The sequence below is a fragment of the Paralcaligenes sp. KSB-10 genome (genome assembly GCF_021266465.1).
Classification (GTDB): Bacteria; Pseudomonadota; Gammaproteobacteria; order Burkholderiales; family Burkholderiaceae_B.
The window spans coordinates 2234524-2290368 of sequence record NZ_CP089848.1 but is presented as its reverse complement, the minus strand read 5'-3'; the positions used below and the strand labels follow the sequence as shown (position 1 = coordinate 2290368).

The following is a 55845-nucleotide window of genomic DNA, read 5'->3' as shown; positions in this document are numbered from 1 at the left end:
GAGTTGCCGGAGATCATGAATGCCCTGATCTGGGTCAGGCAAGGCAAGGAACGCCTGGCTCTGGCCAACATCTCGGGGGCCATGATGATACAGGCCACCATTCCCAGCGCCCTGGCCATTTTCATGACGCCCTGGCATCTGGACACGCCCCTGCTGGTCGCAGCCGGCATCACTATGCTGTCGATCGCCTTTTTGTGGCTGCAGTTCAGGCGCGGCGCCATGCGCGTTTCCGCACTGGCCAGTGTCGGCGCCCTGTATCTGGTATTCGTGGTTTTTGTAGCGGTGTTTTTCCGGGCTTGACCAAAGTCACGCATGCTTGCGACGGTGGGCGCCTGCTTGAGGCCAAGAGGCGCTAAATCCATGATGTTGTGGATTTTTCCGCGAAAATCGGCCATGCTCCGATCTATTACAATCAGGGTTTTACGGAATTAGTTGCTCATGGATTTGCTAGGCTGGCTCACTCCCTGGGAGTTTTCCCCCTCCTTGTTGCTGATGTTTTTCATCGGCGGCGGCTTGTTCGTGCGTGGCGCCCGGGTGCATCGGGTTTCGGTGGTGCGCCAAGGCTCCTTCTGGCTGGGCCTGATCCTACTGTATCTGTCCTTGCATACCCGTATCGACTACTACGCCGAGCGCATGTTTTTTGTGCACCGGCTACAGCACCTGGTATTGCATCATTTGGGGCCGCTGCTCATTATGGGTGCCTATCCCGGGCAAGCCATGCGGGCCGGCCTGCCCATGCGCTGGCGGATTGCGCTGCGCGATTTTCGCCGCACGCCTGTTGGCCGTTCGGCCGAAGCGCTGCTGACGCACAAGTTCCTGATCCCCCTGCTGTTCGTCTTGATGGTGGTGGTGTGGCTGATCCCCTCCGTGCAGTTCTATTCCATGCTCGACTGGCGCCTTTATCGTGTGATGAACTGGTCCGTGGTGGCCAGCGGGTTTCTGTACTGGAACCTGATTCTCGATCGGCGGCCCAGCCCGCCGGCGGCCATGTCGCCGGGCGGCCGCATTCTTTCGCCGGTTCTCACGATGGCGCCGCAAATGGTGGTCGGGGCGGTCATTACTTTTACATCGCGCGATCTCTATCCCATTTTTGAATTGTGCGGGCGTGCCATTCCCGGCATACCGGCGGCCATGGATCAAACCATTGGCGGCCTGACCATGTGGATTCCCGCCGGCCTTATCGAGATAGTGGGCCTGCTGTTGGCCTTGGGAACACTAATGCGACTGTCGTCCAAAGGGCGTCTTCCCAACAAGCGCGCCCTGGCCAAACAGGCGCGGCAGGCGACAGTCGGCGCGGCGTAGAGACGCCGCGCAGGGCTGCCCCTCGCACCGCATTGCCGATTACCATAGACAAATGAATCTTGATTTTCTCCATTCCAGATCCATATCCTTCAAACTGTGCGCGGCGGGCCTGGCCGCAGCGCTGGTCGCGCCGCTGTCCGCCCGCAGCCAACCTGTGGGTATTCCCAGCATGGGGGCCGCTTCATCGGCCGAACTGTCGCCCCGGCTGGAGCGCACATTGGGCGATGCCATCATGGAGCAGGGGCGGCGCGATCCCACTTATATTGGCGACCCCGAGGTCAGCCAATACCTTACTGAAATGGGGCGCAAATTAGCCACCGGGGCTCCCGGCGGCGCACAGCCGATCACGGTTTTTGGGGTGCGCGATCCCGAAATCAACGCTTTTGCCTTGCCGGGCGGCTATATCGGTGTGAATAGCGGCCTGGTCGTTTCGTCGCAGAACGAATCCCAACTGGCTTCGGTGATTGCGCATGAAATAGGTCATGTGGTGCAGCGGCATATCGCACGCGGCATGACACAGCAATCGCAAAATAGTGGCGTCATGATCGCCTCGCTGGTGGCGGCCCTATTGGCGGGTTTGTCAGGAAACGGCGATCTGGCCGTGGGCGTGGCCGCTTTTGGCCAGGCCGCCGCGGTTGATCGTCAACTTGGATTCTCCCGCCAGGCCGAGCAGGAGGCGGATCGCGCCGGTTTCGAAATGCTGCGCAAGGCCGGCTACGACCCCAAGGGCATGGTGCAAATGTTTACCCGCCTGATGAAAGCGTCGCGATTGAATGAAGGTGCGGGCGGCGGCGCGTATGCCAGCACGCATCCTCTGTCTATACAACGCCTGTCGGACATTGAAAATCGGGTCGAGGAATTGCCTCAGGTTCACTATCGCGACAGCGATGCATTCTGGTATCTGCGGGCTCAGTTGCGCATTATGCAGGCTTTGGATAGATCGGCCCGGCAGGACGCCTTGCGGCAGTTGAATCTCGACGCGACACAGCAAACCGGGGTGCGACGGTCGGCCGCCTGGTACGGGATTGCCTATGCTGCCTGGAAAAAAAATGAGTTGAGCCAGGCCGAGGCCGCCCTGCAAAAGGCGCAGCAAGGAGGGGACAACTCTCCGGAGTTGGCCCGCTTGTCGATACTGCTCGCCAATAGCCGGGGCAACGGCGATGCTGCGCTGAAGATGGCGCAGAGTGCATGGGCGCGTTGGCCGGATAACCAGGGAATAGCTTTGGCCATGGTCGATGTCATGCAAAAAAACAATCGCGACAAAGAGGCGTTGCAGTTTCTGGCGCAGCGCGTAAAGCAGTGGCCCGAGTTGCCGCAATTGCATCGCCTTGAGGCGCAAAGCCATGAGCGCCTGGGGCAAAAGGTGGCGGCGCGGCGCGCAATGGCCAGTTATTACGAGCAAACGGGTGCGTTGTCGACCGCCGTGGAGCAATTGCAGCAGGCGCGGAGTCTGTCCAGCGATTTTTATACTCAGTCGGAGCTGGACGCACAAATTCGCTCGATCAAACAACGCCTGGAAACTGAACGCGAGCTGTTGCAAAGGTTCAAGAAGCCCTGAGGCCGGTTTCTTGCGGGGGGCGGCTGTGCTGGTGCGGTATCAGTGGCAGGTATTTTCCCTGACGGGGAATTGTTCCATTTCCAGCGTATTTTTGGTTCGAGTGTTTACGATGCTGGGCGCTTCTCAGTCATTTTATTTTTTAGCCGTTTTGACTTGAGCTTGTGACTTTGGGTTGTGTTTGCTGTGTAGGCGGCGGTTAATTCTATAAAGACGCCGCAGGGTGGGCGGTGCTGTGTAGTCCGGCACGTCCAGCGGTCGTGGTGCTACGCACCCCGACTGCCCGGGTCTGCCTCGTCCAGGCGGGCGTCGGGCGAACTCGCGTCGCCCCGCGGCGCGGGGCGCCACTCAGACAGCGCCCGCCGAAGGCCCCCGCCTTCCCTTCGTCAGTACATGGACGCCCCTAATTTGCCTAGCCCTTTTTTGCCCTTCCGGTTTCTTAGGTGTTGATTGCAGCAGTACATCCGGGCTTGACGAGGTGACACGCGTGTCACGGCCCCTAATGGGTTGTGCTGACCGGCTCCCCTTAGCACCCAAGCACTTTGATGTGCGGCTGACGAATCGGGTTTGACTGGTCCTGGTCTGACCTAAGTGGCCATTACGGCTAAAAGTGCTTCAAGCAATCGGTGCGGTGGTGTCCTACGTTAAAAGGGATAAACGGTGGTGAGGCGCTGCCGGGTTGGCCCCGAGCTCGGTACGCGTGCCGTAGACCCTAGCGGGCCCGGCTCAGCGTATGCCCAGGGTCGTAGGGCGTGTCGTACGCCATCAGAGCCCAGGCGATGCGCGCATTTTTATTGGCCAGCGCGATGGCCACCACATTGAGCGGGCGGCGCACAAGCAGTTGGCCTAGCCAGGTCGTTCGATCGGCCTGGGCGCGCGCTCGGATCAGCACCGACTGCGCGCCCAAGAGCAGGAGCTTGCGCAGGTACCCATCGCCGCGCTTGCTGATCCCCAGCAGCGTGGCCTTGCCCCCGCTGGAGTGCTGGCGCGGCACCAAACCTAGCCAGGCGGCCAGTTGCCGGCCATTTTTAAAGAGCCGCGGATCGCCCACGCTGGCGGCCAGGGCGCTGGCCGTAATCGGCCCGATTCCGGGCAACTGCGCTAACCGCTGGCTGACCGGATTGGCACGATGCCCGTGCACGATCGATCGCTCCAGGGCCTGGACCTGCGTATCGAGCGCGCGCAGGTGTTCAACCAGCGTACGGATGAGTTCCACGAAAGGGCCAGGCAGGCGCGCCAGCGCGGACTCAAGCAACGCCGGCACCCGCCGGGTGACGTGAGCGATGCCTTGGGGCAGGATCAACCCGAACTCGGCCAGCAGGCCGCGGATCTGATTGGCCGCGGCGCTGCGCGCCTTGACGAAGCCTTCACGGGCCCGGTGTAGGCTCAGTACCGCTTGTTGCTCGACCGATTTGATGGCGACAAAGCGCATGGAGGGCCGGGTGACGGCCTCGCAGATCGCCTGCGCATCGGCGGCATCGTTCTTGTTGGATTTAACGTAAGGTTTGACGAACTGCGCGGCGATCAGCCGCACGTCGTGGCCCTGGTCGCGCAGCAGCCGCGCCCAGTGGTGGGCGCTCGCGCAGGCCTCCATGCCGATGAGGCACGGTGTCAGCTTCGCAAAGAAGGCGCTGAGCTGCTCGCGGCGTAGTTGCCGGGTCAAGACGGTATGGCCTTGCGCATTCACGCCGTGAACTTGAAACACGGACTTTGCTAAATCAAGACCAATCGTTGTAATCTTCATGATGGATGCTCCTTCCGATAGCAGTGAATGAGTTAGTAACCCCTTCACTTTGGCACAATGATGCCGGTTCGAGAAGGGGCGTCCATTCCATTGCACCCGGCGCTGGACTACCGCCGGACTGCACTGCACCGCCCACCCTGCGGCTTGCGTTGAAGCAATGCATCGAGGGATACGTTGGGCCGGCAAGTTCATTCCAGGCATGCCATTACGTGAGCCGTCTATCGGGGCTTGGGGTCAGGACCGGCGTAAGGCGTGCGCCGGATGCTACCGTAGGGAAGGCGGGGGCTTTCGGCGGGCCCTGTTTGAACGGAGCCGCGCCAGCGGCGTAGTGAGTTGGCCCGACGCCCGCCTGGACGAGGTAGATCCGGATCAAGCACGCCGTGCCGGTCCTGACCCCAAGCCCCGATAGACGGCGTCTTTAAATACCAATACCCATCCATCAAAGAATGCCGTAAACACTCGAACCAAAAATACCCTAGATCAAGCGTGAGCGCGAAGCACAGACATTACGGGCGTAAGGCAAGCGAAGCCGACAAAGTGCACGTTCGATATGGAAAGGGAATTACAGCCCGGTTTCAAAGAAGCGCGCAATGCGCACGGGTAGCCAGCCTACATTTCCCGGAAAGGATCCGCTGACGAACGCGGCATGGCCGCCTTCGGCCGGCTGATGCAGCAAGACCGTGTCGGAGCAATCGGCCGAGCCGGGCAGGGACGGTTCCGGAACGAACGGGTCATTACGGGCGTTCAGAATCAAAGTGGGTACTGTGAGCGCCTTCAGGTAAGGCTTGCTGGAGGCTCGCGACCAGTAGTCCAGGGCATTTTTATAGCCATGCATGGGCGCCGTGTATATATCGTCGAAATCGCGCAGGTTTCTGGCCTGACTGAGCCGGAATACATCGATGGTGCCGGGAAAACGTTTGCCTTTTTCGTGCACCTTGTCCTTCATGCTTTTCAGAAAGTACGGTGTGTATAGATGCCGTCCGGCAAACGTATCGCTCAAGGCATTGCCGCTGGCGACCAGGTCGAGGGGCACCGAAATGGCGGCGCCTGCCGCAAGCCATTCTGTGAGCTCGGGATGTTCGCCCATGTACTTGAGCATGGCATTGCCGCCCATGGATACGCCCACCGCATGCCATTTTGCATGCGGGACACGGGTTCGAACGGTGTCCAGCATAAATCCCAGGTCGGCCGAGTCGCCGGAATAATAAGCCCGGGCCATGCGGTTGGCGAAGCCCGAGCAACTGCGAAAATGGGCGACGACGACAATCCATCCGCGTGCGCGAAAATGCTGGGCGATGGCTTGGGCATAGTGGCTTTTGCTGCTGCCTTCCAGGCCATGGAACAGCACCAGGGCCGGAGTGCCGCCGGCGACGGGCAAACTGGCCCAGTCTTCGTCCCGCATCCAGCGGCGAGCGGCTGTTTTGGTCAGCCGCGGGTCTGGCTTGACTGATTTGCCGCCTGCGGTTTGGTCGGAAAACAGGCCAGGGCCGACCCAGTCGAAATCGATGAAGTCGCCGTCGGGTGTATTGACGCGATCGCGGGTGAAGGAAATGCGGTGATAGCGCGCGCCCACGGCACCGTAAACGGTTTGCAGATGATGTCCGGGCAACCAGACGGGATTGGGGCAGGGCGAGGAGTCTATCTGTGCTGTCACGAACCACTCTTAATGCAAGGTGCCGGGAATGTCCTGCAAATCGAACATACCCACATCGTCCGGTGCGTTGGAAGCGTGGTGCAATACCATCCGCCAGCCCGACGGGCCCTTATGATAAACATTGGTGGTGTAACAGTTGGCCACTTGCTTGCCTTCGGGGGAGTGGATTGTGACCTGTTCGATCAGGACATGGACCGAACTCATGAGACTGGTCATGATCATCGGGCGTGTCGGCTGGATGAGCAGTGGGCCATTGGCCAGTATCTGCTGCCAGGAGTTTCGTACGGAGTCGCTGCCGATTACACGTATGCCGCCGGGATGCACGCAGACGACTTCTTCGTCGTCGGACCACACCTCCATCAGGCGGATCGTATCCGCCTGATGGAGAGAGTCGTAGAAAGCGTGCTCGGCTTCTTCTGGGGTGGCAAACATGATGTCGGAGGAATGGTTGAGGCGCGAGGGCCGGAGTGTTGCCGGTAATTCAATGCCCGTGCACGTGCTCGCCGTCTTTCAACTGATAGGCGGCCCCGCAATAAGGGCATAGGGCTTTGCCGGTTTTCACGACTTCGATGTAAACCCGCGGATGCATGCTCCATAACGGGGCATGCGGCCCCGGACAATAGACGGGCAGGTCCTTGGCTTCGACAAAAATGGTGGGTTGCTCGGTGGATGACGGTTTTGCTGCGCTGGTCATAAGGTTTCCTGAAAATAGAGCGATGGCCGGCCGGAGGCGGCGGCTATACCTTGGTAAGCCAACTAAGATACTTGGGGTTGCGGCCATTGACCACATCGAAAAATGCCTTTTGCAGTTTCTCGGTAACAGGCCCGCGGCTGCCCGCGCCGATGACGCGCCGGTCGACTTCGCGTATGGGCGTGACTTCGGCCGCCGTGCCGGTAAAAAAAGCTTCGTCGGCGATGTAGAGGTCGTCGCGTGTGAGGCGCTTGGTAAGCAATGGTATGCCCAGGTCGGCCGCCAGCGAGTGAATGGTCGCGCGGGTGATGCCAGTCAGCGCCGAGGCAATTTCGGGCTCGCACAATACACCGTCTTTCACGATGAAAATGTTTTCGCCGGAACCTTCGGCGACAAAGCCGTCGGTATCGAGCAGGATGGCTTCGTCGTAGCCGTGATCGAGCGCCTCGGCGTTGGCGATAATGGAGTTGGCGTAAGTGCTGGCCACTTTGGCGCGCGGCATCGTGACGTTGACGTGCTGACGCGCATAAGAGGAAATTTTTACGCGTATGCCCTGCTTGAGCGCTTCGTCGCCCAGGTAAGCACCCCAAGGCCAGGCGGCAATGGCCACGTGCACCTGGGCGCCTTTGGGCGACACGCCCATTTTTTCAGAGCCGTAAAAGACCAGCGGGCGTATGTAGCACGATTCGAGCTGGTTGCTGCGCACCGCTTCGCATATTGCCGCATTGATGGTGTCCTGGTCGTAGGGCATGGCCATCTGATAGATGTGGGCCGAGTTGAACAGGCGCTTGGTGTGTTCCTTGAGCTTGAAAATCGCGGTGCCGATGTCGGTGTTGTAGGCACGCACACCCTCGAAGACGGCCAGACCGTAGTGCAGGGAGTGGGTCAGGACATGGGTGGTAGCGTCGCGCCACGGTACCAGCTTGCCGTCATACCAGATAAAACCGTCACGATCAGACATCGACATAATGCTCTCCGAGAAATGAGGCTTCATTGTAGCAAGCGGAGGGCCTTACAATAAGCCTCCATTGGCAAAATGGGCCAGTTTTTCCCCGGGCAGGGGGCGGCGGATCTCCACTGCGGGGCCTGGCCCGGGCTTAACGCGGCTGTTGCCCATTCAGTCTTGAGGTGTTTTGTTGTCGGCTCCGTCCAAATCGTCTGCGTCATGGTCCAGCGCCCACGCCAGGCAGAGTTTTTATACCGGATTCTACGAAGTGCTGCCGACACTGGTTGCGACCAGCATGTGGGCTTTCGTCACGGGTATTGCGCTGGTCAAGTCCGGCCTGACCGAAACCATGGCCACACTCATGACCGTGCTGGTCTACGCGGGCTCGGCCCAGTTGACCGCTTTGCCCCTGATCGTATCGGGGGCGCCCTTGTGGCTGGTTTTCGCGGCCGGGTTTGTCGTGAACATCCGTTTTGTCATCTTCGGTGCGGCCATGCATCCTTATTTCCGGCGCTATTCCTGGCAGAAGCGCCTGGCCCTGGGCTATCTTTCCGGAGATATCGTTTTTGTGCTGTTCATGAGCCGCTATGCCGAAGCCAGGGAAAAAGGCACACAGGATCAGCTTTGGTATTTTCTGGGAGTGATTGTTCCGGGCTGGATTTCATGGCAGCTTTGCTCGTTGATTGGCATCTACCTGGGAGCGCTTGTACCGGCTTCATGGTCGCTGGATTTTGCGGCCATCCTGGCACTCATGGCTATTATCATTCCCCTGGTCAATACCAGGCCGATGGTGATTTCCGTGTGCGTGGCGGGCCTGGTGGCATGGCTGGGGCAGCCCTTGCCCTTGCGTCTTGGCCTGGTCGCCGCTGTGGCGGCCGGCGTGCTGGCCGGGGTCGCCGTTGAACGTTTCAGCAAGAAAAGGCGGCCGCGATGACGGGTAATCCGGGTTGGGACTGGTATGTTTTTGGCGCGATTGTCTTGCTGACGGTGTGCAGCTTTCTGACTCGTTCGGGCTATTTCCTGTTTGGCGATTATCTGCCGCTGACCGACAAAGTACGCCGGGCCTTGCGCTACGCGCCGACCGCCGCCTTGATCGCCATCGTCATTCCCGAGCTCCTGCCCTGGACGCCGGGCGCGCCGCCTGAGCTTGGCGTCAAGGTTTTTGCCGCCGTGATTGCGGTACTGGTGTTCTTGCGTACGCGCAGTACTGTGATGGTGATTGTGGCCGGAATGCTGGCCTTCTGGCTCCTGAATGCCTTGTTTTAGCTTGTAAGCCCTTGGTATTTCGTGGATTTTTAGCGACACTTCATGCCCTGACCGGGTCCTTCCTATCGTACTTGACCCATGCTGCGCTAAAATGCACGGGTTATAAAAGCTGGCGCGGGGTTTTCTCGCGTCCAGCGTCAACCCACTCTCAATGACTGAATTTACTCTATCTGATACACCTGCCACCACGTTTTCCGACTTTGGTCTGCATCCGAACATCCTGAAGGCTGTCGCCGATACCGGCTACACCATCCCCACGCCGATACAAGCTCAAGCCATACCCATAGTGATGGATGGACGCGATGTGATGGGGGCGGCGCAAACCGGTACCGGGAAGACCGCCGCATTTACCCTGCCCATACTGCACCGCCTGATGCCGTATGCCAGCAGCAGCGCCTCGCCGGCGCGCCATCCGGTTCGAGCGCTTATCCTGACGCCGACCCGCGAATTGGCCGATCAGGTTTCCGAGAGCGTTGCCCGCTATGGCAGCTCTACGCCATTGCGCTCGGCAGTGGTGTTTGGCGGCGTCGATATCGGGCCGCAGCGCGACGCCTTGCGGCGCGGCTGCGAGATCCTGATCGCCACGCCAGGACGCCTGCTCGATCACGTCGAGCAAAAGAACGTCAATCTTGGGCAAGTCGGCATCCTGGTGCTCGATGAGGCCGACCGCATGCTCGACATGGGTTTTCTGCCCGACCTCGATCGCATCATCCGCCTGCTGCCCGCCCAGCGCCAGGGCTTGCTGTTTTCGGCCACGTTCAGCAATGAAATCCGCAAGCTGGCCCGCACTTTCCTCAACAACCCGGCCGAGATCGAAGTGGCGGCCCGGAATGCGACGGCCGACACGGTAACGCAAATCGCCTATCCTCTGTCGGGCGACGACAAGCGTGCGGCGGTGGTGCATCTGATCAAATCGCGCGGTCTGAGCCAGGTCATTGTATTTTCCAATACCAAGATCACCACCAGCCGGTTGGCGCGGCAATTGGAGCGCGACGGCGTAAAGGCCGAATCGATACACGGCGATAAAAGCCAGGCCGATCGCATGAAAGCCCTTGAAGCCTTCAAGGCCGGCGAACTCGAAGTACTGGTTGCGACCGACGTGGCGGCCCGTGGCCTGGATGTGGCCGGCATACCTTGCGTGATCAATTACGACTTGCCGTATAACGCGGAAGACTACGTGCATCGCATCGGCCGTACCGGCCGTGCCGGAGCCTCGGGCGAAGCCATCGCTTTTTTCTCGCCTGCCGAAGAGCGGTTCCTGCTCGATATCGAAAAACTCATCAAAACAAAAATTCCGCGCGGCCAACTGGTTCTGCCGCCCGCGGCGCGTTCCAGCAGTCCGGCCCGCGACCATTCATCGAGCCGCGATCATCAGGGCGGCCGCCGCGGCAATTATTCTTCCGGCTCGTCATCGGCAAAACCGCTGGACGATTTCTTTTCCAGGCCCTATGTGCCTTCGGCTTCTTCCTCCGTAGCGGAAGTCGGCGCTGCCTCGCCCAAGGCAGCCGCCGCAAAGAAATCGGTAGGTGTGCTACTGGGTGGACGCCGCCAGTAGGGAACGCAGCAGAGGCGGGCCTTGCACGGCCCGATCTGCATCGGCATTTTCGAACTGGCCTATCAGGCGCTCCAGATGGCTGATATAAGGCAGCAAAGTACCGAAAAAAAGATTTTTCTGCCTGTCCTGAATTAGAAGAGTGGGGAAGTTTTCCACGTCTTCGTCGCCGAGCAGTTCGGGGTTGTCTTCGATGTCGATCCAGACGAACGCGTGTTGCGGGTATTGGTCGGCGAGCCGTTCGAAGTCGTCCTGGTACTTTTTGCAGGTATCGCACCATTGGGCGCAGTAACAGACAATCACCAGATTCTGATGATGCTCGAGCTGCGTGCGCAGAGCCGACAGATTGTGTAACGGATTAAATACGGGCATGGAAGAAAATTGCCTCGGGTTTGATTATGATAGCCATGATGCCGACTTCGAAACTTCCCTGATGAATGATTCCCTTGTTGTGACTCGTGCCGATCCGCCTGCTTCGACCAAGGGGTTTGCCGGCGTTGCCCTGGCGTTCAAGCGAGCGCTGGTTTCGCAGTGCCATCCCAAAATGCTGGTGGCCATACTCATGCCGCTGCTGATCGCGATACTGGGAGCCATTATATTGCTTTGGGTGTTCTGGACGCCTCTTACTCATTGGCTCAATGCCGAGCTCTCCGATTGGGGCGTGTTGAACCATATCGATCAATGGATGCTGGCCATCGGGCTTTTTTCAATCAAGCTGTATCTGATCCCCATGCTGGCCGTGGGCATATTGCTGCCGATATCGGGTATTCTCGGCCTGGTCATTGCCGCGATTTTCGTCATGCCCATCGTATTGAGGCACCTCGAGAAACGCGACTACCAGGGGCTCAAGCGGCAGGGGCAGTTTTCCGCCGCCGTAAGCGTCTGGAATGCCGTCTGGGTAGGCCTGCTGTTTGCCGCGGGGTGGCTGCTGACCATGCCTTTATGGCTGATTCCACCCCTGGCTCTGGTGCTGCCCGTCTTGTGGTGGGCGTTTGCCTTTAGCCGCATGCTGAGAGTCGATTCGCTTATCGATCACGCCAGCGGCCAGGAACGCAGGATCTTGTGGCGCCGCCATAACCGGGAGTATTGGCTGATAGGCTTGTGCCTGTCGCTGATAAACCTGTTTCCACCCGCCTGGATAGTACTGCCGGTGTTTTCCGCGCTGGTATTTGCCCATTACAGCCTGGAGGCGCTGCGGCAGTTGCGCGGGGAATCCATCATCGACGCATAATCTTTTTTCATCAAGGCAGGATAAGCATGAATACAGTTATTGCACCCCGTGTGCGGTTAATCATCGTTGGAGATGAAATCCTCTCCGGGCGGCGCGAAGACAAGCATTTTGCCAAGATGGTCGAATTGCTCTCGCAGCGCGGCATGCAATTGAGCGGGGCTGAATTCGTATCCGATGAGCGCGCGGCCATCGTGGAAACATTGAAACGCAGTTTTGCCAGCAGCGACATCGTGTTCAGTTGCGGGGGCATAGGTGCAACGCCCGATGACCAGACCCGCCAGGCGGCTGCCGAGGCTCTCGGGGTCGAATTGGCCCTGCATCCCGAGGCGGAGCGCCTGATTGCCGAGCGGTGTGCCGATAATGCGCGCCGTGGTTCGGGCAGCGCCGACATGTCTCTGCCCGAGAACCAGCAGCGACTGCAAATGGGAGTATTCCCCGCAGGTGCGGAAATCGTGCCCAACCCCTATAACAAGATTCCAGGATTTTTTATACGCAATCACACGTTCATGCCTGGTTTTCCGGTCATGGCCTGGCCCATGATGGAATGGACGCTCGATACCCGCTATCGCGATTGGCACCACCGGGTCACGCGCGTCGAGCATTCCTTCCTGGTGTTCAAGCTGCCGGAATCCCGGATCACCCCGGCCCTGGAAGCCCTGGAGCAAAAATGGCCGGGGGTCAAGGCTTTCAGCTTGCCAAGCATGGGTGAAACCGGCCATCCGCATATCGATCTCGGCGTCAAGGGCGAGCCGGTTGCCGCGGCCGAAGCCCTGGCTTATCTGCGTGCCGAGGCAGTGCGGGTAGGGGGATCCCTGACCCCGCCTGAAAAATAATGAAAAATCCGGGAATTGTCAGGGTTTTTCGTAACCCAGGGCTTCGGATATTTGGGCTGCGGTGCGCAACAGCAGGGTAATCCATTCGTCGCGCATGCGTTCGGCGGGGGCTGAAATCGACAGGCCGGCCTGCAGCTTTCCTGTGTCGTCATGCACCCCGGCAGCAATACAGCGCACACCCATTTCCAGCTCTTCGTTGTCGCGCGAATAGCCATGGCGTCGCACCAGGGCAAGGTCGCGTTCGAGCTGATCAAGCTGGGTAATGCTGTTGCGCGTCGTGCCGGCCAGGCCGGTGCGCATGGCGTAAGACTTGACTTGGCGCGGGTCGCTGACCGATAAAAACAGTTTGCCTGTAGACGTTAAATGCAAGGGCGCACGTCCGCCTATGGCCCGCACCACCTGCATTCCCGAGCGCTCGCTCCAGGCGCGCTCGATGTAAACAATCTCATCCCCTTGCTGCAACGACAAATTGACCGTCTGGCCCGTGATCTTGTGCAATTCGCGCATGGGTTCCAGCGCCACCTCGCGCACATTCAAGCGCCCCTTGACCAGGGAGCCGAGTTCCAGCAGACGCATTCCCAATTGGTAAAGCCCGCTGTCGACGCGTTCGACATACCGGCCCACGACCAGATCATTCAAAATACGATGGGTGGTGGACGTGTGCAGGCCGGTGGTTGCGGCAATATCTTTCAAGGCCACCGGTTCGGCCTGCTTGGCCAGAACATCAAGCAAAAGCATGGCGCGTTCCAGCACCTGAATGGTGACAGGCGACCCGTTGGTCGTGGAAGTGAGGGCAGCAGCAGTAAAGGCAGGGGATCTAGGCATGATTTTAGGTTGATGCGGCGCAACAATCCCATAATATGAAAAAACCCTGTCGGTATGCAAGCTTTTTTTCGCAGCGGCAAAAATTCGTTGTAAGGCCAGGGGCTACCCCTGGCAGCTGTATTTCCCGTAGCATGGGTGGGCCTGTGCTCACCCATGCCCGTCACGTCAAAAGGGCGGGCACTAGGCCCGCCCGTTGTGGGCATCCTGGGTTGATCGTGGACCCGGTTATTGGGGCTGGAGGCCAGCCTGTTTGAAGAGCTCGGCCCACTGTGGCACTTGTTGAGCCACTTTTTTGTTGAGCGCTTCGGGATTGGCTTCGGCGGTCAGGACGGTGGCACCCAGGCTTGCCATGCGTTTTTGGAAATCGGCGTTGGCCAGGCCGGCTTGCAGCGCGGCCACAAGTTTGTCGGTCACCGCTTTGGGCGTGCCTTTGGGTGCCCACATACCGTGCCAGATGCCGACCTCGAAGCCGGGATAGCCGGATTCCTGCATGGTAGGGATATTTGGCAATGTGGCGACGCGCTGCTTGCTGGTGACGGCGTAGGCCTTGACCTTGCCGGCTGTGATCTGCTGCGTGGTGTTGGTGGTTTGATCGCACAGCAAATCGACCTGTTTGCCCAGCAGATCGTTCATGGCCGGGGCGGTGCCCTTATAGGGGATGGTGAGCAGATCGACGCCCAGCGCCTTGGTGAGCATCGTGCCGCACAAGTGGCTGGCGGCTCCTATGCCTGCGTTGGCCAGTGAAACCTTGTCTTTGTTGGCCTTGACGTAAGCCACGAGCTCTTTCATGTTGCTGGCCGGGAAATCGGCACGCGCGATGATGGTCATGGGTACGTCGACCACCAGCCCTATGGGCTCGAAGCTGTCGCTGGCGCTGTAGCCCGGGTTTTTGTAGAGGGAGGGAGCGGTTGAAAAGCCGATGTGCATAAGCAGTATGTTGTAGCCATCGGGACGCGCTCGTGCGACCTGGCTGGTGCCGATCGTGCCGCCCGCGCCGCCTTTGTTCTCGACGACCACGGTTTGTCCAAGGCTGGGGCGCATGGCCTCCGCCAGGGAGCGGGCTACGTTGTCGGTAGGGCCGCCGGCCGAGAATGGAACGACCATATTGATGACATGGTCGGGGTATTCGGCAGCCGATGCGGAAGCTGTTCCGAACAAGGAGCCGGCAAGCAGCAGGGCGGTAATCGTTTTGGTGTAACGCTTCATTCGTACTCCGGGATATTGAACGAGTTGAAATAGAGAAACAGTGGCTTGTTGCAGAAAACGGCGACTGTGTTTGAGAACGAATCGTTCGGCTTGGTGCGCTGAAACTGTCAACTAGCTTTAAGGAAGCTGTCATCAAGCTGACAGAATTCTAGGGGAAAATTGAAGTCCTGTCGCTCAGGTTTTCCCGTATAAGCCTTAATCCAATGGGCGATCCGCGGCGGGATTTTGATTATTCCGGTGTTTTGTTGCGTTGCAGCAAAAAAATCTTGACAGCCAATTTTATTCATGTAGAATTTCAATTGTGCAGTGCAACATAGAAGGTTTTCACACATGTTAGGTGATTTGCTTAGCCTTCTTCTGAACACTTAAGTTTGAACCCTGTTCAATTTATTACGGCCGGCAGAAGTCTGGTCCTTTATGAAGGAAATATCATGAGCGCAATCCCCCAACAAGTTCTGGCCAGCCAAAAAGCTTCGCTGGATAAATTTCTTGCCGTTCAAGGCACGTTTTTCGGCGGTTTCGAAAAGCTTGTAGACCTGAACCTGAAAGTATTGAAAGCCACTCTGGAAGAAGTTGCGCAGAAATCGCAACAAGTCATCGAAGTCAAAGATGCTCAAGAAGCGCTTGCCTTCACTTCGAGCCTGGTTCAACCCGGCGCTGAAAAAGCCCTGGCTTACAGCAAACACATTTACGACATCGTTTCCGGCGTGCAAACCGATTTGTCCAAGCTGACTGAAGAGCAAATCGCTCAAGGTCAACTGCAAGTTTCGGAAGCGATCGAGCAATTCTCGAAAAATGCGCCTACGGGTTCGGAAAGCGCAGTGGCCTTGCTGAAGTCTTCGCTGGCTACCGCTACCAGTGCTTACGAATCGGTCAGCAAGGCAGCCAAACAAGCTGCCGAAGCTGCTGAATCGAATATCGCTGCCGCAACCAACGCTACCTTCAAGGTAGCTTCGGATGCCGCCGACGCTGCCAAAGCAGCTCCGCGCGCACGCCGCAGCGCTGCCTGATAGGCCGCATTGCTTGTCGAGACGGCGCGAAACGCCGCCTCGGTTTGTTGCGATACACTCAATACCGTAGATTTTGAGTATTGGGCCCCAGAGGGTTTTCCCTCTGGGGTTTTTTTTATGGTCCGTCGCCGTGGTCGTCACAAAGGCGCTAGAGCATTTTTGGGTTGAGTTGTTTACGGGACTCTTCGATGGATGGGGTATTGGTATATAAAGACGCCGTCTATCGGGGCTTGGGGTCAGGACCGGCACGGCGTGCTTGATCCGGATCTACCTCGTCCAGGCGGGCGTCGGGCCAAACTCGCTACGCCGCTGGCGCGGCTACGCTCAAACATGGCCCGCCGAAAGCCCCCGCCTTCCCTACGGTAGCATCCGGCGCACGCCTTACGCCGGTCCTGACCCCAAGCCCCAATAGACGGCTCACGTTAGGGCTTGCCTGGAATGAACTTGCCGGCATCAATGTATACCTCGATGCATGACCCCAACGTTTCTCTCGGCGCATGCCCCCAATGTCTTTTTCTATGCATTTCCTCAACGCAAGCCGCAGGGTGGGCGGTGCTGTGCAGTCCGGCGGTAGTCCAGCGCCGGGTGCTGACGAAGGGAAGGCGGGGGCTTTCGGCGGGCCCTGTCTGAGCAGTGCCTCGCGTGCGAGGCACTGCGAGTTGGCCCGACGCCCGCCTGGACGAGGCAGACCCGGGCAGTCGGGGCGCGTAGCGCCTCGACCGCTGGACGTGCCGGACTGCACAGCACCGCCCACCCTGCGGCGTCTTTATAGAATTAACCGCCGCCCACACACCAATACACAGCCCAAATTCACACCCCAAGCCTAAAAACGGCTCAAAACAAAGTCACTGAAGCACATTCAGCGCAGTAAACACTGGAACCAACACTGCGCTAAGACAGCGCACGGACGCACTCGCCTATGAGCGCCGGGCCGCGGTAGATCAGACCGGTATAAAGCTGCACCGCATTGGCTCCCGCCGCCATTTTTTCTTGCGCTTCCTTGCCTGAGACAATGCCGCCAACACCGATAATCGCAAACGAGGCGCCAAGCTGCTGTCTGAGTCGGCTTATGACGGCCAGCGACAGGGCGTGCACCGGCGGTCCCGACAGGCCCCCGGTTTCGGCCGCATGCGGCAAGCCTTGCACGGCTTCGCGCGACAGCGTGGTATTGGTGGCGATGACGCCATCGACTTCGTAGCGCGGCAACGTGTCGGCAATGACGTCGATTTGTTCGGTAGTCAGGTCGGGGGCGATTTTCACCACCAGCGGGACTTGCCGGCCGTGCCGGTCGGCAAGGGCCTTGCGTTTTTCCCGTAGGGCCTGCAGCAGTCCGGCCAGTTCGTCCTGGCCCTGCAGGCTGCGCAGGTTCTGGGTATTGGGCGAGGAAATATTGACGGTAATGTAGTCGGCATGGGGGTAGACCCCTTCAAGCCCCAGCAGATAATCGTCCACGGCCCGTTCGATGGGCGTATTGGCGTTCTTGCCTATGTTCAGTCCTAAAATTCCGCCCTGTTTGCGCCATTGGCTTTTTTGCACATTATCGATAAACGTTGCCAGGCCTAGATTGTTGAAGCCCAGGCGGTTGATCAGGGCCTGGGCCCGCGGCAGCCGATACATGCGCGGCTTGGGATTGCCCGGCTGCGCCTTCGGAGTAACGGTTCCGACTTCAACAAAGCCAAAGCCCAGGTTTCCAAGCGCGTCAATGTGAGCACCATTTTTGTCCAGGCCGGCCGCCAGGCCGACCGGGTTGCGCAGAGTCAATCCCATGAGAGAGCGCGGCAGGCGCGGCTGATCGCTCAGCAAGCCACGGGTAAGGCGACAGTCGTAGGCCTTTTGCAAGGATGCCAGCGTAACTTCGTGGGCGGTTTCGGCATCCAGGGAAAACAGGGCCGGGCGAGCCATCGAATACGAATTGAATAGAAATGACATGGCGATGTTAAGCGGTTGTGATGCCGTCTTGGGCAGGGCAGAGGGGACCGCTCATAATATCATCCGCGGGTAACCCAGGCATGGCTTGCCGGCTGATCTATTGTGCTGCGCGCGACCAACTGCGCGTGGAGTCTGTCCTGCCGGTGCGCCGCAGAGCCTGGGGAGGTTGGCCGAATACGCGAATGAACGCGCGGCGCATTCTTTCCGGATCTGAAAATCCGACGGACCGCGCGATGGCTTCGATAGGTTCCGACCCCATTTCCACCCGGGCACGCGCCGCATCGGCTCGCAGCCTTTCAATGGCTTTTGCCGGAGATTGCCCGGTTTCGTTCATGAATGCGCGGTCAAACTGCCTGCGGCTGAAACACGCGATTTCCGCCAGGTGATCGATCGAGATATTCTCGTGCATATGCTCCCGGGCAAAACGCAGTGCGCGGGCAATACGCTCTGAATCGGGGCTCAGTTCAAGTAGCGTGGAAAATTGCGATTGGCCGCCGTGCCGTCGATAATAGACGACCAGTTCGCGCGCCACGGCACGCGCATCGTCGGCGCCAAGGTCTTCCTCGATCAGGGCCAGTGCCAGATCAATCCCCGCTGTGATGCCCGCCGACGTCCATATGGGGCCATCCTTGATGAAAATGCGATCGGCGTCGACCCGCACCCGCGGATAATTTCGCTGCAAGTCCGACGCCTTGCGCCAGTGCGTGGTGGCTCGCCTACCGTCGAGCAGGCCGGCGCCGGCCAGAATGAAAGCGCCCGTGCACACGCTGGCCACCCGGCGGGAATTCCCGCCGGCGTGTTGCGCAAAGGCATACAGCGCAGAACAATCGAATGTGCCGAATGTACCGCCACCGCCGCAGATGATCGCCGTATCGAATGCCGCATCATCGATTTTGCGAGTCATGACCTGGACGCCCGAAGAACTCGTCACACACCCTCCGGTTTCGGAAACAACGCTGATGTCGTAAGGGCGTGGGCTCAAGAGCCTGTTCGGCGCATCGAACGCGGCCAATGGCCCCGACAGGTCAAGAAGATTGAAGGATGGAAACACCAGAAAACCGATCGTGCGCATGATGGCTTGGAATAAGGGTTATATGTCGTTAAAGACATATCTTCGCATGGCACACTTCAGTCATCAAGCCATTTGAACGGCAGCCGGCATTCGGCCTGATCCGTGAAAGTGTTCACTCCTCCAAAAACAGGCAGGCCGCCCGAGCGGCAGGAAAACCATGAATGAAAAGGCCGATGGTGCCGTGGGGCGGCGCAATGCCCGCATTTTGGCGATCGCGCAGGCGCTGTATACCGCGGCAGTCTCGATTGACCTGACGCTCACCGGATTAACCGGGTATCAGCTTGCTTCCGATAAATCCCTGGCAACGCTGCCTTTTGCCATGATCACGGTATCGGGCGCCGCGGTGACTCTGGTGGCCTCATTTCTGATGCAGAAGATAGGGCGCCGCAAGGGGTTTGCGCTCGGTTCATCCGTCGGCGCGCTGGGCGGTTTGATTTCGGTGTGGGCAGTGCTGCATGGCAGTTTCGCCCTGTTTTGCGTCGGCACTTCGGCCGTTGGCGTGTTTCAGGCATTTGCCCAATACTACCGTCTGGCCGCCGCCGATTCAGTTTCCTCGGAATACAAGGCCAAAGTCATTTCAACGGTTCTGGCAGGTGGTGTCATTGCCGCAATAGTGGGGCCGCTGGTTGCGGCATGGAGCAAAGACATCCTGCCCGTGCTGTTTGCCGGCTCTTATCTTGCCGTCTTTGTTTTTGCGCTGCTTTCCAGCCTGATTGTTTTTGCGGGCTATCGGGATATCGAGCCGCAAGCGGCACCTTCCGTTCAAAGCGACGAGCCGGTTCGCCCCTTGGGCGTGGTGATGCGTACGCCGATTTTCATGGCGGCCGTTGCAAGCAATGTTATTGGCAGTGCCGTCATGATGCTGGCCATGACGGCGGCACCGCTGGCCGCAGTGGCCAGTCATCATTCCATAGATCAAGGCGCCAATATTATCCAGTGGCATTTAATCGGTATGTACGGCCCGTCGCTTTTTGCCGGCAAGCTGATCAAGCGATTCGGCTTGGCTCGTGTGTTGTATGCCGGCATGCTCTTGAGCGCTGCATGCGGAATCGTGGCGATTTCGTCCACTCATTTGATTGCGTTTTATGTTGCACTGTTGTGTTTGGGCGTAGGCTGGAACTTCATGTTTGTGGGCGGCACTGCCTTATTGGCCGAATCTTATCGGCCTCGAGAACGCGCCAAAGTGCAGGGCATCGCAGAGCTGATTCGTTATGGGGTAACGGCCATTGCCACACTGAGTGCCGGTCCATTGCTGGAATTTTACGGATGGCAAGGATTGAACGTGGTTACCATGCCCTTGCTGGCAACCGCCGCATTGATGACTTTCTGGTGGGCCTGGACCGCAAAGCGCCAGCGCGTGCGATCCGCCGGTGTGTAAGCGGGTTCTCGGTCGGCCGGATTGTGGATGCATGGGAAGCAGGCATGCCGTTCAATCAGCGGTTCTTACAGTTCGGCCGGTTCGGCCCACACTGCGTGCTGCAGGATTTGATAAGGCTTGAACTGCGATTTATACGCCATTTTGCGGCTTTGACCGATCCAGTATCCCAGGTACAGCCAGGGCAGATCCATGCTTTTGCATTGTTCGATCTGCCAGAGCACGCCGTAAGTGCCCAGGCTGCCTGCCGCGTCCGGGTCGAAAAACGTATACACCGAGGACAGGCCGCTTGCGAGAATGTCGATCATTGACACCATCAGCAACTGCCCCGTCGGCGCTCGGAATTCGACCAGCCTGGAATCGACCCGGCTGGTCAGCAGGAATTGCGTGTATTGGGCCTGGCTGTCTTCGTCCATCCCGGCGCCGGGATGACGGCCCGCCTGATAGCGTTGGTACAGGTCGAAATGTTCGGCCTCCCAGTGCAAGGGCAGGATACGGCTTTGCAGATTCCGGTGGCGGTTCCATACCTTGCGCTGCGTACGGTTGGGCTGGAATTGTCGAGTATCGACGCGTATTGAAATACAGGCGCGGCATGCATCGCAATGGGGGCGGTAAGTAAACAGGCCGCTGCGCCGGAAGCCTTGTTCGACCAGGCGAGAATAGGTGGCGCTATCGATCAGATGCGAGGGCGCCGCAACCTGTGAACGGGCTTCGCGGTCCGGCAGATAGCTGCAGGGGTAGGGCGCAGTCGCATAAAACTGCAGGGTTTTAAACGATAGTTCGGTTGGATGGCTCATGACGGGGCTCTGCAGTATGTCGCAAGGCCATTATGCGTTTTTGCCTATCGCGGAGCAAGTTCTCCCGATTGAAGAAGGCGGCCCGGTGTCCAGGGCGGAGACGGTAAGCGCATGGCCTGTTCGAGGTCGAGCAGAAAATCGGCGCGTTTGATCGGCCGGGCGCCCAGGCTGGCCAGATGCCTCGTCTGCTGCTGGCAATCGATGCGTCGTACATTGTTGCGAATCAGGAATCTCACGAGATAAGCCAGGGCCAGTTTGGATGCATCGCTGATCAGGCTGAACATCGATTCTCCGCAAAAGATACCGCCCAGGCTTACCCCGTACAGGCCGCCGACCAGTTGGCCATCCATCCATGTTTCGACGCTGTGGACCTGCCCCGCCTGATGCCAGTCGAAATATGCGGCCTGGATGTCAGGCGAGATCCAGGTGCCGGCTTGTGTCGACCGGGGGGCCGCGCATGCCGCCATGACATCGGCGAAGGCGGTATCCACACGGATCTGAACCGAGGCGTGCGATGTCGTTTCGGCACGGCCCAGCTGACGCAATTTCTTGCGCAGCGAGTGCGACGGGGAAAACTCCGCACAAGGCAGCACCATGCGCGGGTCGAGGCTCCACCAGAGAACCGGGTCGCCTTCGTTGAACCAGGGAAATATTCCCTTTGAATAGGCTTCGGTCAGGCGCGCGATCGACAGATCGCCGCCAACCGCCAGGAGTCCGTCGGGGAGCGCCAGGCTGGGATGGGGCAATGGCGTGGAACTGTCAAGCCAGACCGGAGCTTGCACGATTCGGCCTCGGCCTATTTGTACAGAGGGCTGTCGGGGAGAGGAATATCGTAGTGATGAATGGGAAAGGTTCCTTTTTCCCTGTCGTCCAGATAATGCTTCAGGGTTGTAATGACGGTGCGGAACGACAGCTCATCCCAGGGGATTTCGTGCGTGGCGAAAAACCTGGCCTCGAGGGTTTCCGGGCCGGGATCGAGATTGGGGTTGAGCACCCTGGCCAGATAAAAAAAGTGAACCTGTTCGGCATGAGGGACATCAATGACCGTATAAAGCGGCCCCAGTTCGATCTGGACGCCGGCTTCCTCGTCGGTTTCGCGTACTGCGCCCTGCGCCGTGGTTTCGCCCAGTTCCATAAAGCCGGCGGGTAGAGTCCATTTGTTATAACGGGGTTCGATGGCGCGGCGGCACAGCAGGATTTTGTCTTCCCAGATCGGCAGCACGCCGACGACGTTGCGCGGATTCTGGTAATGCACCGCTCCGCAGTTTTCGCAAACATCGCGCTGACGGTTGTCGTCGGGGGGAGTCATGTGTGTGAGGGGGGCGCCGCACTGGCTGCAAAATTTTTGCGTCCGGGGGGCGGGGAAATAAAAAGAAGGTGCGTGCGCTGTCATGCCAAGATTCTACCGAATCTGGGCCGGGGCCGGGTAGCGCTGAAACCCTAATTGCCCGGGGATGTCCTGGGCGGCACAGAAATTCAGGGCGATGGGATATTCGCCGGCAACGCCGCAATCGGCTGAAATGGCGGCGATTTTGGCTTCTGCCGCAGGCAGGGGCCATGGCTGGACGGTGATGGTTTGCGCTCTGTTGCCTTGCTCCAGCATTTCCGCCAGAGGCCGATTGTCGGCGGTGCGCAGGGCATCGAGTACCGTCGACAGGTCGCGTCCCGCCACCAGTCCGGGACCGTATTCGGTTTGCGCATACAGTCGGCCCGAGTCATCCAGCCACCAGGCGCGAATGGCGGCCAGGCTCAGCCCGTTGTGCGTCTGCAGGGCAGGCGGCGCGCCCAGGGTTTGCAAAATATAGGGCGCCGCATCCAGGCGCACAAATACGCGCTGGGGGCCATTCTGGAAAAACCAGCGCCCTTGTTCGTCGCCGGCATAATTGCGCCCGATGAATTGCAGGATCTGGGGGCTGGAAATGGCTTCTCCCGCGTCGGTGGCGTCCTGCAGTGCGTCGCCTCTGGGGTGCAGGCGCCATGCCCCGCGTTCCGACAGCGACAACCAGCCGAAAACGTCGGGCACATCGGGCCAGCGGGCCATTGCGGCGATTACGTTTGTGTCCATGGGTACGCCTGCATTTGCGTTGTTGTATCGGAATCCCATGTTAAACGGGATTTTTAAGGTCAAAAGCCCGTTTGCGAACAGGCTGTTTTGCATTAACAAATAATTAGACGGTAGTTCCATGTGGGAATATTATCTGCCATGATAATGGTCGGTTTCCTATTGCTGGGTATTTCCAAATGAAGTTATTCTCATCGATTGCCGTATCTGTAGCGATGTTCAGCGTGGCCACTGTCAGCTTTGCGGCTACCCCGCTGGTCACTCCGCCCGAGCTCAATACATTGCTGGCCGATCCCTCGGTGCGTGTCATCGATATACGCCCGGCCCCAGCCTACAAGGCCAACCATATCCCCGGGGCGTTGTCGGCGCCTTATGCGCAATGGCGCGGCCCCGCATCCAATCCCGGCCAGTTGCCGCCTTTGGCTAAATTGACCTCTCTGGTGCAAGGGCTTGGGCTGAACGCGGACAGCCATGCCGTGGTTGTTTCTTCCGGCGCCGATTCCACCGATTTCGGCGGTTCCGCACGGGTCTATTGGACGTTGAAATATCTGGGATTGACCAACTTGTCGATTCTGAATGGCGGGGTCAAGGCGTGGGCGGGTGCTGCGCTGCCGCAAAATCAGACGGTGGCCAGCGTTGCGGCCAGCACATATACGCCGACGCTGGATCAAAGCCTGATTGCCACCCGCGAACACGTTGCCGCTCAGGTCGACAATCCGAAAACACGCCTGATCGATGCCCGCCCGGCCAATTATTTCCTGGGCGACGTTCGGGCTCCGGCTGCCAAGGTTGCCGGCACTATCCACAATGCGATCAATCTGGAAAACAGCAAATGGTTCAAGCCGGGCACGTCGATTTTTGTGTCTCCCGAAGAGGCTAAAAAGATTGCGGCACGTTCCGAACCCAAGCCGGCAGACGAAACGATCTCGTTTTGCAATACCGGGCATTGGGCCGCTACCGACTGGTTCGCCCTGTCTGAAGTCGTCGGTCAGAAAAATGTGAAGCTCTATCCGGCTTCCCTGGTGGACTGGACCCAGGCGTCGGCGTCTCTGCCCATGGACAATGTCCCTGGTCGCGGTAAGCAGATCATCATGGACCTGAAAGCCTGGCTGGGCAGGTCATAGCGGTTCGTAAAATCAATCCGGGCAAAACTTTTTCAACTGAAAATCTTAATGAAGCGCTTCCCGATAGCGGCCGTCATGGCCGCCTTTTTTGTCAGCCTGGTGTGGTTTGTGTCCATACGCCAGGCCGTTCTTTTTCTGGTCGGTGTGGGCTTGGGAGGTTTTCTGGCCGGCACGCGCTTCGGGTTTACCACCGGTTGGCGGAGATTGATCGAACACCGTGATCCGCGCGGCGTGATGGCGCAATTATTACTATTGGCCGTAGCCGCCGCGCTATCGATGCCCTTGCTGGCAAAATTTCCAGAGTTGGGCGCGGCGCTTGGCCCACCCAGTTTCAGCCTGCTGATAGGCGCTTTTGTATTCGGCCTGTCGATGCAGATCGCCGACGGCTGCGGTTCCGGCACGCTGTACAAGGCGGGTCTCGGCATTCCATTGAACATGGCCATCCTGCCGCTTTTTGCGGCCGGGAGCTTTTTTGGTTCGGCGCAACTCAATAGCTGGCTCGATCTGGGCAGCCTGAAACCGTTCGGCCTGGTGGCGCAATTCGGCCCGCTGGAAGCGTTTGGTATTACGTGCCTGGGCCTGATCGCTTTTGGCTGGGCGGCCCTGCGATGGTCGGGCAGGTCGGCGTCGTGGTTCGATCGCCGTCTGTGTATCGGCGCCATTGGCCTGGCGGTGCTGGCCGCCTTGAACTTGCTGATTGCCGGCCAGCCCTGGGGCATTGTGTATGGCTTTGGCTTATGGGGCGCCAAAGAGGCCACCGCGCTCGGCGCTTTTAACCCTCTTGCCAACCATTTCTGGAGCGAGCCAGGCAATTTGGAACGCTTGTCGCAATCGGTGTTTCTGGACGTGACCTCGATTACCAATATCGGCATTCTGGCGGGCGCCTTGTTCATCTCGGCCCGCAAATTGCCGACACAAGCCCTGGCGGCGCCCCTCACTGGCGTGCAGTGGACGGTAGGGCTGATCGCCGGCTTCCTCATGGGCTATAGCTCGCGGCTGGCTTTTGGCTGCAATATCGGGGCGATGGTCAGCGGCATTTCCACGGGCAGCGTGCATGGCTGGATCTGGGTGCCGATGGCGTTTGGCGGTACTTTGATCGGCGTACGTGTGCGCCGTTACCTGAAGTTTTAGGGCCGATCGTGAAAAGACCTATTTTTATCGTTCTGTTCTGGGTGCTGCTGCTGGCCTTTTTCAGTTGGGACTGGGCGGTTTCCCGTCCCATCGATTTTCGCACGGAGCCGCCGCTAATTGCCGCCGGCTCCGGCCAGGCTCCCACCGGCGGCCATTGCGCGTCGACATATTGACGGTTTCTTCCTTATGCAACCGTCAGGTTCAGGCCGAGCAGCGGTGTCGTTGATGGTTCTGCGCTCGACTTTCCCGAACGTACCTGGCGTATTTGTTCGATGAGCTGGCGCTTGTTTTCGCGGCTGCGGTAAGCGTGCTCGCGCATGATGTTTTCCGCACGCGCCGCTTCCCTGCGGGTAATGGCCTGCACCAGATCTTCGTGGTCCGCCTGGGCTCGCAATACAAATGACGTTTCCAGAAAAGTCGGAGTAATGGGCAGGGTTAATGCGGCGGGGCCCGTCAACGGCGTTTTATTGTTGTGCTCGAGCGCCGAGGTCAGGGCCCGGTTGTTGGCTTCCTGAACCAGAAGCTCGTGAAAGCTGCGGTTTATCTGGCCCCAGGCCAGCGCGTCCACGGTTGTGCGGGGGTTCACGATAGCGCTTTCGAGCAGCTTTTTGCCCTGCTCCACGACAGCCTGCATTTGCTCCAGCCAGGTGTGCGATGGGCCCCGTTCCGCGATCAGACGAGCAGCCATGCCTTCCAGGACTCCTCGAACATCGACAGCGTCGGCAATGTCTTCGACCGAAAAAGCCCGTACTCGAAAACCCCGAGAAGGCAGCCTTTCCAGTAGCCCTTCCTTTTCCAGTTCGGCCAGAGCCAGCCGCAGCGGGGTGCGCGATACGCCCAGCCGGGACGAAAACTGCAATTCGATGATGCGTTCTCCGGGCTGAAGCTCGCCGGAAACCATCATGGCCCTGAGTTCAGAGACGACACGGTCGATTTGTGCGGCCATATTTTCCTTTTGAATGGGGAAATGCAATAAGAGCTTAGTGTAGTTCTTAATTGCATGCATTTTGTTTTCTGGCAACAAGAAAAGCTTGATATTTGGATAAATTGCATGCAATAATTGATTTTATAAGCAACGAGGCCAGATAATACGGGTCTAATGCATGCAATTTACCCGTGGGCTATTGAATCACAGATGGCTTCGGTTGGCCCATCCGGATGGAGACAAAATGAAATTGGCAAGCTTTCGCGGCGACTCCGGCATAGGGTGGGGGGCGGTCGAAAATGAGGTTGTTGTGCCGCTGGACTCGGTATGGCCCGATATCCGGCAGGGGATCGCCGCCGGATTACCCGCCATTAAGCGGGCGATCGAGTCCACGGCCATGCGTTTGCCCGTGGATGCGCTGCAATGGCTGCCACCTGTGCCCGTACCTGGAAAGATCTTGTGCGTGGGCTTGAATTATGGGCGCCACATACGGGAAACCGGTCGCGAGCTGCCGCGGTATCCGTCCTTGTTCGTGCGCTTTGCCGACTCATTCGTTGGGCATGGAGCTTCCATCATCCGTCCATGGGCGTCGCACAAATTTGATTTTGAAGGCGAGTTGGCGGTAGTCATCGGCAAGGCCGGCCGCCATATCGCACGTGATGATGCCCTGGCTCATGTCGCCGGCTATACCTGCCTGGCCGAGAATTCCGTGCGCGATTTTCAGAAACACAATGCGCAGGTCACGCCGGGAAAGAATTTTGCCGGCAGTGGGTCCATGGGGCCCTGGATGGTGACCTCCGACGAGATTCCCGATCCGTCCGCACTCACGCTTCAAACCCGATTGAACGGCATGGAAGTACAGATGGGCGAGCTGTCGGATCTTATTTTCCCGATTCCGGAACTGATTGCCTATATAAGCACTTTCACACCCTTGTCGCCCGGGGACGTGATTGCCACCGGGACACCCGAGGGAGTGGGCTCGATGCGTGCGCCACCCCTATTCATGAAGCAGGGCGATGTGCTGGAACTGACCATCTCCGGCATTGGGCGCCTGAGCAATCCCGTCGTCGACGAGCCGCAGGCCAATCAACATACAAGCAGGAAGGTTTTATGAGTGAAGGAATCCGGTATCTGACGGAACAGGATGTGGTTTCAACCCTGGATATCCGTCGCGCGATCGATGCGCTCGAGGATATGTTGGCTGCACAAGGCCGTGGCGAGGCCAAAAATCTGCCCAAGACGCTGACCACATGGGGCGAGGGCAACTCCATGCATGCTTTGGGTTCGGTGATGATCAACAAGGGCTATGCCGGATTCAAGACATGGGTGTACTCCAAGTCGGGAGGGGGGTCGATCTTCAGTCTTTTCGATTCGCAGCACGGCACTCTGTTGGGCCTGATCGAGGCGCGGGCGCTCGGCATGCTGCGCACCGCGGCAATTAGCGGCGTGGCTACGCGTTTACTGGCTTCGCGCGATATTCGCACGGCCGCACTCATCGGCACGGGCCCGCAGGCGGTGACTCAATTGGCCGCCCTGGCCGCCGTGCAGGATCTGGATGAGGTCCGTGTTTTCAGTCCTACCGCCGAAAAGCGCAAGGCTTTCGCACAGAATGTCGCCGCGCGCTATCCGTTTCCAGTGCGTGCTTGCGACACGCTTGAGGAAGCCCTGGATGGCGCGGGCATTGTCACGGTCATTACCCGGGCGCAAGAGCCGTTTCTCAATGCCGCCAATTTGAAGGACTGTCGGCACTTGAATGCCGTAGGCGCCATTCTTCCGGCCAAGGCCGAATTTCATCAAGATGTGTTTGAAAGAGCGGACCTGGTGGTCGTCGATGATCTGGAAAATGCCCAGCGCGGCTCGCGTGAATTGCGTGAACATTTTGGAGCAGGTTCTCAAGGCTGGGGCGAGGTCAAGGTTCTGAGCGATCTGTTGGCGGCGAATAAGGATTGCCCGCTGGGAACGCGTTTCTCGATCTTCAAGGGCATGGGCATGGGCCTGTCGGACCTTGCCATGGCTTCGGTGGCTTATGAGCTTGCCTGCCAGCGGGACCTGGGTATCTCGCTGCCCAGGCAAACCCGCGAAAACCTGTTGCTGACGCAGGTGTAAGCGGGTTTTATCGATATGGAATCTTTGATGCGGGTGCATGAAATGGATAATGGAAAATCTTGTTTTGTAGATGTAAGCGGTGTACAAGCCCGACCCCAGAATATGTGGCCATCGATCGTGGTGCCGAAAAAGGCCATCGATCTGGAAATTGAACGCTTGATTGATTTGGCGCGACCCGACAATGGCCGCCGCGCATCATTGATCACTCATCCCGAGGCGACGGCGCCAGGCCTGGGGCTGGCACCGGGTATCGATGTCACGATCAATGTGCTCAAGCCCGGCGAGAAAACATTGAATCTGCGCAAGAACTCGAACATGGTGGAAATTTGCATCAGCGGTTCGGGGCTTGCCAGAGTTGACGGGCGATCGGTTCGAATGCAGAAATGGGATGTATGGAATACCCCGTCCATGCAAGTTCACAGTTACGAGAATGACGGCCGCGAACCTTGGGTACGGCTATCGTATTCGAATGCTCCCCTGCTGGAAAAGCTCGAGGTCCATTATGTAGAAGAGTTTGAAGGAGATATTCCGCCTGCCGACGCGAATACGCGGCGTGCGGAGGTCAACCGCGAAGCAACCGCCCGCGCCCGCGATCTCGCGATACGCGAGCAGATCACCGAAGAAGGGGCCTGGCTTCTGGGCTATGAGTGGCTGATCGATATTGACGTGCTTGAATCGAAATCGCTGCATTGGCCATGGGCCAAAGTTTCGGAGTATTTGCCCAGTGTGGAGGAATTTGCCCGGGGTTATAACGGCCGGCGCCTGTTCGTGCTGTACAACCCGGCCACCGAGCGGCGCATCGGAACGACGCACAGCTTTTTTGCCACCATTTCCTGTTCTCCTCCCAACAATCATCACGTGCCGCATCGACACAGTTCTTCGGCGATCAATTACTACCTCAGGGGTAAGGGATATAGCCAGGTCGGCAAAGAGCGCCTCGAGTGGAGCACAGGAGATTTGATTCTGTCGGCGCCAGGCTGGGCAATGCATTCGCATCATTCAGGAGACGAATCGACCTCGGCACTGACAGTCCAGGATCATCCATTGCAAATCGCGATGGAATCCCTGATCTGGCAAGAGCGCCTGCAAGAGCCGATTATCACTCTGGGCAGCCAAGGTGGCTTTGAAAGCAACCGCGCCCAGTTCGTGACAGCTGCCTGATTGCCTGTACACCGCAATACAGAATTATCGAAGGAATTGAAGCATCCATGAATGCCGCACTTGAACAAACACCACAGGCCTTGCGCGCCGAGCTGCGTGATTTTTATGACGATTACGCCTTATGTCTGGACGACGAAAACCTGGATGGCTGGATCGAGTTCTTCGCCGAGGATTGTCATTATCGTGTCATTTCCCGGGAGAATTTCGATGCGGGACTGCCGCTGGGGCTGATCTATTGCATGAACAAGAATATGCTGCGCGATCGGATCACCGCATTGAAGGAAACCACCGTATACGAGCCCAGAGCCTTGCGCCATTTCATCAGTGGCGTGCGCGTCAATGGCCATGACGGCGACGCGATCATGGCTCAGGCCAACTTTGCAATCATGGAATCGCTTTCCGACCAGGAGCCCAGTCTGAACATGGTCGGCAGGTATCTGGATCGTTTGCGCCGGACGCCGGAAGGCTTGGTGCTGCAACGCCGTGACTGCGTTTACGACAACTACCGCATCCGCAACTCTTTGATCATTCCTGTCTGATGCGCCGCTTAAGGATATTGCCATGAACTGCAAGGACAACGCGCAACTCGAAGCGCCCGCGTCATCACCCATCCATATCCAACGGCGCTGGCCCAAGGAAGGATATACGCGCATTCCCAACTGGGTATATACCGACCCGGCGATCTATCAGAAAGAGATGGATGTGTTCTTTGCCGGGAGAACATGGAATTACGTCGGACTGGAATGCGAGGTGCCTGAAGTCGGCAGCTACAAGCGCAACTGGATAGGCGACAAGCCTGTCGTGATGGTGCGCAACGAAGCCGGCGATATCAATGTGCTGGAAAACCGCTGTGCGCATCGCGGCGCGCAGATCTGCTGGCAGAACACCGGCAAGGTGAAGGACTTCACCTGCCCCTATCACCAATGGAACTACAGTCTGGATGGAAACCTGCAAGGCTTGCCTTTCCGCCGCGGGGCGATGGGCAAGGGCGGGATGCCGCGCGATTTTGATCTGAAGCAGCACAATATACGCAAGCTGCGCAGCGTCAATCGGGGCGGTTCCATTTGGGCCACGTTTTCGGATGAAGCCCTTTCGTTTGACGAGTATTGCGGCGATGAGGTCCTGGCTGAAATCGACCACATGCTGCCGGGGAAAAAGCTGAAACTGCTGGGTTACAGCCGTCAGCTTATTCCCAGCAACTGGAAGATGTACCTGGAGAATCTGAAAGATCCTTATCACGCGACCCTGCTTCATACTTTTTACATCACCTTCGGCCTGTGGCGCGCCGACTCCAAATCGGAATGCATTCCGACAGGCGGTGGTGCGCACAGCGTCATGGTGTCCCACAACGAGGGCAAGAAGGTAACGGAAGCCACCTCGGAGATGACGCGTTTTCGCGGCGACCTGACGCTGCACGATCTGGAAACCGTTACTCCGCGTGCCGAGTTCAATCGTGGGCGCGTAGGCGGCGCCTGGGTCTTTCCGGCAGCTCAGTTCGGCATTCAAGCGAACTCCCTGAAGACGCGCCACGTCATTCCGCGCGGCCCGACGGCCCACGAGCTGGTGTTCACCTATTACGGCTACGAGGACGATGACGAGGAAATGACTCGCCTGCGTCTGAAACACGCCAACTTGCTGGGGCCGGCCGGCTTTGTTTCCATGGACGACAGTGAAATGCTCAAGCAAGTGCAGACCGGCGTGACCGGCTACCCGAACGACCACGGCGTTGTCGAGATGGGCGGCCGCGATACCAAACCGGCGGACTATATGGTCAGCGAAGTCTTGATTCGGGCTTTTTATGAATTCTACCGAAATGCGATGGAGCTATGAGCATGGTTGAAGCCTGGAAGCCTGTTGCCTTGATGCAGGATATTTCGCCCGATACCGGCACGTTGCGGATCATTGTGGACGGCGAGGCGGTCTGCCTGTATCAGGTAGACGGGAAAGTATGTGCCACCCAGGACCGCTGTCCCCACGGTAATGCCAGCCTGTCGGAGGGCTATATTGAAAACGGCACTATCGAATGCCCTCTTCATCAAGGTGTATTCGATATCGCCACCGGGAAGCCGCTGTGTCCGCCCGTCACCACCGATTTGAAAGTTTATTCCGTCAAGGTGGATGGCGCTACGATTCTTGTCCGAGCGGACGAATCGTGAGCAGCGAAACCATCGTTGTAATCGGTGCCGGGCAGGCCGGGGCCTGGGCAGTTCGAACCCTGCGCGCGGAGGGTTACGCAGGCCGCATCGTGCTGTGCGGCGATGAGCCGCACGCTCCTTATGAACGTCCGCCCTTGTCGAAGGCCGTTCTGGGGGGAAGCATGCTGCCGCATCAGACGGAATTGCTTTCCGCTTCAGCCTTGGCGGAACTGGACGTGGCGTTCCTGGCATCAAAAAAGGTGCAAGGGATCGATCCGGCGGCCCGGCATGTGACGTTGTCCGACGGAACGGACTTGCCTTACGACAAGCTCTTGCTATGCACTGGCGGCCGTGCTTTCGTGCCGCCTTTGGCGGGAGCGGATCAGCCGGGAATATATACCTTGCGCACGCTGGATGATGCGAAGCGTCTTGGCCTGGCCATGCGTGCCGGCCGGAAACGGTTGGCGGTGGTAGGGGGCGGCTGGATCGGGCTTGAGGTGGCTGCGACGGCCCGGCAGGCAGGATGCCAGGTAACCGTGATCGAGGCGGCTTCGCGTTTATGCAGTCGCAGCGTTATGCCTGAAGTGTCCGATTACCTGGCCGGCCTGCATCGGTCTCGCGAAGTGGCCATATTGACCGGAACGCATGTGCGGGCCATCTCCGCTGGCGAGAGCGGTGAAAAACAGTTGCTGCTGGCAGACGGACGCAAAGTATCGGCCGATATCGTGGTACTGGGTGCGGGCTTATTGCCTAACGATGAGCTCGCTCGCCTGGCCGGTTTGTCTTGCGATGGCGGTGTGATTGTGGATGGGCAATGTCGCAGTTCAGACCCGAATATATACGCGGCAGGGGACGTAACGGTAATCGAGCATGACAGATCCGGTGGCCGCGTCCGCCTGGAGTCGTGGCAAAACGCCCAGGATCAAGGAGTGGCCGCGGCCAGGGCCTTGTTGGGCCTGCCCGTTGTCTATGCGCCGATCCCATTGGTCTGGTCGGAACAGTACAACAACATGATTCAGATTTCAGGCTTTGCCGCACAGTCGGTAACAACCGTTGTTCGGCCTCTGGCGCAACCAGGCTGCCTGTTGGCGTTCGGCCTCGATGCCCAGTCCTGTGTGGTGTGCGCTATCGGCGTCAATGCCGGGCGTGATTTTCGTCTGGCGCGCAAATGGGTTGAAGAACGCAGGCCTGTCGATGCCGCTCTGCTGCGGGATGCCACCGCACCCCTTGCCGCGCATAAGGCCGTGCTTGTCGCGGCTTCTGCCTGATTCTCTGCTTGAAAGGACTGCTTTTATGAAACCCTTGATCGGCGATTCCACTGAATGGGCATGCGCCCAGGTCACGCTGGCTTTTTTTTATGCCCTGGACATGCGCCGCTATGGCGAGGTGGCGGCGTTGATGGCTCCTGACGGCATCTGGCTTCGCCAGGGAGCGGAACTGCGGGGCCCCGAAGGTGTCCTGGCCGCGCTCGATGCCCGGCCGGTATCCCGCACAACTTGCCACATCATAAGCAATCTGCGGGTGGAATTGAACAATGAAGCGAAACCACCGAGTGCTCGCGTCTGCTTTTATTTGACAGCGTACGACAACGATGCCGTTCAGGGCTCTCCCGCCTTGCGTTTGGTAGCCATCCGGGACTGTTGTGATGAATTGATCAAAACAGAAGCGGGCTGGCGAATATCGGAGAAGCGAAGCCGCAGGCATTTGCCGCCGGAATAGCGCATATGCCCTTGCTGCCTGTCCAATCAGCAAGGGTACTCATATTAAAAGCGGCCGGACGAATAATCCGGCCTTGATTCAAGCCTGTAAACAAATAAACCCGTCATATTGGCGGATCTGGCATCGGAGGAAAAAATGCAATTCAGAAAAATGGCAATACTGTTTGGCGCCGTGTTGTTTGCCGGCACGGCTACGGTTAATGTTCTGGCTGAGGGCACAGGCGCGTGGCCGCAGCGCGCCATCACATTGATAGTGCCCTTTGCCGCCGGCGGGGGCGGCGACACCCTGGCGCGTCTTGTTGCTGAGCCGCTGGGCCGCGAATTGGGGCAGGCGGTCATTATTGAGAATCGTCCGGGTGCGGGCGGTAATATTGGAACCGCCACGGCAGCCCGCGCCAAACCCGATGGATATACCCTTTCCTACGGAACGAATGGGACCGAAGCCATCAATCATTGGCTGTACAAGGATCCCGGGTATACGCCCAAAGATTTCGAGCCGATTTCCCGCTTCACCGTGATTGCCGCGGCACTGGTTGTGAATCCAGGCGAGCCTTTCAAAACGCTGCAGGAATTGATCGCCTATGGCAAGAAGAACCCCGGAAAACTGACCTGCGGCTCCGCGGGTAATGGCACGACCTCCCATTTGTCCTGTGAGTTGTTCAAACAGATGACGGGTCTGGACATTGCCCACATTCCATACCGTGGCGGAGCGGCGGCCTTGACTGATTTATTGGGGGGAAGAATTTCCATGTTGATCGATGTCATGCCGAATCTGGCGGGACAGATCAAGGCTGGAAAACTGCATGCATTAGCCGTTACGACGAAAAAGCGCGTTGAATCGAACCCGGATATCCCGACATTCGATGAAGCCGGCGTACCTGGATATGCATTTTTTGCCTGGGACGGGCTATATGCCCCGAAAGGAACGCCTCCTGAAGTGTTGGATCGCCTGAATCAGGCTGTCAACACGGTGTTGAGCAAGCCCGCGGTACAGGAATCGTTGCGGTCGCGCGGGGCGATACCGTCTCCGACGACGCGTGCGGAACTCAAGCAGTTTGGCGCCGAAGAATATGCCCGCCTGGGCGATATAGTCAAGAAATCCGGGGCTGTCATTGACTGACCTCACCTGGAAAGCCTGAGCGGAGATCCTGGCCTTCTGGATCCTCCGGAGGAACGAAAGCTGGTTGCGCGCAATAGGGAACGCTACTGTCAGAAACTGACAGTGGCGGCGATTAGGATGGTTTCTCATTGAACAGGAAGCCATCCTGTGTCAGCACATCCCATTGACTATTGCGGAGCAGCAACATGACCGACCCGAATTTCTTCCTTTTGTACGTGGACAGCCCAGCAGCCAGCGCCGACTTTTATGCTGGGCTGCTTGGGAAGCCACCTGTCGAGGCCTCGCCCACCTTTGCCATGTTTGTCCTGGATTCCGGCGTCAAGCTTGGGCTTTGGTCCAGGCATACTGTAGAGCCTGCCGCCGCTGCGGCGGGTGGGGGCGGGGAGCTGGCCATTTCGGTTGACGGCAACGACACCGTCGACGCTATGCATGCCCAGTGGAGCCTGCGCGGTCTGGTCATGGCACAGGCTCCAACCGCCATGGATTTCGGTTATACGTTTGTGGCGCTCGACCCTGACGGCCATCGCCTGCGCGTTTTCGCGCCGGCCTGAGTGTGGCCAATTCAAATTTCCCTGGCTACGCGGCCGACTCGGCGTCTTTCTGGAGCTTGCGCAGCGAAAGCTCCAGTTCGTCCTTGATCCATGCACGCAGTGCCGCCGTGGCTCATGGCGCAAGCGCAGCAGCGCAGGGAGGCCCAAGTGAAACATATGCACGATATGCTGCGTTTCTAGGCGGGAGATCAGGTTGAGGACGCGAGCTGCGTCTTGCGCCATTCCTTGAGCAGGGCTTGCTTGCTGCGCGGGTAGCGCAGGTCCAGCAGGGACAGGGAGGATATCCTGTCTGTCCGGAAATGACGAAAGTCGCCCCGTAGCTCGCACCATGCGACGAGCACGCGGGAAGTTTCGAAAAAGCCAATGGCAAATGGCCATATGGTGCGGTGCGACTCGACGCCATTTTGATCGGAATAGGCGATGACCAGCTTGCACCCAGTGCGAATGGCCTGTCTTGCCAGTTTCAGATCAATGTGTTCCAGCGCAGTCGTGTCATGAGGCCCGACAAACAGGGCATTGTTGTCCATATTGTTGCGCAGGTCGTCAGGAAGCACTGACGCGATCTTCGCAAGGGCGTTCGACGCCGCAGCAGAGAGCTGTCTATCCGCCCGCTTGCTGACCCAGCGCGAGCCGAGTACAAGCGCCTCGATTTCGTCGTCGGAAAACATGAGCGGAGGCAGCATGAATCCGGGCCGCAGAACGTAGCCGATACCAGGCTCTCCTTCAATCATGGCGCCCTGGGCCTGAAGGGAGGCAATATCTCGATAAAGCGTGCGAATGCTGATGCCCAGGTCGTGCGCAAGTGTTGCACCGCTTACAGGCAGACGATGGCGGCGGAGTGATTGGAGCAGTTCAAGCAGGCGTTCGGATCGTGACATTTTTCGATCGTCTTGAGAATTCTTGCTGTCATATTTCGGCAGTATAGTACGTGTTCTTTCCTGCTTTCTCGTTGCTGCGGTTCGCCGCAATCGCATTTCTTTTGCATGGTAGCCCCCTTTTTTTGCCCCGGTCAGTCATAGGGAGATCACAGCTTATGGATAGGGACGTCGACGATCGCAACATCAATGATCCCATGGATCCCACCCGACGCCGGGTGCTCGGCGGCATCACGGCGGTGGGGGTTGGCCTGGCGCTGGGAGGCTGCGAAACTGTTCAGCCGCCACACACGAAAGCCGACGAACGTCTGGATCAGGCGCTGCGGTCGCAGGTGCGCAATATCGTCGTGATCTATGCGGAAAACCGCAGCTTCAACAATCTGTACAGCAATTTCCCTGGCGTGCAGAGTCCACTCTCGGCGGTGCCCGCTGCGCAGTCCATGCAACTGGACCGTGACGGCCGGACACCGCTGGCCCGCCTGCCAAAGATCTGGGGCGGCCTGGTGCCGCGCCCGCAAGACGTGGGCGGCAAGCACTTCGAAATTACGCAAGACCAGATCGACGGCCTGCCCAACGGCCCATTCCATCTCGCGGATGCGCAAGGCGTACCACTGCCGCTGGGAGTCATCACACGCGACCTGTGGCATCGTTTCTACCAAAACCAGATGCAGATCAATGCGGGCCGCAACAATCAATTCGTCGCCTGGGCCAATTCGGGCGGCCTGGTGATGGGGCATTATCGCGACTCCGCCGAGACGCTGCGGCTTTGGAGTCTGGCCAGTCAATACACCCTATGCGACAATTTTTTCATGGCGGCTTTTGGCGGCTCGTGGCTCAATCACATCTTCCTGATCTCCGCGCAGGCGCCGTTCTATCCGAATGCGCGCAACAGCCCGGTGCACAAGTTGCTGTCGGTAGTGGAAGGCAGCGACCCGACCGGTACGCGTTTGAAGCTGGCCGCCAATTCACCCGTGTCGGCACTCGACGGCTCTCCCAAATTCGAGAAAGACGGTGCGCTTACGGCGGATGGCTACGCCGTCAACACGATGGCCGCGGCTTATCAGCCCAGCCACGTGCGTCCCGCCGAGGGTGGCGACCCGGCCTTTGCCGATCCGGAAAATATCCATGTGCTGCCGCCGCAGCACTATGCCACCATTGGCGACCGTCTCTCCGAAAAGGGCGTTTCGTGGGCGTGGTACAGCGGTGCGTGGCAATATGCGCTCAATCACACAACAGGGCCGGTGCCAGATTTCCAATACCACCACCAGCCGTTCAACTATTTTGCCAACTACGCCCCGGGCACGAAAGCGCGCCGCCTTCATCTGCGCGACGGCGGCCTGGGCGACGATCCCTCCACCAACCGCTTCATTGCGGATATCGATGCCGGACGCCTGCCTGCCGTTACCTTCTACAAGCCGCAAAGCAGTCTCAACATGCATGCGGGCTATGCCGACGTCGCGTCCGGAGACCGGCATATCGCGAACGTCGTCGAGCACATCCGGCGCGGACCTCAGTGGGCAAACACGGTTGTCATCGTTACGCACGACGAGAACGGCGGCTGGTGGGATCACGTTTCGCCGCCGAAAGGCGACCGCTGGGGGCCGGGTTCGCGAATCCCGGCAATCGTGATTTCTCCCTTGGCCAAGAAGGGCCATGTCGATCACACGGTCTATGACACGAATTCGATCCTGCGCCTTATCAGCCGTGTGCACGGGCTGGCGCCGCTGGATGGCGTTGCCGCCCGCGACAATGTTTTCGCCGCGAACGGGCTGGCGCCGCTAGGCGATCTGACGCAGGCGCTGGACCTGGGGTAGGGCTCTTCATGCCGGTGTTGTGCGGGAGGCTTCGGTGTATGAGCACGAGTCCGAGGGTTTTAATTCAGGGCCGGCTATTTATCGAAGAGCGAAGAAAGTTCGCGCGAGTTCAAGAATGTATTTTGCAGCGCGAGCATCAGCAGGATTCTTGCCTTCCATGCAGACAGGTCATTGCTTAGTACCGCGCCGGCTTCCACCAGCAATTGCGACGAACCGGCAAAGCCGTAGCCCGCCCGCGTTCCTCCGCGCGGAATCCGAGTGGCAATGACAACGGCTATGTTGCGATCCAGCGTATGTCGTATGGCTTCAAACATCGGCGCATTGACGTGGCCCGACGCAACCGCCTGCACAACCAGGCCCCGAGCGCCCAGATCCGCCGCGGCTTTTACGAGAGCCCCTGTCGCTCCGGCATACATGGAAATGATCTCCACGGCCGGCAAGTTCCTTGAAATCAGCGGGACATGCAAACGACGCACCGGAGCCCTGTGAAAAGTGACACGATCATTGACGACGCTGCCAAGATATCCCCATTCGCCGGACTGAAACGTTTCGACGTCGACCGTATGGGTTTTGGTCGCTTCCCGTGCCGCATTGATATGGCCGTTCAGCGCCACCAGCACCCCCATTCCGCGAGCGGTATCGGTTCGGCAGATCATGAGCGCGTCGAGCAGATTCCTGGGACCATCGAAATCGAGCGCGGAGGCATTGCGTTGGGCGCCGATGACGACGATGGGCTTTTCTGTCCGGATCGTCAGGTCAAGGAACCACGCCGTTTCCTCCAAAGTGCTCGTACCGTGGGACACCACGATGCCCGCAATATCGTCCCGTGCAATCAGGCCTTGGATGGAATCATGCAAGGCTATCCAGTGCGTCGGCTCTATATGCGGAGAGGCGACGCGTGCTATGTCGTGAATCTCGATGGACGATACATCGGTGAGGCCTTTGAGCGTTTCGAGCAATTCCCCACCCGACATCACCGGCATCGCCAGCCCAGTCGATTGGTCGACTTTCGAGACGATGGTGCCCCCGGTCATGAGCAGGGCGCAGCGCGAATTCGAAGTGTGTTTCATGGGTTTCCTAATCCAGGGAAATTCCCGCTGTTTTCACGACCAGGCCCCATTTTTCAATTTCCGCGTTCACAAAATCCCTGAATTGCGCAGACGTTCCGCCTACAGGCTCCGCGCCCAGGGCTTCCAACTGTTTTTTCACGTCAGGCATTTTCAGTATTTCGTTGACCTCTTTGTTGAGCTTTTGAATAATGGGTTCCGGCGTGCCGGCCGGTGCCGCAAGCCCATTCCACGAAAGAACGTCGAAATTGGGCAAACCCGCCTCCGCCATGGTGGGAACATTGGGCAGCTCGGACAGACGCTTGGGGCTGGCGACGGCGATGGGCCTTAATTTGCCGTTCTGCATGTACTGCAACGCACCCAGGGATGTCATGAATCCGCAGGACACAGTGCCGCCGATCACGTCGGTCAGCGCCGGCGTTGCACCCTTGTAGGGCACGTGTACCATGCTGATTCCCGCACGTAGCTTGAGCATTTCTCCGGCCAGGTGCGGCGAGCCGCCCACGCCAGACGACGCATAGGTCAACTTGCCCGGCTTGGCTTTGGCCAGGGCAATGAATTCCTTCAGTGTTTTTGCGGGTACGGATGGGTTGACAACCAGCACGCTGGGCGAGGCCATGAATTGAACGATGGGCGCAAGGTCTTTGCGCGTGTCGTAATGCATGTTTTTGTAGACCGACATATTGGTTGCATTGGCAATTGTTTCCACCAATAAAGTGTAGCCATCGGGCTGCGCCCTGACCACCCGGTCGGTGGCAATGTTCGACCCGGCACCGGGCCGGTTTTCGACAATCACGGGCTGTCCCAGCACCCGTTCCAATTTGCTGGCGATAAGGCGGGTAATGATGTCGGTGGCGCCGCCGGGCGTGTAGCCTACAACAACCGTAATAGGTTTCGAGGGGTAATGATTCGAGGCATCGCCGGCGCTCGCTGCCGCGGCGGATCCGGCTCCCCCGAAAAGCATCAGCGAAGAGATGATTACTGTGTGAATCAGCTTTTTACCCAGAGGTTTCAAATCGGTCTGCAAGCCACGGCAAAAATCAAGAGGCAAAGAAGAAGTGCGTTTCATGGAGTCTCCTTGTTGGGAAAAGGTGAGACCGGGATGCATGGCCCAGGTCTACATATAGTGGTGCCGGTCGCTGATTGCTCAGCCTGCAACCAGTGCCGGGTATGTGATGGCGTGCGGCATGCCTAGAATCCGGGCTTGCCGAGCCTCATAATCGATGAACGCTTTGGAAATGGCGCTGCCTCGCACACCGCCGCGCACGGACCCGGGGCGAACGTCGCCGTAATACTCTTTCCATTCGGGTGGCAGGGGTTGTGAAATGGGCAAGGCCAGCCACAGGCGCAACAAATGCCGTTTCCTGGAGAGCTCTTCGTAGTCTTCGAAGCTCGTGCGGGAGTGCAGGTTTACATAGTTGTTGAGCAATTGCATGTCTCCGCGTTCCAGCCACATGGAAAAGCAGAACTTCGGGTCCGGCAGGATTTCTTCCAGCAAATCGAGAGCCTCGAGCTGTTCGGGATTCAGGCGTGGCACATCCTCGAAGTCCGCCTGGGCAGCCATTGTATTTTTGCGATTGGCGCGCAAGGCAAAGTAATCGGGATCACTGCCGAGAATCGGGCATTGATAGTAAGGGCGTTGCGAGGAATCCTGTGTACCCTGGTAGCTATGGAAAAACGTTTTTTTCAGGACTTCGATCAGATCGGGGCGGCGGCGCGCAACCTCGTCGCGCAGGGCGATGGAACTGGTGATCTTGCTTTCACCTCCGGATTTGGCGGTTTGCAGCGTGAGCAGCGCGACCACATCGCCTGAATCCATATGGAAATCGAGTCCCGCATTCGTGTTGTATCCTCGGCCGTTTTTCGTTTTGTAGCTTGCCCCCACATCGCGCACGTCAGTCATGATGTCGCTTGCGCGGTTTTGCGTTCGAGCCAGGCCTACGTGGAGGCCGACACCCCAAAATACGAGCTTGGCATCGTCTTCGCTCCATCGATCCACCGGGAAGCCTTTGACCAGGCATAGGCCCCAGCGTTCTTGCGTGGCTTTGAACGCACGCTGCATCGCGGCCGCGGCGGCCTCTCCCATGGGGAAGTCGTCCGCGGTCATGGACAGCAGGTCTTTGTTGCAGCCTTTGGCATGCGCGAGCCCCCGCTCCAGGCCCGAGATCTCTTCTTCGCTCAGGTGTTGCACCCAGGACTTGTTCTGGTCTAAATCGGCCGCCAACCACGCTTGCGGCTGAAAGGACTTGCTCATTCAATCGTCTCCTTGACGAAATGGATCGGTATGTGTTCTGGCATGACAGAAGGATAAAAGAATCAATCATCAATTAATATCGATATTTATTTAAACTTTAGTTAAGGAATTTTGATGAAAATGGAAGCCTTTGCGGTTTTGGATGCCGTGCTGCGCCACGGCACACTGGCGGCGGCGGCAAGGGAAGCGAATGTGACGCCGAGTGCAGTCAGCATGCAGATGAAGCAGCTCGAAACGTATCTGGGACAGCAACTGTTTGACCGCAGCGGCCTGAGGGTCAAGCCGCTGCGCGTCGCCTACGAGGTTTCCGAAGCAATGAAACCCGCTCTGGCGCGCCTGAATTCTTTACGGCTCCAGTCGGCGGTTGTGGTCGAGGGCAATGTCGGTTTCGGAGTGATTGAGTCGCTGCAGCCTATGCTGCTGCCCGGCGTCATGCGTTATCTGGCAGACCGTTATCCGCTTTTGCGAGTACTTCCTACCCGAGGGAAAAGCGCCGATCTGACCGATGCGGTGAAATCGGGAGATTCGGACGCGGCAGTCGTGGCGCAGCCTGAAGCGGGCGGAGCATCGCGCCTGACATGGCATCCACTGTTTCGTCGCGAATTGGTATTGGTCACTCCGCCGCAGAGCCAGGAAACCTCGCTCAACGCCTTGTTCAGGAAATACGAATGGATCCGTTACGACCGTAAAACGGAAACCGGGCGATTGGCCGCACATTATGTCGGCAAGCATGTTCGAAAGGCGCGCAGCTCGATCGAACTGGACGGCGTGCGCGCGATCGTCGCCATGGTGAGCGCCGGAGTCGGTATCTCGGTGGTGCAGATTGCGGATCCGGGTATTCAATTGATGTATCCGGTCAGGACGCTGCGCCTGCCCAATGCGCCGCAACTGCAGTTCTCGCTCGTGACTCGTCGCGCCGACGGCGAAAGCCGCAAGGTTGCCGCGGTCAAAGAAGCCTTGCAGGCTTTGCTGCACGACAACTGGGAAGATGATGCGGAACATTTCGAGAGTGTGAAATGATTCCGCCGGCGGCCTGCCGGGCGGCCTTCAAGGCGCGAGGGTGGCGGTGTCTTGGCCGTTGTTGACAGGATGTTGAATTTCCCGCTCAAATTACAATAAATTTTTAATTTAAACTCATCGAACATTCTCTTGTCGAGAGAACGCATGTTTTGGCGTATACCTAAGAACAATAAGTTCTGGAAAAGAAAAGCACGATGGAGATGATTTGAACACTGCAGGCATTCCGGATGAAAATGCCGGAGCACGATTGCTTCAAGGGTTTCAGGGCAGTCGCACTTTAATAGCGCTATACGATCCCGAAGACACACTGTGGTATGCGAATGATGCCTTTCGCAAGGCCTTTGTGCACAGCACGGACAACGTTTCTTTTTCTGCTATTGTCAGGTCGAATCATGCCGCCGGAGTGGGGGTGAATATTGGCGCAAGTTCCATCGATACCTACATTACCCGTGCGCGGGCCAGGCGCCGCGCCCAGAGCCATTGCTCCTATCCGATCGAGCTGCTCGACGGCAAGCGCCTATGGATAACCGAAACGCTCTTGCCGGATGGCTGGCCGCTTTGCGAAGGCGCCGATGTTACTGCGCTCAAGCAAGTCGAGACTTCGCTGCGGGTTTCGCGGGATGTGGCGCTTGAGGCGTCGCAGACCGATTACCTGACCAAGCTGCCCAATCGACGTTATGCTTTCGAACTGTTGAAGCGTGTCTTGCTCAGTACCCAGACCCAGATGCAATTGCTGAGTGTTGCCCTGGTCGATCTTGATTTTTTCAAGAGCATCAATGACCGGTTTGGGCATGAGGCGGGCGATGCCGCCTTGTGCCGGTTTGCCGAAAATTGCCGTGCCAATCTTCGGGCCGTCGATACGATAGCCCGCATCGGCGGAGAAGAGTTCCTGGTCATTTGCCCTGGCGTTCCTGTGCAATCGGCCCTCGACATCCTGAATCGTTTGCATAACAACCCCATCCAGGTCCATCTGCAGTTCCCCTCGATAGATTTCAGCTATACCTTTTCTGCCGGGGTGACGCAGGCCTCACAAGGGGACACCATGCATTCGCTGCTGGCGCGTGCGGACCAGGCGCTTTACGCAGCCAAGGCCCATGGCCGCAATTCTATTCAGGTTGCGGCAGGGGGGTGAGCTGCTTACCACGAGCCGTGGTACTCCGGTACGCGAGCGATTACCGGCAGGGCGACGACACATAGCAGGGCCGCCGCGACGTAGACCCAAGCCTGAGCGCTGCCGGCGGCATGGGAATTGGCGAGGATCGCCGTGGCCATCGAGATTGTGACGATGGATCCGATCTGGCGGAACAAGGTACGCAGTGCGGCGAGGGTCGAGGAATGTTCGGGCGCCAGTTGCAGTCCCGCGTTACGGCTGGCGGGGTTGAGCATTCCACCGCCGGCGCCTATGAGGAATGCCGAACATGCCAGCCAGGCGTACGGTGAAATATTGACGAGTGGCTTGGCTGCGAGCAGCAGCATCCCGATACCGATGGCAATGCCGCCGACGTACATCGGCAGCCTGTAGCCCGTTCGCCGCAGCGCCAGAGCACTGATGGTGGATAGCGCGATGGCGGCGACTCCCTGCGCCACCAGCAGAGTACCCGAGCCGAGCGCGTCGATACCGTAGCGGTTGGTGGCGTACAGCGGCACGAGCGCCACTGCCCCGGCCGTGACGCCGCCATAAATCATGTTGACGAGGTTGACCGAACCGAAACCGAGCCCGTGGATCAGGCGCGGGGCGATGAACGGGTGCGCGCAGCGCTGGATATGGCGGAAGAACAGCCACAGCGCGGCGACCGCGATGACCGAGGGTACGGCAAACGCGAATGACCACAGCTGCGCTTTTTCACCCAGGTGGCTGGCTGCCAGCATGCCTGCGAGCACGCCACCGCCGAGCAGGGCTATGCCGGCAAGATCCAGCTTGGAGCGGGCCTGTTTCGCCCTCGGCGGGTCGTGCGGTATATAGCGCAGCGCCAGCACAATGATTGCAATCCCGATAGGTACATTGACGAAGAACACGCCCCGCCAGCTCCAGTACGACACGAACAGCCCGCCGAATATGGGGCCGATCGTCGCACCGATGGGAAAGATGCTGCCGAACAGGCTGACCGCGCGATCGCGCTCATCGCCGAAATAATCGACGACAATCCCGGTTGCCGACGGCGTGAAGCCCGCTCCGCCTGCCGCCTGCACCGCGCGCAAGGCGATGAGCGCAAAGATATTGTCGGCCAGCCCGCAGCATAGCGATGCCACAGTGAATGCGACGACCGAGCCGAGGAACACCTTGCGGCGGCCGTATCGATCGCTGAGCCTGCCGCTGATCGGCAGCATCAGCACGAAGCCGAACGAGTACGCCGTGATGGTCCACCCGGCCCAGTTGATCGACGTTCCCAGCCCGACTTGCAAGGAGTGCAGGGCGGTCGCGACGATCGTCGAGTCGACTGACATCATCAATAGTGCCAGGGAGACGATGGTAAACACCGCTCCGCGACGAACGGGCCGGGTTTCCCTGGCCGGGCCCGAAGAACCGTTGGCCATACAGGCATCCTGCTGGGCACTCTCATCGCGTATGTTTCGCACTTTCGACGTCCTGTAAGAGGTGCTCTACAGTCCGGCCGGGCCAGGTACAGGCTTGCCGTTGTTCCGCTAGCCTCTACCCGGCTGTCGCATCTGGGCACCTGGCCGTCGGGATTTTAGCGTGAAAAGTCTTTGTCCGAATATTGCTGGGCGCGGAGATGAGTCGCCACTTCGCCGGGCTCGATGACCGCATCATTGCGCTGTACGCGTGGGGGATGTGAGCCTGCGTTGTTACGTCGTGTCGGAAGCCAGTTCGGCGAGCAGCCACTCCCGGAACACGCCAATAGTCTGCCGTTGATGCGCGGCGCTGGAATAGGCCAGGTAGTGCCCGTTGTAACGGATTTCGCATTCTTTCCCGGCAAGCGGGCGCACGAGCCGCCCGCTGTTCAGTTCCCGCTCGGCCAGCCGCGTTGATTCCAGCGCCACACCCAGGCCGTCAGCCGCGGCGGCAATGGCCAGGAAGCTGCGGTCAAAGCGGGCTCCCTGCGGTGCGTCGACCGGCAGCCCGTTCGCCTCAAGCCAGGCCGGCCAGCGGATCTGCTTCGACTCGCTTTGGATCAATTGCAGTCCAATCAGGTCTTTCGGCGATTTGATGCGCGCCGCCATCCCGGGAGCGCACAGCGGTGTGAGCAATTCGTCGCCCAATGGGACAACGACAATACCGGCTGCTTTGGGCTCGCCATAAATGATGTCCAGGTCGAACTCGTCGGCTTCGAACCGGGCATAGTCGGTGTTGGCGGCTAGCCGCAAGTCGATCCGGGGGTGGTCGGTGAAGAAGCGGGCCAGCCTCGGGACCAGCCATTGCGCCGCGAAGCTGGGGGCGGAATGCAGGCGCAACACGGTCGGCCCGCGCGCCGAGACCAGCTCCATGCCGTGGCGGAGGTCGTCGAAGCCCCGCCTGATGTGGGTGAACAGTGCCTCACCCTCTGGCGTGAGCTGGATTCTCCGCGTGCTTCGCAGGAAAAGCCGGGTGCCCAGATGTTCTTCGAGGTTCCGGATGGCATGGCTGACGGCACTGGGGGACAGGCAGAGTTCTTCGGCCGCGTTGCGGAAGGAGCCGGTGCGCCCGGATGCTTCGAAAGCGCGCAGCATGGATAGCGGAATGTTTTTGAACACGACGGTCAGCGACTCTCATTCATGAATCAAATTCATTATTTATTGCAAACTTACCGTTTGTCCAGCGAATTTTTGCCGTCTACCATTTCACTCATCCGGTGTTTTGCCGTTTCGTTCATCCGATCCAATTCTTTCAAGAATTTCCAGGAGACAGCACATGCTTTTGAAGGACAAGGTCATAGCCATATCGGGAGCCGCCAGCGACCGGGGAATAGGTCTGGCGACGGCCAGATTGCTCGCGTCTCATGGCGCCACCGTGGCGATTCTTGATCTGGATGCAACTTCCGCGTCGCAGGCGGCCACGACCCTTGAGGCCGGCGACCACATCGGGCTGGCCTGCGACGTGGCCGACAGGGATGCGTGCGAGAGGGCCGCCGCGGCGATCATCGACCGGTATGGGCGTATTGACGTGCTGATCAACAATGCCGGCATCACCCAGCCGCTCAAGACCATGGAAATCGATCCGGACAGCTGGAGACGAGTCCTGGACGTGAATCTGGGAGGCGTCCTGTATCTGAGCCAGGCGGTGATTCCCCACATGCGCGCCCGGAAATCCGGCTCGATTGCCTGCATGTCGTCGGTGTCGGCCCAGCGAGGTGGCGGCATTTTCGGGGGACCGCATTATTCAGCGGCAAAAGCGGGCGTACTGGGCCTGGCCAAGGCCATGGCACGCGAACTGGGGCCGGACAATATCCGGGTCAACTGCGTCACCCCGGGGTTGATCCAGACCGACATCACCGGCGGCAAGCTGACCGAGACGATGCGGACCGATATCCTGAAGGGCATACCGCTGAACCGTCTGGGGGAAGCCCGGGACGTGGCCAACGTTTACTTGTTCCTGGCATCGGACCTGTCTTCCTACATTACGGGGGCGGTCATCGATGTGAACGGCGGCATGTTGATTCACTGATTTACGGGCGAGGGAAAAAATGAATGCACACACCATAGTGGAACCGCGTGCCGCAGACGAATTGTGCCGACTCGCCGAAAGCGCCTACCGTATCCGCCGCTACGCGCTGCGAATGGGCGAGGTCCAGGGGCAGGGCTATATCGGCCAGGCCTTGGGCATCGCTGATGTATTTGCGGTGGCATACCGTCATGCGCTCAACTTGCACCCTGACGATCCGGAATGGGAAGGGCGCGACCGCTTCCTGCTTTCCCATGGTCATTACGCTATTGCGCACTATGCGGCGTTGATCGAAGCGGGGGTCATCCCGCAAGACGAACTGGACACCTATGGCAGCGATGACAGCCGCCTGCCCATGTCGGGCATGGCAAGCTACACCCCTGGCATGGAAATATCCGGCGGATCACTCGGGCAGGGCCTGGCCATAGGTGTTGGCATGGCGCTGGGCCTGCGCCAGAAAAAAAATCCCGCCTGGGTGTACGTCTCGATGTCGGATGGTGAACTCGACGAGGGCGCCACTTGGGAAGCGGCCATGTCGGCCCATCAACACCGGCTGGCGCATCTGATTGCGCTGGTGGATATCAACAACCAGCAGGCCGATGGAAGATCGCACGACATTCTGAGTTTCGAACCGCTGGCCGACAAGTGGAACGCGTTCGGCTGGTTCGTCCAGCGTGTCGACGGCAACGATATCGCCGCGGTGCTCGAAGCGTTCGACAGCGCGCGTGCTCATGATGGAGACGCACCTCGTGTGATTCTGTTCGACACACTGATTGGCAAAGGCGTTGATTTTCTCGAACGACGTGAAAGAAACCATTTCATCAAGGTCGAGCCGCCCGAATGGCGGCAGGCGATCGATGTCCTGGATGCGACGCAACGCGATGGAGCCGGAAAATGAACCAGACGATTGCCAAGAAACCGCGCCTTACGACATCGGCGATGATTGCATCCATCGCGAGCGAAGGACAACGCACCAAGACGGCGCCGTTCGGCCACGCCCTGGCGGAATTGGCCGAACAGCGCGCCGACATCGTGGGCATGACGGCGGACCTGTCCAAATACACCGATCTTCACATATTCCACAAGGCCCATCCGGAACGGTTCTTTCAGATGGGCATGGCCGAGCAACTGCTCATGGCGGCGGCGGGGGGCATGGCAAAAGAAGGATTCGTTCCGTTTGCCACCACCTATGCGGTGTTCGCCACGCGGCGGGCCTACGATTTCATTCATCAGGTCATTGCCGAGGAGCACCTGAACGTCAAGATCTGCTGTGCATTGCCCGGGCTGACCACAGGCTACGGCCCCAGTCACCAGGCGACGGAAGACATTTCCATATTGCGCGGTGTGCCGGGGCTCACCATCGTCGATCCGTGCGATGCGCTGGACATCGAACAGGCCGTGCCGGCGATCGCGGCGCATGAGGGGCCGGTATACATGCGGCTGCTGCGAGGCCAGGTTCCCCTGGTGCTGGATGAATACGACTATCAGTTCGAGTTGGGGAAGGGCAAGCTGATCCGGGATGGCCGGGACGTTCTGGTCATGTCCAGCGGCCTCATGACAATGCGGGCGCTCGAGGCGGCAAAGAAACTGGCTGGCGACAGCGTGGACGTGGCGGTGCTGCATCTTCCGACGATCAAGCCTCTCGACGAGGAAATAATCCTGCGCGAAGCGGCACGCGAGGGGCGCATGGTGATCGTGGCCGAGAACCACTCGGTCGTGGGCGGTCTCGGAGAGGCGGTGGCGAGTCTGTTGCTGCGTTCGGGCGTGTCGCCTGTGTTCCGGCAGATTGCATTGCCGGATGCCTTCCTGGATGCGGGCGCATTGCCGACTTTGCACGATCGCTACGGCATCTCCACCGAAGCCGTGGTCCGCCGGATCAAGGAATGGCTCTGAACCTCGATGGGAAACAGGATGACTGCAACGTGGGAGGGGTTGCGTGGAAGCGTACCGGAGAATAGCTGACTGAACAGGGCGCCAATCGCAAGCCCTGAAACCGCGTTACATAAAAGAAAGGAGACACTGGACATGAACTCATCCAATATCAGCCGCCGCGCGTTGTTGAAAGGCCTCGCCGCCACCGCCGCGTTTGGCCTGTTGCCAGGCCGCAGCGATGCGGCGCAGTTCCGCTGGAAAATGGCCACGGGCCAGGAGCCGACGCATCCGGTGAATGTCCGGGCCGCGGAAGCGATTGCCCGGATCAGGAAGGAGACCGATGGCGGGCTCGACATCAAACTCTACCCCGCTGCGCAGCTCGGTACCGACAAACAACTTATCGCGCAGACGCGCCTGGGCGGCATCCAGATCATGAATATGGCGAGTTCGGTTCTGGCGAACACGATTCCCGCCGCCGGCATCGTCAATATCGGCTATGCCTTCCTCGATCCCAAGGCCGTCTGGTCGGCGGTCGATGGCGCGCTCGGCAGCCACATCGCCCAGGAAATCAGTCAGCACGATATGCATCAGATCGGCGTGTCCTGGGAGAACGGCTTTCGCAACGTCACTTCGGGCACGAAGCCGGTGACCCTGCCGGCGGACCTGCACAACATGAAGATCCGCGTGCCTGACGCGCCCATCCTGTCCTCCCTGTTCGCGGCCTTCGGAGCCGCGCCGACTTCCATGGATTTCAGCGAGGTCTATACCTCGCTGGAAAATCACGTGGTGGATGGTCAGGAAAACCCGCTGCCGATCATCTACACCGCCAAACTCTACGATGTGCAGAAGTATCTCAGCATGACCCAGCATGCCTGGGACGGCTACCTGATCATCAGCAACAAGCCGGCTTTCATGCGCCTGCCCAAAAAGTGGCAGGATATCGTCAGCGAGGCGTTTTCCGATGCGGGCCGCGGCGAGCGCGCGGACATTGCACGTTTGAGCGACTCGCTGAAAGGCAAGCTGGCCACCAAGGGCATGAAGATCGTCGATGTCCACAAGAGCGCCTTCCGCGATGCCCTGATCAAGACAGACTATTACCCCCATTGGAAAAAGAAGTTCGGCGACACGGCGTGGTCACTGCTCGAAAAAACGTCGGGCTCGCTCGAATAATCTTGTGTGGCGGGCGGGTGCCGGTTGGGCATCCGTCATTGTTGTCCGGAGGGGGCAAGAATGGTGAAAACCGATGTGGCGGAATTCGAAACCTGCACTGACGGCTGGTCGTGGCGCGCTTTCGCCGATGCCAGCCTGGATGCGGTCGGCGTTGCGCTGCTCGCCAGCGAGGTTCTGGTCTTGTTTGCCGGCATTGTCGCGCGGACTGTCTTCGTTCACCCGCTGATCTGGTCGACCGAATTCGCGCGGTTTATCTTCGTCTGGCTGACCATGGTGGGCGCGGTGGTCGCCGTGCGCGACGATCAACACATGCGGATGACCGCATTCACCCATCGGCTGTCGCCGTCGTGGCAGGGCTGGCTCGGGGCTGCCGCCGACCTGGTGCAAATGCTTGCCGTGCTGGCGATGATCGAGCCGAGCCTGCGATTCCTGCAAATTGAACAACTGTCTTCGCTGTCGCAACTTGGAATTTCCAGCGCCTGGGAGGCGGCGGGTCTCGTTGTCGGCTTCATTTTGATGGCGGCCTACCTGGTTTGCAGTCTGCTTGCCCGTCCCCGTGCCGATATACTGCGCGGTGGGATTGGCGCCCTCGTGGTGGTCGGCGCCGCGTTTCTCATCGGTCTGGCACTCAGTGAATACACGTTGCCGGAAGTCGTCTTTGTTTTCGTGATTTTACTGTTTGGCGCCGTGCTCGCCGGTGTGCCGATTGCTTTCGCCTTCGGGTTTTCCAGCATCTTCTACCTGTTGGTCACCGGCAGCGCGCCGCTAGGCGTGATGGCAAGCCAGGTGGAGCAGGGCACGAGTTCGATCATCCTCCTTGCTGTGCCACTGTTCGTGTTGCTGGGCGGCCTGTTGACCGTCACCCGCCTTGCCCCGGCGATGATGCGTTTTCTTTCCGACATCTTCGGTCAGGTCAAGGGCGGCCTGTTCTATGTGTTGATAGGCGGCATTCTCCTGGTGTCGGGCATTTCCGGCGCCAAGACAGCCGATCTGGCCGCCGTGGCGCCCATCGTCGTACCCGAGATGAAACGCCACAAGATCGACGAGGGGCATATTCTCGCAGTGACGGCGAGTTGCGGCGCAATGGCGGAAACCATCCCGCCCTCGATCGTGCTGATCATCATCGGCGCCGTTACCGGCACATCCATCACCGCCCTGTTCGAGGCCGGGCTGATGCCGGCGATCGTCCTCGCTGTAATTCTCGCTGTGCTCGCGCGCTTCTGGGCCGGTGGCCACACCGTGGCCGGCGCGCGGCCGGCGGCGCGCCAGGTCCTGCGCAGCTTCCTCTACGGCTTGCCTGCGCTTGCCTTGCCGTTCGTGATCCGTTTCTGCGTCATCGACGGCATTGCGACTGCGACTGAGATCGCAACCATAGGCACGGTCTACGCCATCTTGCTGGGCCTGGTCTTTTACGGCGGCTTCCGGCTGTCGGCGCTGTACGCTGCGCTATCCAAGTCTGTCGGGCTGTCGGGCGCCATCATGTTCATCATTGCCGTGGCCACGGCGATGAGTTGGACATTGACACAATCGGGTTTCGCCGAAGACATCACCCATCTCATGCTGGCGCTGCCCGGAGGCCAGGTCGGCTTCATACTGGGATCGATCTTCTTGATGATCGTGCTTGGCAGTTTCCTCGAGGGCATCCCGATCCTGGTCCTGTTCGGGCCCATCCTGTTTCCCATTGCCCGCACTCTGGCGATCAGCGACGTGCGCTATGGAATCGTCGTGGTCCTTGCCATGGGGATAGGCCTGTTCGCCCCGCCTGTTGGTCTGGGCTACTACGCCACGGGCATCATCACCGAGATCGATCCGAACAAGGGATTGGTCAAGATATGGGGGTATCTTGCCGCTCTCGTCGCGGGACTGATGGCTATAGCACTGGTGCCCTGATACCGCCGGCTCCCGGCGCGATAGCGTGCCGTGTCTTGGCACTTAAACCTCGGTTGGCGTGAACGGCTTTTTGCAGAATGTCGTAGGCTTTGGCCGTCCTGAGTGCTTGATGCCGGCTTTATAGAAGCGGGCGAAGATCCACCTCAGTTCATTGCGGCGGTACCTTTCATGCTGCCTATACCGTGAAATTTGGCAATGCTGTTTATGTGCTGCATTGCTTTCAGAAAAAATCAACCAAGGGTATAGCAACCGCCAAGCCGGATATGAATATTATCCGAGACAGATTAAAGACGGCGCAAGCGCATGCTCGAGGAGTAAAGGAAAATGATTGAAATTGAAAGAAGTACTGGCAATGTCTATGCCCGACCTAGGCAGGGCGGACGCTAACGAAATGATCGTGAAGGCGCAACCGGCAACCAAAATTGGCGAAATCATCAAAAACCGGAAGTGGGGCCAACGGCAGGCGGCCGAAGTGCTAGGAATGACACAGCCCAAATTGTCCAAGATGTTGCGTGGCCAGTTTTGCGGCATCAGCGAATCAAAGATGCTTGATGGTTTGGCGCGGCAAAGGTAATGCGGTTTTATACGATACCTGCTTAAGTGCGAAACTGGAACGAATTTTCTCTATTCCAGGAATTGACGTCAGCTGTTCAAGAATGAAATGTTCCAGTGCGCCTATATTCGCCACTGCAACCCGGATCAGATAATCGGAGTCTCCAGTCATTAGGTAGCACTCCATGACTTCGTCGTGTTCCACGATACGCTGTTCGAAATTGGCCAGTGCCTGCTTTTCTTGTGACTTTAGGCTGATCGAAATAAATACATTTAAGTCCAGTCCCAAGGCGGCCGGGTTAGCCAACGCCACATAACGCGCGATGACGCCCGATGATTCAAGCGCTTTGACGCGAACTAGGCAAGGTGAAGGCGACAAGTGCACTCGTTTTGCCAGCGTCACATTGCTTAGCGAACCGTCATTTTGCAACTCTTGCAGAATTCGTAAATCAATCGTATCGAGTTTCATTGACCTTATTTTTAGTAATTTTCAATATTTTATACTGACTTTATCAGAATAATAAGTGTTTTCGAAATCTAATTCTTCGGGGATTAGGCCAAAATAGAACTTGAATGAAATAAGCAGCTATGGATTTGTCATGAACTTTCCAATTCCCACACAGCCCTTATTAAAGGCAAGCGCCTTGGGCCAACTAACGTACGATATTGATCCGGAAGAAACAGCGGAGTGGCGCGATGCGTTTGATTCGCTGGTTGCAACAAATGGCGTACAACGTGCTGTCTTCATGCTGGACGAATTGTGCCGTTTGGCCCACGTCAGGAATATTCCGTGGAAGCCCAAAACGAGTACTCCTTATATCAATACTATTGCCGTTGACCAGCAACCGACCTTTCCCGGTGAGTTGGCGATTGAAGAGAAACTGGGTGCGATCATGCGCTGGAATGCCCTGATCATGGTAGTGCGGGCCAACGCTGCTTATGGTGAGTTGGGCGGCCATATTGCCAGCTACGCCAGCGCAGCGGACTTGTTTGAAGTCGGGTTCAATCATTTTTTTCATGCGCGTAGCAATGGTGTAAAGAGCCACGGTGGTGATCTTGTTTTCTTCCAGCCGCACAGTGCCCCGGGCGTTTATGCGCGAGCTTTTCTTGAGGGGCGTCTAAGCGAAGACGATCTGGCGCACTTTCGCCAGGAGCTAAGCGCACCACGTTCAGGTGCGCGTGGCCTGTCCAGTTATCCGCATCCTTATCTTATGCCCGATTTTTGGCAATTTCCGACAGGCTCCATGGGAATTGGCCCAATCAGTTCGATTTATCATGCGCGGTTTATGCGCTATTTGACTCATCGTCAGATACTTGATTGCAGTGGCCGCAAAGTATGGGGTGTATTTGGCGATGGAGAAATGGACGAGCCGGAATCCACGAGCGCGCTGACGCTGGCGTCGCGCGAGGGCCTGGATAATCTGGTGTGGGTCGTGAACTGCAATTTGCAGCGTCTCGACGGCCCGGTAAGGGGTAACGGTCGGATTATCGATGAGTTGGAACAACTCTTCTCGGGCGCCGGCTGGAACGTTATCAAATTGCTATGGGGTAGCGATTGGGACGGCTTGTTCGCTCGTGATCTGACTGGCGCACTGGCGCGTGCGTTCGCTGATACGGTGGATGGCCAAATGCAGACCTTTGCGGCCAAGGACGGTCAGTACAACAGGGCCTCTTTTTTTGGTCAGAACCCAGAGCTTTCACGGTTGGTACAAGGCATGACCGACGAGCAGATCGACCGTTTGCGCCGCGGAGGTCACGATTTGGTCAAGATTTACGCCGCCTATGCAGCAGCGGCAAGCCATGCTGGTCAACCCACGGTCATCTTGGCGCATACCAAAAAGGGCTATGGCATGGGTAGTGCCGGCCAGGGCCGCATGACGACGCATTCTCATAAAAAACTGGGCGAAACCGATCTGATTGAGTTTCGTAATCGCTTTGGTTTGCCTGTGACAGACGAACAGGTGCGTCGGCTGGATTTTTATAAGCCTGCCCAAGATAGCGCCGAGATGCAGTACCTGTATGCGCGGCGCAGCGAGTTAGGCGGCTATCTTCCTGCCCGGCAAACGTCGGCGGCATCACTGGCAGCGCCCATGTTATCCGTATATGGTCAGTTTGCGGTCAACGCTGATGGAAAGGAAATGTCTACGACGATGGCCCTTGTGCGTATGCTTGGCGGCCTGCTTAAAGACAAAGAGCTGGGTCCGCGTATCGTGCCGATCGTGGCCGACGAAGCGCGAACCTTTGGCATGGCCAATCTTTTCCGGCAGGTCGGTATTTATTCCAGTGTTGGGCAACGCTACGAACCTGAGGATATCGGTTCCATACTGAGCTATCGAGAGGCACTCGATGGGCAGATTCTGGAAGAAGGCATCAGCGAGGCGGGTGCAGTTTCGAGTTGGATGGCTGCCGGCACCAGCTATAGCGTACATGGAACGGCTATGCTGCCGTTTTACATTTATTATTCGATGTTTGGCTTTCAGCGTGTTGGCGATCTGATTTGGGCAGCGGCCGACCAACGCCCGCGCGGCTTCCTGATCGGAGCCACCTCCGGGCGCACCACACTCGGTGGCGAGGGCCTGCAGCATCAGGATGGCACCAGCCATGTCCTTGCAGCAGCGATTCCGAACTGCAAATCATATGATCCGGCGTTTGCCGGGGAATTGGCTGTTATTGTCGATCAAGGCATACAGGAAATGGTCGTCCAACAAAAGGATGTTTTCTACTACATCACGGTGATGAACGAAAACTATGCCCAGCCAAGCTTGCTTGAAAGTGCTCGTGCCGACATTATTCGTGGGGGCTATATCTTTGAAAGCTACGCCGCAATTTCCAGTGCTAATGAAACTGTGAATGAGTCTATAGTTGAAGAGGCTGATAAGTCTGCCCATAATTCCGCAAACAGATCAATGAAAGAGGATAAACGAGTTACCTTGTTGGGTTCGGGCGCCATTCTTCGCGAGGTGATCATGGCGGCCCAGCAGCTTGCACAACATGGAATTGCCAGTGATGTGCTTAGTATCACAAGCTGGAGTGAACTGGCACGCGACGGACAGCAGTGCGAAGCCGAAGGGCGGCAAGGGCACATAGTGTCCCAGCCTTTTATAGCAACGCAACTTAGCCAAACTGCAGGTCCCATCGTTGCGGCAAGCGATTATGTGCGCATGGTCCCCGAATCGATCCGTGCTTTTGTTCCACCAGAACGTCGGTACATTACCCTAGGTACCGATGGTTTCGGCCGCAGCGACACGCGTGCTGAACTGCGCCATTTTTTCGAAGTGGATGCAACAGCTATCGTGAATGCGGCGCTGTATGCTTTGAGGTGTGCGCATGTATGCGGGGATGGTCAGGCGCGGCAGATTGACTGACAGATGATGATCAACAAGCAAGAGTCGTGCCATGAATATTGTGCCAAAGGCCAATTTGATTGGATAGCCAATCCTGAACAATTGCGTATGGGCGCGCTGGGTTAAGCATGTGTCGAGAACCATAGCCTGTCGTTTGCGACAAGTTATGGTTCTCGACACACGAATGGACCTGGCGGAAAATAGGTGTGATGGAGGCGCAACTCGGAATCGAACCGGGGTGGACGGATTTGCAATCCGCTGCATGACCACTCTGCCATTGCGCCGACATGTACAACATGTACACAAAGTACATGTAAAAAGAGGGAAGCGCCAAGGCTTCCCTCTTGAATTTGGAGCGGGAGACGAGTC

55 protein-coding genes, 2 tRNA genes and 1 pseudogene (2 of these 58 cut by a window edge) are annotated in these 55845 nt (G+C 58.4%); 34 read left to right on the top strand and 24 right to left on the bottom strand.

Annotated elements, in window-relative coordinates:
- The 3 genes from LSG25_RS10385 to LSG25_RS10375 form a co-directional block, all read left to right on the top strand.
- On the top strand, window positions 1–300 hold the 3' end of the coding sequence (locus tag LSG25_RS10385; protein ID WP_232740871.1) for a sodium:calcium antiporter. The gene continues 705 nt to the left of window position 1, outside the view; 300 of the gene's 1005 nt are visible here — the last part of the coding sequence; the start codon falls outside the window, past its left edge; the stop codon is at window positions 298–300.
- A gap of 138 nt (window positions 301–438) precedes the next feature.
- Window positions 439–1302, top strand: a complete 864-nt coding sequence (locus tag LSG25_RS10380; RefSeq protein ID WP_232740870.1) for a cytochrome c oxidase assembly protein — start codon at window positions 439–441, stop codon at window positions 1300–1302.
- Window positions 1303–1354: 52 nt separating this feature from the next.
- Window positions 1355–2860 carry a M48 family metalloprotease gene (locus LSG25_RS10375; protein WP_232740869.1) on the top strand — a complete coding sequence of 502 codons (1506 nt, stop codon included), beginning with the start codon at window positions 1355–1357 and terminating at the stop codon, window positions 2858–2860.
- A 709-nt stretch (window positions 2861–3569) separates the two neighbouring features.
- On the opposite strand, the gene LSG25_RS10370 is transcribed toward LSG25_RS10375, so the two are convergent.
- The 5 genes from LSG25_RS10370 to LSG25_RS10350 form a co-directional block, all read right to left on the bottom strand.
- A complete protein-coding gene (locus LSG25_RS10370; RefSeq protein WP_232740868.1) occupies window positions 3570–4601 on the bottom strand; it encodes an IS110 family transposase in 1032 nt (343 codons plus the stop codon).
- A 562-nt stretch (window positions 4602–5163) separates the two neighbouring features.
- Window positions 5164–6255 carry a YheT family hydrolase gene (locus LSG25_RS10365; RefSeq protein WP_232740867.1) on the bottom strand — a complete coding sequence of 364 codons (1092 nt, stop codon included), beginning with the start codon at window positions 6253–6255 and terminating at the stop codon, window positions 5164–5166.
- A 9-nt stretch (window positions 6256–6264) separates the two neighbouring features.
- Complete coding sequence (locus tag LSG25_RS10360) at window positions 6265–6687, bottom strand: nuclear transport factor 2 family protein (protein ID WP_232740866.1); 423 nt, start codon at window positions 6685–6687, stop codon at window positions 6265–6267.
- A 49-nt stretch (window positions 6688–6736) separates the two neighbouring features.
- On the bottom strand, window positions 6737–6949 hold the full coding sequence (locus LSG25_RS10355; RefSeq protein WP_232740865.1) for a zinc-finger domain-containing protein: 213 nt from the start codon (window positions 6947–6949) through the stop codon (window positions 6737–6739).
- Window positions 6950–6992: 43 nt separating this feature from the next.
- Window positions 6993–7913, bottom strand: coding sequence for a branched-chain amino acid transaminase (locus tag LSG25_RS10350; protein WP_232740864.1), 921 nt, complete (start codon window positions 7911–7913; stop codon window positions 6993–6995).
- Window positions 7914–8082: 169 nt separating this feature from the next.
- Between LSG25_RS10350 and LSG25_RS10345 the strand changes: the two genes are divergently transcribed.
- The 3 genes from LSG25_RS10345 (at window position 8083) to LSG25_RS10335 (ending at window position 10713) form a co-directional block, all read left to right on the top strand.
- A complete protein-coding gene (locus tag LSG25_RS10345) occupies window positions 8083–8826 on the top strand; it encodes an AzlC family ABC transporter permease (protein WP_370635841.1) in 744 nt (247 codons plus the stop codon).
- Window positions 8823–9158 carry an AzlD domain-containing protein gene (locus LSG25_RS10340; RefSeq protein ID WP_232740863.1) on the top strand — a complete coding sequence of 112 codons (336 nt, stop codon included), beginning with the start codon at window positions 8823–8825 and terminating at the stop codon, window positions 9156–9158. The genes LSG25_RS10345 and LSG25_RS10340 overlap by 4 nt, the downstream gene beginning before the upstream one ends.
- A gap of 151 nt (window positions 9159–9309) precedes the next feature.
- A complete protein-coding gene (locus LSG25_RS10335) occupies window positions 9310–10713 on the top strand; it encodes a DEAD/DEAH box helicase (RefSeq protein WP_232740862.1) in 1404 nt (467 codons plus the stop codon).
- On the opposite strand, the gene LSG25_RS10330 is transcribed toward LSG25_RS10335, so the two are convergent.
- On the bottom strand, window positions 10690–11082 hold the full coding sequence (locus LSG25_RS10330) for a thioredoxin family protein (protein WP_232740861.1): 393 nt from the start codon (window positions 11080–11082) through the stop codon (window positions 10690–10692). The two genes, LSG25_RS10335 and LSG25_RS10330, sit on opposite strands and share 24 nt — an antisense overlap.
- A 61-nt stretch (window positions 11083–11143) precedes the next feature.
- Here LSG25_RS10330 and LSG25_RS10325 point away from each other — a divergent pair, with 61 nt between their 5' ends.
- Both LSG25_RS10325 and LSG25_RS10320 read left to right on the top strand, forming a co-directional pair.
- Entirely contained in the window at window positions 11144–11941 is a 798-nt protein-coding gene (locus LSG25_RS10325) for an EI24 domain-containing protein (protein ID WP_232740860.1), read from the top strand.
- A gap of 26 nt (window positions 11942–11967) precedes the next feature.
- On the top strand, window positions 11968–12774 hold the full coding sequence (locus tag LSG25_RS10320) for a molybdopterin-binding protein (protein WP_232740859.1): 807 nt from the start codon (window positions 11968–11970) through the stop codon (window positions 12772–12774).
- 18 nt (window positions 12775–12792) lie between these two features.
- Here LSG25_RS10320 and LSG25_RS10315 read toward each other — a convergent pair whose 3' ends face one another.
- Both LSG25_RS10315 and LSG25_RS10310 read right to left on the bottom strand, forming a co-directional pair.
- Window positions 12793–13599, bottom strand: coding sequence for an IclR family transcriptional regulator (locus tag LSG25_RS10315; RefSeq protein ID WP_232740858.1), 807 nt, complete (start codon window positions 13597–13599; stop codon window positions 12793–12795).
- Between the two features lie 225 nt (window positions 13600–13824).
- A complete protein-coding gene (locus LSG25_RS10310) occupies window positions 13825–14805 on the bottom strand; it encodes a tripartite tricarboxylate transporter substrate-binding protein (RefSeq protein ID WP_232740857.1) in 981 nt (326 codons plus the stop codon).
- Window positions 14806–15236: 431 nt separating this feature from the next.
- Here LSG25_RS10310 and phaP point away from each other — a divergent pair, with 431 nt between their 5' ends.
- Window positions 15237–15815: a TIGR01841 family phasin gene (gene phaP / locus LSG25_RS10305; protein ID WP_232740856.1), complete on the top strand. Its 579-nt coding sequence runs from the start codon at window positions 15237–15239 to the stop codon at window positions 15813–15815.
- 891 nt (window positions 15816–16706) lie between these two features.
- Here phaP and LSG25_RS10300 read toward each other — a convergent pair.
- Together LSG25_RS10300 and LSG25_RS10295 are read right to left on the bottom strand one after the other, a co-directional pair.
- Window positions 16707–17744, bottom strand: coding sequence for a quinone-dependent dihydroorotate dehydrogenase (locus LSG25_RS10300; RefSeq protein WP_232740855.1), 1038 nt, complete (start codon window positions 17742–17744; stop codon window positions 16707–16709).
- 97 nt (window positions 17745–17841) lie between these two features.
- The gene (locus LSG25_RS10295) at window positions 17842–18816 is read right to left on the bottom strand and encodes a GlxA family transcriptional regulator (protein ID WP_232740854.1); all 975 of its coding nucleotides are present in this window, start codon (window positions 18814–18816) and stop codon (window positions 17842–17844) included.
- Between the two features lie 157 nt (window positions 18817–18973).
- On the opposite strand from LSG25_RS10295, the gene LSG25_RS10290 reads away from it, so the two are divergent.
- Window positions 18974–20194, top strand: a complete 1221-nt coding sequence (locus LSG25_RS10290) for an MFS transporter (protein WP_232740853.1) — start codon at window positions 18974–18976, stop codon at window positions 20192–20194.
- Window positions 20195–20259: 65 nt separating this feature from the next.
- Here LSG25_RS10290 and LSG25_RS10285 read toward each other — a convergent pair whose 3' ends face one another.
- From LSG25_RS10285 to LSG25_RS10270, 4 genes are read right to left on the bottom strand one after another with little or no spacing between them, the layout of a single operon-like run.
- Window positions 20260–20988 (bottom strand): arginyltransferase, encoded by a 729-nt coding sequence (locus tag LSG25_RS10285; RefSeq protein WP_232740852.1) that lies wholly within the window; start codon window positions 20986–20988, stop codon window positions 20260–20262.
- Between the two features lie 44 nt (window positions 20989–21032).
- A complete protein-coding gene (aat, locus tag LSG25_RS10280; protein WP_232740851.1) occupies window positions 21033–21770 on the bottom strand; it encodes a leucyl/phenylalanyl-tRNA--protein transferase in 738 nt (245 codons plus the stop codon).
- A gap of 14 nt (window positions 21771–21784) precedes the next feature.
- The gene (locus LSG25_RS10275; RefSeq protein ID WP_232740850.1) at window positions 21785–22381 is read right to left on the bottom strand and encodes an NUDIX hydrolase; all 597 of its coding nucleotides are present in this window, start codon (window positions 22379–22381) and stop codon (window positions 21785–21787) included.
- A 9-nt stretch (window positions 22382–22390) separates the two neighbouring features.
- Window positions 22391–23053: a DUF2946 family protein gene (locus tag LSG25_RS10270; protein WP_232740849.1), complete on the bottom strand. Its 663-nt coding sequence runs from the start codon at window positions 23051–23053 to the stop codon at window positions 22391–22393.
- 176 nt (window positions 23054–23229) lie between these two features.
- Between LSG25_RS10270 and LSG25_RS10265 the strand changes: the two genes are divergently transcribed.
- From LSG25_RS10265 to LSG25_RS10255, 3 genes are read left to right on the top strand one after another with little or no spacing between them, the layout of a single operon-like run.
- The gene (locus tag LSG25_RS10265; protein WP_232740848.1) at window positions 23230–24174 is read left to right on the top strand and encodes a sulfurtransferase; all 945 of its coding nucleotides are present in this window, start codon (window positions 23230–23232) and stop codon (window positions 24172–24174) included.
- Window positions 24175–24222: 48 nt separating this feature from the next.
- Window positions 24223–25305, top strand: a complete 1083-nt coding sequence (locus tag LSG25_RS10260; RefSeq protein ID WP_232740847.1) for a YeeE/YedE thiosulfate transporter family protein — start codon at window positions 24223–24225, stop codon at window positions 25303–25305.
- Window positions 25306–25313: 8 nt separating this feature from the next.
- Window positions 25314–25478, top strand: coding sequence for a hypothetical protein (locus LSG25_RS10255; protein WP_232740846.1), 165 nt, complete (start codon window positions 25314–25316; stop codon window positions 25476–25478).
- A gap of 11 nt (window positions 25479–25489) precedes the next feature.
- On the opposite strand, the gene LSG25_RS10250 is transcribed toward LSG25_RS10255, so the two are convergent.
- On the bottom strand, window positions 25490–26251 hold the full coding sequence (locus tag LSG25_RS10250; protein WP_232740845.1) for a GntR family transcriptional regulator: 762 nt from the start codon (window positions 26249–26251) through the stop codon (window positions 25490–25492).
- A gap of 223 nt (window positions 26252–26474) precedes the next feature.
- On the opposite strand from LSG25_RS10250, the gene LSG25_RS10245 reads away from it, so the two are divergent.
- From LSG25_RS10245 to LSG25_RS10200, 10 genes are all read left to right on the top strand, one after another.
- On the top strand, window positions 26475–27344 hold the full coding sequence (locus tag LSG25_RS10245) for a fumarylacetoacetate hydrolase family protein (RefSeq protein WP_232740844.1): 870 nt from the start codon (window positions 26475–26477) through the stop codon (window positions 27342–27344).
- A complete protein-coding gene (locus LSG25_RS10240) occupies window positions 27341–28336 on the top strand; it encodes an ornithine cyclodeaminase family protein (RefSeq protein ID WP_232740843.1) in 996 nt (331 codons plus the stop codon). The genes LSG25_RS10245 and LSG25_RS10240 overlap by 4 nt, the downstream gene beginning before the upstream one ends.
- A 102-nt stretch (window positions 28337–28438) precedes the next feature.
- Complete coding sequence (locus tag LSG25_RS10235; protein ID WP_232740842.1) at window positions 28439–29497, top strand: cupin domain-containing protein; 1059 nt, start codon at window positions 28439–28441, stop codon at window positions 29495–29497.
- Between the two features lie 47 nt (window positions 29498–29544).
- On the top strand, window positions 29545–30036 hold the full coding sequence (locus LSG25_RS10230; protein ID WP_232740841.1) for an aromatic-ring-hydroxylating dioxygenase subunit beta: 492 nt from the start codon (window positions 29545–29547) through the stop codon (window positions 30034–30036).
- A 22-nt stretch (window positions 30037–30058) separates the two neighbouring features.
- A complete protein-coding gene (locus LSG25_RS10225; protein ID WP_232740840.1) occupies window positions 30059–31327 on the top strand; it encodes an aromatic ring-hydroxylating dioxygenase subunit alpha in 1269 nt (422 codons plus the stop codon).
- A gap of 2 nt (window positions 31328–31329) precedes the next feature.
- Window positions 31330–31653: a non-heme iron oxygenase ferredoxin subunit gene (locus LSG25_RS10220; RefSeq protein ID WP_370635840.1), complete on the top strand. Its 324-nt coding sequence runs from the start codon at window positions 31330–31332 to the stop codon at window positions 31651–31653.
- Window positions 31647–32900 (top strand): NAD(P)/FAD-dependent oxidoreductase, encoded by a 1254-nt coding sequence (locus LSG25_RS10215; protein ID WP_370636005.1) that lies wholly within the window; start codon window positions 31647–31649, stop codon window positions 32898–32900. Before LSG25_RS10220 ends, LSG25_RS10215 begins: the two co-directional genes overlap by 7 nt.
- A 25-nt stretch (window positions 32901–32925) precedes the next feature.
- Window positions 32926–33351, top strand: coding sequence for a nuclear transport factor 2 family protein (locus LSG25_RS10210; RefSeq protein WP_232740837.1), 426 nt, complete (start codon window positions 32926–32928; stop codon window positions 33349–33351).
- A gap of 135 nt (window positions 33352–33486) precedes the next feature.
- On the top strand, window positions 33487–34470 hold the full coding sequence (locus tag LSG25_RS10205; protein WP_232740836.1) for a tripartite tricarboxylate transporter substrate binding protein: 984 nt from the start codon (window positions 33487–33489) through the stop codon (window positions 34468–34470).
- A 185-nt stretch (window positions 34471–34655) separates the two neighbouring features.
- A complete protein-coding gene (locus tag LSG25_RS10200; protein ID WP_232740835.1) occupies window positions 34656–35021 on the top strand; it encodes a VOC family protein in 366 nt (121 codons plus the stop codon).
- A 188-nt stretch (window positions 35022–35209) separates the two neighbouring features.
- Here the strand turns inward: LSG25_RS10200 and LSG25_RS10195 are convergent, their stop codons facing one another.
- Window positions 35210–35899: a YafY family protein gene (locus tag LSG25_RS10195; RefSeq protein ID WP_232740834.1), complete on the bottom strand. Its 690-nt coding sequence runs from the start codon at window positions 35897–35899 to the stop codon at window positions 35210–35212.
- Between the two features lie 155 nt (window positions 35900–36054).
- On the opposite strand from LSG25_RS10195, the gene LSG25_RS10190 reads away from it, so the two are divergent.
- On the top strand, window positions 36055–37710 hold the full coding sequence (locus LSG25_RS10190; protein ID WP_232740833.1) for an acid phosphatase: 1656 nt from the start codon (window positions 36055–36057) through the stop codon (window positions 37708–37710).
- A gap of 74 nt (window positions 37711–37784) precedes the next feature.
- Here the strand turns inward: LSG25_RS10190 and LSG25_RS10185 are convergent, their stop codons facing one another.
- From LSG25_RS10185 to LSG25_RS10175, 3 genes are all read right to left on the bottom strand, one after another.
- A complete protein-coding gene (locus LSG25_RS10185) occupies window positions 37785–38780 on the bottom strand; it encodes an asparaginase (protein WP_232740832.1) in 996 nt (331 codons plus the stop codon).
- Window positions 38781–38787: 7 nt separating this feature from the next.
- Window positions 38788–39846, bottom strand: coding sequence for a tripartite tricarboxylate transporter substrate binding protein (locus LSG25_RS10180; protein WP_232740831.1), 1059 nt, complete (start codon window positions 39844–39846; stop codon window positions 38788–38790).
- 78 nt (window positions 39847–39924) lie between these two features.
- Window positions 39925–41031: a TauD/TfdA family dioxygenase gene (locus LSG25_RS10175; protein WP_232740830.1), complete on the bottom strand. Its 1107-nt coding sequence runs from the start codon at window positions 41029–41031 to the stop codon at window positions 39925–39927.
- Between the two features lie 114 nt (window positions 41032–41145).
- Here LSG25_RS10175 and LSG25_RS10170 point away from each other — a divergent pair, with 114 nt between their 5' ends.
- Entirely contained in the window at window positions 41146–42051 is a 906-nt protein-coding gene (locus LSG25_RS10170) for a LysR family transcriptional regulator (RefSeq protein ID WP_232740829.1), read from the top strand.
- A gap of 205 nt (window positions 42052–42256) precedes the next feature.
- Window positions 42257–43183: a GGDEF domain-containing protein gene (locus tag LSG25_RS10165; protein ID WP_232740828.1), complete on the top strand. Its 927-nt coding sequence runs from the start codon at window positions 42257–42259 to the stop codon at window positions 43181–43183.
- A gap of 5 nt (window positions 43184–43188) precedes the next feature.
- Here LSG25_RS10165 and LSG25_RS10160 read toward each other — a convergent pair whose 3' ends face one another.
- Entirely contained in the window at window positions 43189–44586 is a 1398-nt protein-coding gene (locus tag LSG25_RS10160) for an MFS transporter (protein ID WP_232740827.1), read from the bottom strand.
- A 270-nt stretch (window positions 44587–44856) separates the two neighbouring features.
- Window positions 44857–45741 carry a LysR substrate-binding domain-containing protein gene (locus LSG25_RS10155; RefSeq protein WP_232740826.1) on the bottom strand — a complete coding sequence of 295 codons (885 nt, stop codon included), beginning with the start codon at window positions 45739–45741 and terminating at the stop codon, window positions 44857–44859.
- A 157-nt stretch (window positions 45742–45898) separates the two neighbouring features.
- Here LSG25_RS10155 and LSG25_RS10150 point away from each other — a divergent pair, with 157 nt between their 5' ends.
- From LSG25_RS10150 to LSG25_RS10120, 7 genes and pseudogenes are all read left to right on the top strand, one after another.
- On the top strand, window positions 45899–46651 hold the full coding sequence (locus LSG25_RS10150; protein WP_232740825.1) for an SDR family NAD(P)-dependent oxidoreductase: 753 nt from the start codon (window positions 45899–45901) through the stop codon (window positions 46649–46651).
- A 19-nt stretch (window positions 46652–46670) separates the two neighbouring features.
- Window positions 46671–47546: a transketolase gene (locus tag LSG25_RS10145; RefSeq protein ID WP_232740824.1), complete on the top strand. Its 876-nt coding sequence runs from the start codon at window positions 46671–46673 to the stop codon at window positions 47544–47546.
- Window positions 47543–48541 carry a transketolase family protein gene (locus tag LSG25_RS10140; RefSeq protein WP_232740823.1) on the top strand — a complete coding sequence of 333 codons (999 nt, stop codon included), beginning with the start codon at window positions 47543–47545 and terminating at the stop codon, window positions 48539–48541. The genes LSG25_RS10145 and LSG25_RS10140 overlap by 4 nt, the downstream gene beginning before the upstream one ends.
- 132 nt (window positions 48542–48673) lie before the next feature.
- Window positions 48674–49690 (top strand): TRAP transporter substrate-binding protein, encoded by a 1017-nt coding sequence (locus tag LSG25_RS10135; protein ID WP_232740822.1) that lies wholly within the window; start codon window positions 48674–48676, stop codon window positions 49688–49690.
- A gap of 60 nt (window positions 49691–49750) precedes the next feature.
- The gene (locus tag LSG25_RS10130) at window positions 49751–51580 is read left to right on the top strand and encodes a TRAP transporter large permease subunit (RefSeq protein ID WP_232740821.1); all 1830 of its coding nucleotides are present in this window, start codon (window positions 49751–49753) and stop codon (window positions 51578–51580) included.
- Between the two features lie 155 nt (window positions 51581–51735).
- Window positions 51736–51912 (top strand): annotated as a pseudogene (locus LSG25_RS10125) (type II toxin-antitoxin system RelE/ParE family toxin); the annotation flags it as partial.
- Window positions 51909–52154 (top strand): helix-turn-helix domain-containing protein, encoded by a 246-nt coding sequence (locus LSG25_RS10120; RefSeq protein WP_232740820.1) that lies wholly within the window; start codon window positions 51909–51911, stop codon window positions 52152–52154. The pseudogene LSG25_RS10125 and the gene LSG25_RS10120, both read left to right, overlap by 4 nt.
- Here LSG25_RS10120 and LSG25_RS10115 read toward each other — a convergent pair.
- Window positions 52119–52601, bottom strand: a complete 483-nt coding sequence (locus LSG25_RS10115) for an Lrp/AsnC family transcriptional regulator (RefSeq protein WP_232740819.1) — start codon at window positions 52599–52601, stop codon at window positions 52119–52121. The two genes, LSG25_RS10120 and LSG25_RS10115, sit on opposite strands and share 36 nt — an antisense overlap.
- A gap of 130 nt (window positions 52602–52731) precedes the next feature.
- Here LSG25_RS10115 and mdeB point away from each other — a divergent pair, with 130 nt between their 5' ends.
- Complete coding sequence (gene mdeB, locus LSG25_RS10110) at window positions 52732–55497, top strand: alpha-ketoglutarate dehydrogenase (RefSeq protein ID WP_232740818.1); 2766 nt, start codon at window positions 52732–52734, stop codon at window positions 55495–55497.
- A gap of 189 nt (window positions 55498–55686) precedes the next feature.
- Here the strand turns inward: mdeB and LSG25_RS10105 are convergent.
- Window positions 55687–55760 (bottom strand) — tRNA-Cys (locus LSG25_RS10105).
- A 67-nt stretch (window positions 55761–55827) separates the two neighbouring features.
- Window positions 55828–55845: transfer RNA gene (locus LSG25_RS10100), tRNA-Gly, on the bottom strand; it runs 58 nt beyond the window's last position.

What these genes read in the sequence shown, in the direction of transcription:
- LSG25_RS10380 (WP_232740870.1), top strand. Translation starts at nt 439, where the DNA reads ATGGATTTGCTAGGCTGGCTCACTCCCTGGGAGTTTTCCCCCTCCTTG.
- LSG25_RS10375 (WP_232740869.1), top strand. Translation starts at nt 1,355, where the DNA reads ATGAATCTTGATTTTCTCCATTCCAGATCCATATCCTTCAAACTGTGC.
- LSG25_RS10370 (WP_232740868.1), bottom strand. Translation starts at nt 4,601, where the DNA reads ATGAAGATTACAACGATTGGTCTTGATTTAGCAAAGTCCGTGTTTCAA.
- LSG25_RS10360 (WP_232740866.1), bottom strand. Translation starts at nt 6,687, where the DNA reads ATGTTTGCCACCCCAGAAGAAGCCGAGCACGCTTTCTACGACTCTCTC.
- LSG25_RS10355 (WP_232740865.1), bottom strand. Translation starts at nt 6,949, where the DNA reads ATGACCAGCGCAGCAAAACCGTCATCCACCGAGCAACCCACCATTTTT.
- LSG25_RS10350 (WP_232740864.1), bottom strand. Translation starts at nt 7,913, where the DNA reads ATGTCGATGTCTGATCGTGACGGTTTTATCTGGTATGACGGCAAGCTG.
- LSG25_RS10340 (WP_232740863.1), top strand. Translation starts at nt 8,823, where the DNA reads ATGACGGGTAATCCGGGTTGGGACTGGTATGTTTTTGGCGCGATTGTC.
- LSG25_RS10335 (WP_232740862.1), top strand. Translation starts at nt 9,310, where the DNA reads ATGACTGAATTTACTCTATCTGATACACCTGCCACCACGTTTTCCGAC.
- LSG25_RS10330 (WP_232740861.1), bottom strand. Translation starts at nt 11,082, where the DNA reads ATGCCCGTATTTAATCCGTTACACAATCTGTCGGCTCTGCGCACGCAG.
- LSG25_RS10325 (WP_232740860.1), top strand. Translation starts at nt 11,144, where the DNA reads ATGAATGATTCCCTTGTTGTGACTCGTGCCGATCCGCCTGCTTCGACC.
- LSG25_RS10320 (WP_232740859.1), top strand. Translation starts at nt 11,968, where the DNA reads ATGAATACAGTTATTGCACCCCGTGTGCGGTTAATCATCGTTGGAGAT.
- LSG25_RS10315 (WP_232740858.1), bottom strand. Translation starts at nt 13,599, where the DNA reads ATGCCTAGATCCCCTGCCTTTACTGCTGCTGCCCTCACTTCCACGACC.
- LSG25_RS10310 (WP_232740857.1), bottom strand. Translation starts at nt 14,805, where the DNA reads ATGAAGCGTTACACCAAAACGATTACCGCCCTGCTGCTTGCCGGCTCC.
- phaP (WP_232740856.1), top strand. Translation starts at nt 15,237, where the DNA reads ATGAGCGCAATCCCCCAACAAGTTCTGGCCAGCCAAAAAGCTTCGCTG.
- LSG25_RS10300 (WP_232740855.1), bottom strand. Translation starts at nt 17,744, where the DNA reads ATGTCATTTCTATTCAATTCGTATTCGATGGCTCGCCCGGCCCTGTTT.
- LSG25_RS10295 (WP_232740854.1), bottom strand. Translation starts at nt 18,816, where the DNA reads ATGCGCACGATCGGTTTTCTGGTGTTTCCATCCTTCAATCTTCTTGAC.
- LSG25_RS10290 (WP_232740853.1), top strand. Translation starts at nt 18,974, where the DNA reads ATGAATGAAAAGGCCGATGGTGCCGTGGGGCGGCGCAATGCCCGCATT.
- LSG25_RS10285 (WP_232740852.1), bottom strand. Translation starts at nt 20,988, where the DNA reads ATGAGCCATCCAACCGAACTATCGTTTAAAACCCTGCAGTTTTATGCG.
- LSG25_RS10275 (WP_232740850.1), bottom strand. Translation starts at nt 22,381, where the DNA reads ATGACAGCGCACGCACCTTCTTTTTATTTCCCCGCCCCCCGGACGCAA.
- LSG25_RS10270 (WP_232740849.1), bottom strand. Translation starts at nt 23,053, where the DNA reads ATGGACACAAACGTAATCGCCGCAATGGCCCGCTGGCCCGATGTGCCC.
- LSG25_RS10265 (WP_232740848.1), top strand. Translation starts at nt 23,230, where the DNA reads ATGAAGTTATTCTCATCGATTGCCGTATCTGTAGCGATGTTCAGCGTG.
- LSG25_RS10260 (WP_232740847.1), top strand. Translation starts at nt 24,223, where the DNA reads ATGAAGCGCTTCCCGATAGCGGCCGTCATGGCCGCCTTTTTTGTCAGC.
- LSG25_RS10250 (WP_232740845.1), bottom strand. Translation starts at nt 26,251, where the DNA reads ATGGCCGCACAAATCGACCGTGTCGTCTCTGAACTCAGGGCCATGATG.
- LSG25_RS10245 (WP_232740844.1), top strand. Translation starts at nt 26,475, where the DNA reads ATGAAATTGGCAAGCTTTCGCGGCGACTCCGGCATAGGGTGGGGGGCG.
- LSG25_RS10240 (WP_232740843.1), top strand. Translation starts at nt 27,341, where the DNA reads ATGAGTGAAGGAATCCGGTATCTGACGGAACAGGATGTGGTTTCAACC.
- LSG25_RS10235 (WP_232740842.1), top strand. Translation starts at nt 28,439, where the DNA reads ATGTGGCCATCGATCGTGGTGCCGAAAAAGGCCATCGATCTGGAAATT.
- LSG25_RS10230 (WP_232740841.1), top strand. Translation starts at nt 29,545, where the DNA reads ATGAATGCCGCACTTGAACAAACACCACAGGCCTTGCGCGCCGAGCTG.
- LSG25_RS10225 (WP_232740840.1), top strand. Translation starts at nt 30,059, where the DNA reads ATGAACTGCAAGGACAACGCGCAACTCGAAGCGCCCGCGTCATCACCC.
- LSG25_RS10220 (WP_370635840.1), top strand. Translation starts at nt 31,330, where the DNA reads ATGGTTGAAGCCTGGAAGCCTGTTGCCTTGATGCAGGATATTTCGCCC.
- LSG25_RS10210 (WP_232740837.1), top strand. Translation starts at nt 32,926, where the DNA reads ATGAAACCCTTGATCGGCGATTCCACTGAATGGGCATGCGCCCAGGTC.
- LSG25_RS10205 (WP_232740836.1), top strand. Translation starts at nt 33,487, where the DNA reads ATGCAATTCAGAAAAATGGCAATACTGTTTGGCGCCGTGTTGTTTGCC.
- LSG25_RS10200 (WP_232740835.1), top strand. Translation starts at nt 34,656, where the DNA reads ATGACCGACCCGAATTTCTTCCTTTTGTACGTGGACAGCCCAGCAGCC.
- LSG25_RS10195 (WP_232740834.1), bottom strand. Translation starts at nt 35,899, where the DNA reads ATGTCACGATCCGAACGCCTGCTTGAACTGCTCCAATCACTCCGCCGC.
- LSG25_RS10190 (WP_232740833.1), top strand. Translation starts at nt 36,055, where the DNA reads ATGGATAGGGACGTCGACGATCGCAACATCAATGATCCCATGGATCCC.
- LSG25_RS10185 (WP_232740832.1), bottom strand. Translation starts at nt 38,780, where the DNA reads ATGAAACACACTTCGAATTCGCGCTGCGCCCTGCTCATGACCGGGGGC.
- LSG25_RS10180 (WP_232740831.1), bottom strand. Translation starts at nt 39,846, where the DNA reads ATGAAACGCACTTCTTCTTTGCCTCTTGATTTTTGCCGTGGCTTGCAG.
- LSG25_RS10175 (WP_232740830.1), bottom strand. Translation starts at nt 41,031, where the DNA reads ATGAGCAAGTCCTTTCAGCCGCAAGCGTGGTTGGCGGCCGATTTAGAC.
- LSG25_RS10170 (WP_232740829.1), top strand. Translation starts at nt 41,146, where the DNA reads ATGAAAATGGAAGCCTTTGCGGTTTTGGATGCCGTGCTGCGCCACGGC.
- LSG25_RS10160 (WP_232740827.1), bottom strand. Translation starts at nt 44,586, where the DNA reads ATGGCCAACGGTTCTTCGGGCCCGGCCAGGGAAACCCGGCCCGTTCGT.
- LSG25_RS10150 (WP_232740825.1), top strand. Translation starts at nt 45,899, where the DNA reads ATGCTTTTGAAGGACAAGGTCATAGCCATATCGGGAGCCGCCAGCGAC.
- LSG25_RS10145 (WP_232740824.1), top strand. Translation starts at nt 46,671, where the DNA reads ATGAATGCACACACCATAGTGGAACCGCGTGCCGCAGACGAATTGTGC.
- LSG25_RS10140 (WP_232740823.1), top strand. Translation starts at nt 47,543, where the DNA reads ATGAACCAGACGATTGCCAAGAAACCGCGCCTTACGACATCGGCGATG.
- LSG25_RS10135 (WP_232740822.1), top strand. Translation starts at nt 48,674, where the DNA reads ATGAACTCATCCAATATCAGCCGCCGCGCGTTGTTGAAAGGCCTCGCC.
- LSG25_RS10130 (WP_232740821.1), top strand. Translation starts at nt 49,751, where the DNA reads ATGGTGAAAACCGATGTGGCGGAATTCGAAACCTGCACTGACGGCTGG.
- LSG25_RS10115 (WP_232740819.1), bottom strand. Translation starts at nt 52,601, where the DNA reads ATGAAACTCGATACGATTGATTTACGAATTCTGCAAGAGTTGCAAAAT.
- mdeB (WP_232740818.1), top strand. Translation starts at nt 52,732, where the DNA reads ATGAACTTTCCAATTCCCACACAGCCCTTATTAAAGGCAAGCGCCTTG.